Origin of the sequence: Candidatus Thiosymbion oneisti (assembly GCF_004359955.1) — a bacterium.
GTDB lineage: Bacteria > Pseudomonadota > Gammaproteobacteria > Chromatiales > Chromatiaceae > Thiosymbion > Thiosymbion oneisti.
This window is the reverse complement of record NZ_SMSC01000012.1, coordinates 56,266-113,936: the sequence shown is the minus strand read 5'-3', so window position 1 is coordinate 113,936 and position 57,671 is coordinate 56,266. Positions and strand designations below refer to the sequence as shown.

Below are 57,671 nucleotides of genomic sequence, written 5' to 3'. Positions count from 1 at the left end.
TCGGCGGCAATGCCTGGGCCTCGCGCATCCTGCTGGAAGAGATGGGCCTGCGCGTCGTCGCCCAATGGTCCGGCGACGGCAGCCTGTCCGAGATCGAACTGACCCCGAAGGTCAAGCTCAACCTGATCCACTGTTATCGCTCGATGAACTACCTCAGCCGGCACCTGGAGGAGAAGTAGGGTATTCCCTGGATCGAGTACAACTTCTTCGGTCCGACCAAGATCGCCGAGTCCCTGCACAAGATCGCCGCCTGCTTCGACGACACCATCCAGACCAACGCCGAGCGGGTCATCGCCAAGTACCAGCCCCAGTCCGAGGCGGTCATCGAGAAGTACCGACCACGCCTGGAAGGGAAAAAGGTGATGCTCTATGTAGGCGGTCTGCGTCCGCGTCATGTTGTCGGTGCCTATGAAGGCCTGGGGATGGAGGTGGTGGGTACGGGCTATGAGTTTGCCCACAACGACGACTACGACCGCACCCTTAAGGGGTGGCCAGGCAGGTGCTCACCACATCATTGATGCGATTCGCTGCGCTCACCCGTCCAATCTACATACTTCGCCATCTCTCGGCTCGTTCCCACGCTCCAGAGACTGTGAAAGAATTCGCCCTTGGTCATGGCGAGGGTAAGCTCCCGGTCGAGTTCGATCCGAGAGGGTGAGATTGATGGCGAGAGGTTTCAAGCCAGGCGTCGCCCGTGCCCAGGCAGCATGCCTGCCCGCCCGGATTGAAGACTAGGTCAGCGAAACCAACCGCGTTCGGGCGCTCGACGCCTCCGTCGGCACACTCGACTTGCAGGCATTGGGGTTTAATGCTCCTGGTGATCTCACTCCCGGTCAGCCGGCGTTCGATCCTGCCGTGCTCCTTAAGCTTTATGTTTACGGCGATCTCAACCGCGTGCGCAGCTCCCGGCGTCTGGAGCGTGAGTGCTGGCGCAACCTGGAGTTGAGCTGGCTGCGGGAGGGATTAGTCCCGAGCTACCGCACCAGCGCTGAGTTTCGACGGGTCAACGGGAGCGCGTTGCGGGCGGCGAACCGTGATTTCGTCGTGCTGTGCCAAGAGCTGGAGCTGCTGGGCGCAGAAACGATCGGCATTGACGGTTGGTTTTCTCACGCCAGCGCCAGTGACGCCAGCATCACGCCGAAGAAGGGCTTGGAAGCTGAACTGAAGCAGATCGAGCCTGACCTGGACGCCGACACCCAGTGCCTGGATGCCAACGACGCGCAGGAAAACCAGGCCGGCGACCGGTTGGGTGAAGACCCCACACTGGCGAGCAAGTTGGAGGAACTCAAGACGCGCCAGGCCCGCCAGCAGGCGCAACGCAAGCAGCTAGAGGAGAGCGATGAGACCCAACTCTCATGCACCGACCCCGATGCGCGGGCCTTGAACAAGGGCAACCAGCCTGTGACGGGCTACAAGGTGCAAGGTTGCGTTGACGACAAACACCAGCTCATTGTGCATCATCAAGTCACCAACGCCGGCAATGATCGGAACCAGCTCAGAGGCTGTCTAAAAACTAACCTATTGATTTTCTACTGGCATTGATTTTCGGCTGGCTCCCCACGCTCCAGCGTCGATTAAGCGCCTGGTAGGCTAACAGCCAACGCCTATCAGCACGGAGAAGCTGCGTCCGCTGGAGCGGACAAGACGGCGTTCCCACGCTGGAGCGTGGGAGAGCGCGAACCGGTAGAAGATGACAGGCGACCATGTCTATAACGATAAGAGCCTACAGAGTAGAAGATGCATCGCGCTTACGTTCTATTTTCTATCACACCGTGCATCACATCAATAAAGCCCATTATACCAAAGAGCAGTTAGATGCATGGGCACCTTTGTCATCACGCAATCCTGATAGCTGGCTAAACAAATGGGCAACAACGCCGCCGTTTGTGGCGATTATACAAGACAACATAGTAGGTTTTGCACAAATTGACAAAAAGGGTTATATTGATACATTGTATGTACATCATCGCTATCACCATAAAGGCATTGGGTCCAGTTTAATGAGAGCAATGATCGATTGGGCAAAGCAACAATCCATCCATCGGATTTATGCCCATGTGAGTATCACAGCACGTCCTTTTTTTGAGTCAAAAGGTTTTACTGTTGTTAAAGGACAAACCGTTACAGTACGAGGTGTAGCGATGAATAATATAATCATGGAAAGCCATATTAGCTCATGAGATTAGATCACTTATTAGCTTTGATCAACATAATCAATCGTAAGCGTGTTAGGACCGTAGCGGGCTAAGCGTAGGATGGGCAAAGCAAGCGCCCGACAAGAGGGTCCAAGGTTTCGGTCACTGCGCCGAGGTTTCCGAACCGTAGCAGCTTGATAGGATGCACAAAGCGAAGCGTGCCCATCAAATCTCTTTTTCGCCCCGACGGCCTTTTGGAGTGTGGCGGCAACTGGTGGGCCCAGTGCCTCGGGTGATTCCTCGATGATTGGCTGGTCGCACTAGTCTGGCAGCCGGCACCAAGCCGCCGCCGCTTTGGATCAGAAGCGCCCAACAACCAAAGCGCCGTCGCCGCGCCGCGTGGGAAACGCCACACCACTGATCCTTGAGCAACGGTCGTGGTCGTAGCGTGCACCGTCGCAGGCCGCAATCCGGTTGCGGCGCTTTGCCGGCGCACTCCAAAGGATCGGGCCGATTACCCGACTGCTCCTATTGACTTACCCGCCAACAGCTTGTTTCAGCGATGTTTATCATTCGGTTGCCCTGCTAAATTAGTGTCCATTCGTGTTCATTCGTGGTTCCCTGTAGCATACGCCTCTGAACTGCCGCCTCGGAGCCGACAGATATGATCGATGTACGGGTCCAAACCGAGCCATTCGATATCGCCGCGGAGCAGGAAGACCTGTGGCGCGGGCGGCCTCAGGTCGGGGCCCTGGTGACTTTCGTGGGGCTGATGCGGGATATGAACCAAGGCGAGCGGGTAAGCCGGATGATCCTGGAGCACTATCCGGGGATGACCGAGAAGGCCCTGATCGCCATCGCCGAGGAAGCGGGCAGGCGCTGGGACCTGCAGGGGATTCGGGTCCTGCACCGGGTCGGGGAGCTCAGGCCCCAAGACCCGATTGTCCTGGTGGCCGTAACTGGCACCCACCGCAGCGAGGCCTTCCGTGCCTGCGAGTTCCTGATCGACTACTTGAAGACCCGTGCCCCCTTCTGGAAAAAGGAGATCACCGACCAGGGCGAGCACTGGCTGGACTCCCGGACCTCGGACGCGACGGCGGCGCGGCGTTGGGAGCAAGCATAGCCTTTGGCCTCTTGTGCTTCCAGCTTCCAGTTGCCGGCTTCCAGCAATGACGGAATCGTTTGAACCGAAAAGGCGTAAAGGATGCAAAGATTTCTTTGGATTACACGGGTTTTCACAGAAATGAATTCGCATGATTCCGACCTGGTTCCGTGAACTAAATGAGCCATTCATAGAATAATCCCTTTATAAAACAACAGGATAATGGAAAAATTCATTCATTTTTGGACTCACCCAGCAGGTGAAATAGCCAATCTTTGAAAATCCAAGTAAAATCATAGAGTTAACCGAAATCCTGGATTTTATCTCACGGATTCACGTCCGAGTTTCATCCGCACCGCTCACCGGCATGATCTTGCATCGGGATCGACTGCCCCCAAATCGGCTTTGAGAGGGATACCGGATGTATGCTCGGACCGATGTACAACTGCTTGCAGAGTGGGGTTACGGAAGGCGAGGGGCCTCTATCGGGTCCGAGCGCAACGCAGCCCCGCCGTCGGATACCGGCATGCATCGCTCATCGGGACGGCAATCCCCGGTGTGATAGGCGGGCGGGCGCGTGCAGCGCGACGGAAAATCCGGGTGTGAGTGGGAGCAAGCCGCTTGCAGTTCGGTCCAGCTTCGGTATGCTTCAAACTTAGGGATTCGACGCTGGGCTATGTCCGCTATGATTTAGGGGCAGGGATGTCCGGCCGTGTCCGATCGCATCACCGTTACATGCAACGAAGACATGCCGCAAAATCGGAAGCCCACTTTCGATTGCGTATATTGAAAGCCCCCGTGGAAGGGGTTCTTCAAGGTCCTCATAAGACACCGGGTTGCTTCAACTGGAGGAGTGAGAAAACCAATGCCTAACACCGACTACACCATCGCACACGGCTCCGCACGCGCGGTCGCCACGAACAAGGTGTTGAAAAACACCTATATGTTGCTTTCCGCCACCCTGGTCTTCAGCGCCCTGATGGCGGGCCTGTCCATCATGCTGGCGGTTCCGAGTTGGGTGTACCTGGTCTCGGTCATCGGCGCCATGGTGCTCGGTATATTCGTATTGCCGCGGACCGCCAATGCCAGCACCGGCATCGGTATGATCTTTCTGATCACCGGCCTGCTCGGATTCGGGCTTGGTGCCATCCTGACCGCGTATCTCGCCCTGCCCAAGGGACCCCAGATCATCGGCACGGCCTTCGCCGGCACGGGCCTGATCTTTCTGGGTCTTTCCGGCTATGCCCTGACCAGCAAGCGGGATTTCAGCTTCATGGGCGGCTTTCTGTTCGCCGGCATCATGGTCGTCTTCATCGTCGCCATCGCCAACCTCTTTCTGGCCCTGCCCGCCCTGTCGCTGGCTATCTCCGGTGCCATCATCCTGCTCATGAGCGGCTTTATCCTCTTCGATACCAGCCGCATCATCAATGGTGGCGAGACCAACTACATCATGGCTACCTACGGGTTGTACCTGAGTATCTTCAATATCTTCATCAGCCTGCTCCAGATTCTCGGCATCATGGGCGATGAATGACGGACTGATCCGCAACCTGTGATCAACCCCGGCCCCGGTGCCGGGGTTTTTCGTTCCTAAACCGGAGGTAAACCGATGGATCTGTTCCTCAAGATCATCGCGGCCGCAGCCATGGGCATGATGGTCTTCTACGCCTGGCGGGCCTACCAACACTGGCAGGAACAGGGCCCCACGGCCCGGAAGGGAGACTGGCAGGCAGTGCTGCTGCCCCTGACCTTGGTGGTGGGGCTCGTCGTCCTGTTGATTGCAATGGTGCGGTAGGGTAGGCTCGAGCCCGTAGGATGGACGTAGGATGCGGTGAGCGCGGTTGGTTTTTCAGAATAGCACCATGAGGAGACGCGAACCGCATCTAATGATGCGGGCAGCGAACCGCACCTTTGGATAGCAGCCCGCGTAGAGCGGGAGAGCGCAGCGCATCCCGCCTTCAGCCGCTCACCGTATCATCGATGCGGTTCGCGCCGCCCGGCAGTGCTATCCTGAAAAATTTCCCGCGCTCACCGCATCCTACGCCCTTTGTCCGACCGACCCGACGACTCGCTTCCAGCCACATCCGGTCCCCCGAACAGCGCCAAATCATTCAGGATTGCTGTTGCCTTCCGGCATGGAGCTGGGCGGCTTGCAGAGTGTTCTCCAGCAGGCTCGCGATGGTCATGGGGCCGACGCCGCCGGGGACGGGGGTGATCCAGGCCGCGCGCTTGCTCACACTCGCGAAATCCAGGTCCCCCACCAGCTTGCCTTTATCGGTGCGGTTGATGCCCACGTCGATGACCACTGCGCCTTCCTTGACCCAGTCCCCCGGGACGAACTGCGGTTGACCCACGGCGGTTACCAGGAGGTCGGCGCCGCGGGTCTTCGCCGCCAAGTCCTTGGTGTAGCAGTGGCAGATCGTAGTGGTGCAGTGGGCGGCCAGCAGCTCCAGGGCCATTGGTCGGCCTACGATATTGGAGTCGCCGATGATCACGGCGTCCAGCCCTTCGAGCTTGCACCCGGTGTGTTCCAGCATGGTCATGATGCCTTTGGGGGTGCAGGGACGCAGTACCGGCATGCGCAGCGCCAGTCTGCCGATGTTGTAGGGATGGAAGCCGTCGACGTCCTTGGTAGGCAGGATGCGCTCGATCACTGCCTCTTCGTCGATCTGGTGCGGTAGGGGGAGTTGGATCAGGATGCCGTCGATCCGCGCGTCGGCATTGAGCGCGTCGATCAATTCCAGGAGTTGTCCCTGGGCGCTGGTGTGGGGCAGCTCGTGCAGCTCCGAGTGGAAGCCTACTTCCACGCAGGCGTTACGTTTGTTGCGGACGTAGACAACGGATGCGGGGTCCTCGCCCAAGAGCACCACGGCCAGGCCGGGCCGGCGGCCGCCATCGGCAAGCAAGGCATCGACTTTTGCCTTGAGTCCGGCACGGATGTCCGCGGAGATGGTCTTGCCGTCGAGGATTTGTGCGCTCATGGGGCCTTACGTATCTTTATCGATACCGGAGGTTCGCATCATAGCCTCGACGCGGGCCTTTGCAAGGCAGGTTAGGCGTTCCGGGCAGATAGAGCCGGTTTGACGGAATCGAAATGGCTGGGTATCATTTTTTAGTTTTCGTGGCAGGACCGTGTTCCGAGGGCAGCGGGGTATGGCGCAGTCTGGTAGCGCACCTGCTTTGGGAGCAGGATGTCGGGGGTTCGAATCCCTCTACCCCGACCACTAAGACGATTGATGGGAAACGGCATACCGGTATTCCCATAAGGTGGTTCGGGCCCCGGTAGCTCAGGCGGATAGAGCAAGAGCCTTCTAAGCTCTGGGTCGGGGGTTCGAGTCCCTCCCGGGGTGCCAAGTGAGTAGGGTAGGGCAGGGACGATGCTCCGAATTTTCGGCGTAGCTCAGCTGCATGAAGGCATCTTGTCCAGGGTGGATAAGCGCAACCGAGCGAATACCCGGACGAGAAGTCCAGGCGGGGTTGAGCCTTAGCGGGGAATTGTGCCGGGAAGGGTAGCGACGGATTTCCGATGGTGGACGTAGCTCAGTTGGTAGAGCACAGGATTGTGGCTCCTGTGGTCGTGGGTTCGATCCCCATCGTCCACCCCAGTGCGTCCCAATGGTCCCGGTGCGTCCCAGTAGGGGGCCGTGAAAAATCCTATCCCGGAGATTTGCTCGTAAAGTCTGGTTTCCGAGTAGCTTTGCATTAGGGACCTGAGCGCTGCATTCCCGCCCAAGGGCCGTTAGCTCAGCTGGTAGAGCAGTGGACTCTTAATCCATTGGTCGTAGGTTCGAATCCTACACGGCCCACCAATATTTTCGATGAGCTATCATCGTTGAGACGATACCGGCATGTCCCGGATCAAGCGTGTCGTCAGTACTCACCCATGCATACAAGCCCCTCTCAAGAGGGGCTTTTTTGTCGGTGCTCCACCTCTGTCCGGTAAAGAAACTCGCCGCATCCTCTGCGTAGGCGTCACGCCCTGTCTGCAACGGACGATACGATTCTCGAGTCTCCAACTCGGCCAGGTGAACCGGGCCCATTCCGTCGCCGTTTCATCTGGAGGCAAATCCATCAATGTTGCGCGTACCTTGAAGGCGCTAAAGGAATCTCCCTTGGTAGCGGGATTTGCCGGTGGTGAAACAGGCAACACAATGGTTTCGTTTTTGGAGGAGATGGGGATCGAAACCGACATCGTTTGGACAGACCAACCGACCCGTATCTGCACGACGCTCATCGACAGAACGACTGCCTGCGTTACGGAACTGGTGGAGGAGGCGCCGCTTCCCACGCCGGACGAATGGTCGGCGCTTGATGAGAAGCTTTCATTACTTCTGGCGGAAAGCGACATAATGGTGGTGGCAGGTGCACCTCCACCCGGTTCACCTGAGGACGTCTACGCCAGGTTCGCCTGCAGGGCGCAAGCATCGGAAGTGGCGGTGTTGATCGATGCCCGCGGCGAAGCGCTGATGCAAGCGCTTGCTTACTTGCCGGTGCTGGTGAAGCTGAACGATCAGGAGCTTGTCGCTACCTGCGGGAGGCCGATTGATACTGAGGGAGCACTCCGTGAAGCGGCGCAGATGCTGATAAGCGGGGGCGCCCAGTGGGTCCTCGTCACCCAAGGAAAGAAAGACGCTTGGCTGCTGAACAAAACCCTTGCTTGGCACTTCACGCCACCAGCGGTCCACGTCTTGAACACAGTTGGGAGCGGCGATGCAACGACAGCAGGCATTGCTGCCGGACTAGTCCGCGGTCAATCCATGCCGGATGCCGTGCAACTCGGGATTGCGTGCGGTTCCGCGAACGCTACGACGCTCACCCCCGGCGACGTGGACGCCGATCTGGTAAAGAAGCTTGTCCCTGAAGTGGGTGTTGCGGGCAGTAAGCTAGAGCCTGTTGACATTTAAATCCGAACGGCTGATTTCAGGCGTTGGGAACATCGAGCCAGGTTACAGCGGGAGGGTGTCGCAAAAGCCCGTCCATGGGCCGTTGCGGGGCGGAAACGGAATAATGTGATCTCCCGTTTCCTTTTTTCTTCTGCATCACACAAAGACACCAAGCCACAAAGGGGTATAAGGATTGAGAGAAGAACGACAGCAATGGCGGAGAATGCTTCGTGTCTTTGTGGCTTGGTGTGAGAAAAATGAAAAAAATCAATCGGCGGGATGCGCTGCGCTTTTCAGCCCGACTTGAGTCGCACCCATTACGACACCCTCGGCGGGAGAGGGGCTTTTGCGACACCCTTCAAGGAGAGGGGCTTTGCAGAAGGAACCTCAGTCGCGTCTTGAAGCGCCGATTGTCACCGATGAGAAGCAGAAATAATCTGCGGAATCTGCGGAATCTGTGGATTAAAATAGTCCCTTCCTTCATCGTCAGGTTAGGCGACTCACGCTTGAATCCAGGGGAACACAATGAGCACAAAGACGAATCCCGGTAACTTTTTCGAGGATTTTCGCATTGGGATGAAGATCATCCACGCCACGCCGCGCACCATCACGGAGGGAGATGTGGCCCTCTACACGGCGCTTTACGGCTCCCGATTCGCGGTCCAGTCCTCCAACGCTTTCGCCGCGGCCATCGGGCTACCGCGCGCACCCCTGGACGACCTGCTGCTCTTCCATCTGGTGTTCGGGAAAACGGTGCCGGACATCTCGCTCAACGCCATCGCCAACCTCGGCTATGCCTCCGGACGCTTCCATGCCCTGGCCTATCCGGGGGACACCATCCGAACCGTCTCCGAGGTGATCGGCCTCAAGGAGAACTCGAACGGCAAGACCGGCACCGTCTATGTGCGCTCCGTGGGCACCAAGCAAGGGGGCGAGACGGTACTCGAATATGTCCGTTGGGTGATGGTACGGAAACAGGACCCCGGTGCTCCGCCCCCCGAGCCGGTGGTGCCCGAGCTGCCGCAGGCGGTCCCCGTCGCCGACCTGATCGTACCGGACGCACTGGACCTTTCCGGTTACGACACGGATCTGGCCGGGAGCGCCTATTTCTGGGACGACTATGAAGAAGGCGAGAAGATCGATCATGTGGACGCCATGACGGTGGAGGAGAGCGACCACATGATTGCCACCCGGCTCTACCAGAATACCGCCAAGGTGCACTTCAACCAGCATACCGAAAAGGATGGCCGCTTCGGCAAGCGGATCGTCTACGGTGGTCACGTCATCAGCTTGGCACGCTCCTTTGCCTTCAACGGCCTGGCCAATGCCTTCAAGATCGCTGCCATCAACGGCGGGCGCCACGTAGCCCCCATCTTCGCCGGCGATACGGTCTACGCCTGGTCCCAGGTCTTGAGTAAGGACGCGCTGCCGGGCCAAACCGATCTAGGCGCCCTGCGTTTGCGTCTGGTCGCCGTGAAGGACCAGGATTGCGCCGCCTTCCCCTACCGAAACCAGGAAGGGAAATACGACCCCGCGGTCGTGCTGGATTTCGACTACACCGTCCTGATACCGCGAAAACGCTAGCCCGCGTATCTCATAGGCCTGTCTATCTTTAGGAAATTGCCGTCCTGGTGGAACGCAATTGTTCAACCCCTACTGTTTTGCTATCCATGGCACCTGGATTCCGGCACTGCCAGACGCTACAGACAAGGGACAGCCATGCTCAGGAAGTCCCGCTGCCGCCACGGGTCGAAGATTACGTCAGCCAGACCAATCTCGTTCGGGCAATCGAGGCCTCCGTTGATACGCTCGACCTCCAGGCGTTGGGCTTTACCCATTTTCAAAGACATTGGTCCATCTATCACCCGTTCAGTCCATGAAAACGGGCACAAAAAACAGCCGGAATCTAAAGACGAAACCATAGTACATCATTTCAGCATATTCTGTATTTTTAAAAGTCAGTAGGATGGAGAAACCAGCGTGCCTACTAGGGGCTGTTGACATTTAGATCCAAGTGACTGATTTCAGACGCAGGAAGATTCGAGCCCTCAGCTCTGAAGGATTGCGGTTATGATCGGGACGCCCCTTCTTCAGCCGCAAATGAACGCAAAAAACGCAAATTCGGAATCGATTCAATTACCCGCAATTGGATCAAGAACAGGACCGTAGGCTGGCGAGGATAAACCCTGGGCGGAGGACGATCGATGCAAGAAGATCAGCAATCTACTGATGCCAAGATCAAGCGGGTAAGCCTCAAAAACCTGTGGCCGGACCCGAACAACTACCGGCTCATCCACGAGCCGGAGTACGTCGAGGTTACCGACGATCGGATCAAGGACAAGGCCGTAGCACGCCGCACCGCCCGGTTGTTGGCGGGGGAACGCAACCAAAACATCCGGGATCTGATCGAGAGTTTCCGCGCCAACGGCTATTTGCCCGTAGATCAGATCCAGGTCCGCGCCCTCCCCGATGGTGGTTACTTGGTCGTGGAGGGCAATCGGCGGATTGCCGCGTTGAAACACCTGTCTCAGGAGTACGAACAAAAGGGGGTCGATCTCGGCCAGCTTGATCCCGAAATCTTCAGCCGCGTGCCGGTGGTCCTCTACGAAGACGCGGACGAGTTCCATCATCTCACCCTGATGGCACTGAAACACATCAGCGGTAATAAAAAGTGGGGCGAATGGAACCAGGCCAGGCTGCTGGAAAGGATGTATCGGGAACACCAATGCAGCGAAGACGAGATTGTCCGCCGCATCGGGGTATCAAAAACGGAACTGAGGCGTAGCCTGCGCGCCCTGGCGCTGGTGGAGCAATATCGGGCTTCCGATTACGGTGACCAGTTCTCGGAGGCAATGTTTCCGCGCTTTCGGGAAACGGTCCGCAATCAATCACTCAAAGCTTGGTTGGGATGGATCGATGATAGTGCGGCGGATTACTATCGGGCCGAGAACAGTCAGAACTGCGAAAAGTTTTTTTCTTGGTTGTCCCGCGAACCCCTCATCGATCCTTAAGATAAGGCGTCGCGGCCAGGGGAAAGCCTTGTCGCCGCGACACGGGGGGAACCCGGTGCTCGGCTTCCCGGCCAACCTCCGCCTGGGGTAAGTACCGTGCCGAATCCAAAGCGGCGGCAAGCGCGTGCCGCTTGGTCGCCTTGTGGTAACACCAAACCCGACAGACTCCCGTCGTTGCCAGGGTAAACAATGCCGCCGCACTCCAAAGGGGCTCGTCGGTCCGAGGCGGAGCCTCGCTGGCTTGTGTAAGATGCGGTGAGTAACACGAACCGCATCGACATGGGCCGAGCGGTCGGATGCTTACAGCCAGTGTTTCGGGTTCCCGCCGGTTTGCCATCCCTGGCATCCGGATTCCGGTGTCCCAGCCGGAATGACGGCCTGAGGTTTTCGCGTGCACCGGCAACGCGGCACGGTCGGGTCGGCTGGATGCGGCTATTTCTCAAGTGCAGGCGATGGCGAGGAGGTTATCCTGTCGACCAAGTGTGGCGAAGAAGGATAGGAGCCCGTAGGGCGGGTCAGGCGCATGCGCCAAGCGCCGCCGATTGCCGCGGCGGTGGGCGCGCCGTCACCCGCCGGATGGCGGCCTGTAGGTCGGGTCAGACCAGGCCCCGTCCCGACGCAGGAGGGAGCCTGGCCGCACCCGACAGATGGGGCTGGCATACGGCGGATGGCGCAAGCTTATCCGCCCTACGCGGGCTTCCAGCCGCCAATGAATGCGAGTCGACGCAGATCGTCGCAATCGGCTCGTCATCATTGAACGTTCTTGATCCAATTTTTCAGCCGCAAATGAACGCCAAAAACGCAAATTCGGAATCGAATAGAAGACATGCCATCGAAGACACAACCACAAAAAACCTGGCCGTCCTGGCTCATACTCGTTGGCTTTGTCACCGCCATTGTCGTGACCATAGCACTCATCACCTGGGTCATGGGTACCCATGTGCTGGTGGATCTCTTGCTCTCCTCCGTACTGATAATCTCGCTGGTCGGTCTGCTGCTTATACTTTTTATATTCTGGCTGCTGCGTCGAATATTCTGGGTGCTGCGTCGAATCCCCCGTCCGGTGTGGAAGTCTGCCCTGGAAAGACTAATCCAAGACACTGTGGATCGAACCGAGGCGGCCAGTCTGATTGGGGTGGAACAACGGCAGGTCTTTCATGACCAGACCGACCGGCATTTCTCGTCGATTACCCTGGATGCCTACAGAAAGTTTCAGGGATTGGAAATCAATAAACTATCGAGAATCAACCTCTTTGCCGGCGTCAACAACAGCGGCAAGACCACATTGCTCGAGGCCGTCTATCTGCTGGCGCGCCAAAACGATTTCGATGGCTTGGTCGAGGTCATCCGCCGGCGCGGTAAGGTCCCGCAAGATCGGATCGATACGGAATGGCTGGTGGAACAGATCAGTGATGACTTTCACATCCGCGGTGTTTTCGAGAACCAACCAAGCAGCGTTTCGATCCGGGCCTACGAGGAGACAGAAGCCGGCCTAGACAAATCCCGCTACATCAAATCGGTCGAGATCGGTACGGAATTCGGCGACGTCGAGCAGGAATCCGTTACCCATATTTTCAAGGGTCGGGACCGGGAGACCCAGGCCCATTCCATCCGCCTGTTGTGCCCGGTCGTCTACAGCAGCCCCTTCTTTCTCAATGAGCCACATCACTACACTTCGTTTTATTACAAGAGTGCACAATCCAAATCGTTGCCGAAGATCTTCGAGTTCATCAGGGGGGCAATACTGCCGACCCTCAAGGACATTCGCTTGGTGGACGAACGCCGGCGCTTTCTGGTCGATGACGAGGAGTTTCCCGACTCGCTCGATCTGACGGATTATGGCGAGGGCCTGCAACGGATCTTCTTTATCTCCCTCCTGTTCGCATCGGCGGCCAATGGTGTGCTCCTGATCGATGAGTTCGAGAATGCCATCCACACGGAGCTGATCGGCCGTTTTGCGGGATTCATCCACCGGTTGGCGGAGACCTTCAATGTGCAGGTGTTTCTGACTAGCCACAGCAAGGAGTGCATCGATGCCTTTGTGACCGACGTACCGAACCCGGACGATTTCTCCTTCTACGCCCTGGTTCCGTCTGCGGACGGAAACATTGCCGTGCGGGAGTTTACCGGCGGTAAGTTCCAAAGGCTGCTCGCGGCCGGGGACGTGGATTTGAGGCGGGCGCGATGACCCGGAAAGTCAAGGCCCTCCTGGTCTTCTGCGAAGGCCCGCATGACGTGGCCTTTGTGCGCCGCGTACTTAAGCATTGCCTCGGCTTTACCAAGGTGGAGTGGAAATTCAGTGAGTTCCCCGCGCCTTTCAACAGCCTTTTCAAGACGAACGTCGAGAGGCACGCGGCTCAGGATCTCAGTCTCGACATGGCCCATAAATTCTTTCTGCCGGATCGCGTGTTGCGGCGCGAGGATGTCATCGCACTGGTCTTCAATTCGGGTGGAAAGACCAAGCGGCAAACGATTGTCGATTTCCTATCGGGGTTTCTTTCGCTTTTCGAGCATGCCGCTGTCTTTCCCGACCGAGCGGATGCGATCGTGACGCAGGCCCGATTCCTTTTCCTGTACGATGCAGACGATTTGGGTGTCGAGAAGATTCGTGAGGATGTAAAGGCTGATTTCGGTTCAATTGATGATAAGCCCTGGCTCGTCGATGGCTGGCAGATCGACGCCGCTGATCCCGCGGGTGCGATTGCAGGGGATAAGGCACTCTACGTCTGGAGTGGGAAAAGTGGACAAGGGACGCTTGAAGACATCCTGATGCCGGTGTTGCGCAAGTCGGAGCCGAAGCTTTCGGCTCATGCCGAGAGCCAGCTCGAAACGCTGTTCACCTGGGAAACGGAGCACGAGCGCAGAACGCGCTCCATTGCGGAGAGAACGAAGAAGCACAAAGCGACCATCACGCTGGCAGGCCAGCGGGAAAAACCGGGGATGTCGATGAGCGTCATCCTGGATCAGACCCAGGTGTTGAAAGACGATATCTTGGCGATGGATACGCGGGTTGCGTCTTTCGCTCGCTACCTTGCGTCCTTTATCGATGTGGGTCCACAGGTCGACAAAAACTGAGAGACTGTCCTTTCCCTCGGTTTACCGTCCCTGGACGACTTAAGTTCATGTTGTTGGGCACGGCGCAATCGAGACCGGTGACTTGATCGCCGACCCGAGAGCAGGCGCCTTTGCCCAACCTACGGGCTGTTGACATTTAGATCCAAGTGACTGATTTCAGATGCAGGAAGATTCGAGCCCTCAGCTCTGAAAGATTGCGGTTATGATCGGGACGCCCCTTCTTCAGCCGCAAATGAACGCAAATGGGTGGCAAAAGATTACATTCTCTTTTCTGTCCACAGATTACGCAGATTCTCACAGATTGCTTCGTTATCCATTTGCGTTGATTTGCGTTCATTTGTGGATAACTCCTCCGTGAAGATAGCACATGCGACCTGTCGTCCGTTTCACCCTGGGCCAGCGGGTCCTGTTCAACCTGCTCTTCGTCCTGCTGACGGTAGCCGGGGCCTTTGCGGTCGGCCGCATCTCGGTCGAACGCTACCCGGAGATCAACTTCGGGAAGGTCGTCATCAATACCTTCTACCCCGGCGCCTCACCCCAGGACGTCGAGTCCCTGATCACCATCAAGATCGAAGAGGCCCTGGAGGGACTGGAGCACGTGGAGTTCATCCGCTCCAGCTCGGTGCGGGAGCGCTCCGCGATCCTGGTCAAGTTCCGCGACGATACCGACTACGCCGCCCTCTACGACGAGCTGCGCTTCCGGGTGCTCGGGATGCTGGAAGAGCTGCCGGCGGGCATCGATCCACCCCGCTTCGATCTCATCGAGACCTCTACCTGGCTGCCGGTGGTAGCCGTCAATCTGGTCGGCGAGCGCTCCAACCGGGCCCTGACCTTGATGGCCGAGGAGCTCCGGGTTCCCCTGTCGCGCATTCCCGGCGTCATCGAGGCGGCACTCGAAGGTGAGCACCAACGCGAGTTCCATGTCTATCTGGATCCGCACCGGCTCAGCGCCCGGGGTGTGAGCTTCGAGGAAGTCGCCCAGGCGCTCGCGGATGCCAACCTGACTATCCCCGCCGGCGACTATCAGGACGGCTCCGGAGCATTCGTGGTCCGGGTGGACGAGCGCTTCCGCTCCCGCGAGCAGGTGGTCGCCACCCTGATCCGACGCGACCTGGACGGGTCCTTCGTGACCCTGGAGGACCTGATTTCAGAAGCCCGCGTCGGCTATCGGGACCCCCATATCATCACCTCCGTCAATGGTCGGGACTGTGTCACCATCAAGGTCCTCAAGGCCCCCGCGGGCAACGCCCTGACCATCCACCAGGAGGTCCGGCGCATCGTCGCGGAGTACACTCCCAGCCTGGCGCGCCAGGGGGTAGAGATCATCCTGACCCAGGACTCGACCATCTACATCGAGGCCTCCATGAGCACCCTGGGTTGGAACCTGGCCCTAGGGATCGTCCTGGTGAGTCTGATCCTCTGGTACTTCATGGGCCTGCGCAACGCCGGTCTGGTCACCGTGGGCATCCCCTTCGCCTTTCTGGTGACCATGATCCTCATGGAGCTCACCGGCAACTCCCTGAACGAGATCACCCTGTTCTCCTTCGTGCTGATATCCGGGATCGTCGTCGACGATGCCGTCGTGGTGGTCGAGAACATCTACCGCCACGTCCAGCAGGGCGAACCCCTGGAACAGGCCATCATCGACGGGACCGCGGAGGTGATGCTGCCGGTGATCTCGGCTACCGCCACCACGGTAGCGGCCTTTCTCCCGATGTTGATCATGACCGGCTCTACCGGGGAGTTCTTCTCCCTCATCCCCAAGGCCGTGAGCTTCGCTATCGTCGCCTCCCTGTTCGAGTGCCTGTTTATCCTGCCCCTGCACTATCTGGATTTTGGCCCCCGTCCCAGACACGGCGGCACACCGCTCTCCGAGCGGGACAATATCCTGCTGCGGATTCTGCGCCGCGGCACCGACGGCCTGATCCGGCTCACCCTGCGCTGGCGCTATCTGAGCCTATCCCTGGCCTGCGTCGCCTTCCTGGTCTCCATCGCCATCCTCGGGGTCTCGATCGCTGGCCTGGCGCCCCTGATTCGGATCAAATTCTTCCCGGACGACTATAGCCTCTACTACGCCTTCATCGAGGGTCCGGCCAACACCACCATCGAGCGCACGGACGCGCAACTGCGGGAGATCGCCCGCTACATCATGGCCGACGGTCCGGGCTATGCCCGCTCGGCGGCCGGCTTCGCCGGCTTCGTCTTCAACGAGGACTATGAGCAGGAGTTCGGTCACAACCTGGGTACGGTCACGGTGCCCCTGCCTGATCGGAAGGTGCGCGCCTTCCAGGATCCCATCGCCCACCTGGATGCCATGCGCAAGCGCCTGAACGAACGCTTCGCCGGGGAAGGATTCGAGATTCACATGCGGGCCGAGAAGGATGGGCCGCCCACCGGCAAGGACGTGAATATCCAGATCGTCGGCTCCAACGAGCGCGCGGTACTGGGGCTGGCCGATGAGTTGCTGCGGGCCCTCCGGGAGAACCCGGAGCTGGGTCCTCACCTCACCGAGCTTACGGACAATCGGGGCCGACCGGCCCGGGTATTCCGGCTCGACGTCAACGCATCCAAGACCCGGGAGCTGGGATTGACCCCAGGGGACGCCGCGCGGCTGGCCGCCGCCGTGCTGGACGGCCGCTACATCGGCGACTACCGCCTGAGCGACGAAGAGGTGGACTTCAAGCTGCGGATCGATCCGGCCTATATCGACGCCCCCGAGGCGGCACTCTCGATCCCGGTCCGGGAGCACCCCTCGGGGCCCGTACACCTGGGGGATCTCGTACACCCGGTGGTCGAGATCCAGTCCGGCGAGCTCAAGCGCTACCGCGGCCAACGCAGCTTAGCCATCACCGCCAACATCAGACCTGGGGCCCCCATCTCCTCACCCCTGGTAGCGGCCTGGGTCAAGCAACACTATGCAGAGGTCCGAGACCGGTTTGCCGGCGCCACCCTGGTCTTCGGCGGTGAGTTCGAGGAGACCCAGCGTTCCTTCGACAGCCTGACCCAGGCCTTCGGGCTGGCGGTGCTGCTGATCTACCTAATCCTGGCTACCCAGTTCAAATCCTATCTACAGCCGCTGATCATCCTCTCGGCGATCATGTTCGCCATCACCGGCGTGGTCTTCGGCACCCTGGTTACCCAGACCTTGTTTACGGTCAACAGCTTCATCGCCGTCGTGGGCGTCACCGGCGTGGTGGTCAATGATTCCCTGGTCCTGCTCGACTTCATCAACCGCCGCTACCGGGCAGGCAAGACGCGCAGGGAGGCGGTGACCGAGGGCGTCCACGTGCGCTTGCGCCCCATCGTCCTGACCACCCTCACCACGACCTTGGGTCTGCTCCCCATGGCCTTAGGCATCCCCAGCTATTCCCTCATCTGGGGCACCATGGCCTCGGCCTTCGTCACCGGCCTGGCTACCGCCACCTTCCTTACCCTCTTCATCGTCCCCGTCGCCTGGGATCTGCTCATGGAAACCAAGGAGCGGAGGGCGGCCAAGCGGGAGCAAAAGACTGCTGCTGGTGCTTGAGGGCTCCCGAAGGCCATGCAGAACCATGAATAAACACGAATTCACACTAAAACCTACGGGCTGGGAGCAGGGTTGGGGGAGAGGGGATCAATCCGCAGATTCCGCCGATTTCCGCAGATTATTCGTGTTAATTCGTGTCCATTCGTGGTTCCCCTTGTCGGGTACAATAAATATGCTTTGTTCTCCATAAAATCCGTATGTGGCGTAATCGTTCAGCTCCCCTCTGGATTTCGGCTTGATGCGAACATAACTCCTTGCCTGTCATTTCGAGCGTAGCGAGAAATCCTTGTCCCGACGGAGGGGGGATCTTATGCTCAAACAACACTGTTACTTCGTAATTATTCAGACCTTCACTGTTTTGCCGTCCATGACATCTGGATTCCGGCACTCCCTGCCGGAATGACGGGGTGGGGGCTGAACCATTACTCCACAGTAGTTAGCCGTGGTTTCTTTCTCGGTCTGAACCTTAAGAACGACCGCCGCATAAGAACATGGGATTTGATACGGAGCCGACTGGCTACGAGAAGACCATCCTGTCGGATCTGCAGGGCGCTTGGCAGTGCCTGCGCGGGGAAGTGGCCGAGAATCCGGGGTTCAATGGCTGGGAACGGGCGATTTTTCACATCGATGAGGCCATGAGCTGGGAATCCGTGCGCAACCTCCGCCGGATGCAGCGAAGCCTGATACTCGTTCGCAATATCCTTCAGCAGACCGACGTACCGGATGATGTGACCGAGTGCCTGGAGGCAGTGAGCGAGCTTATGGACGAAACGCTTGAAGCGCTCTCAAGCGGTGAAATTTGACCTATCGGTAGTCTTATTCTATCACGCTCGTTCCCAGGCTCCAGCGTGGGAACGCCGTCTTGTCCGCTCCAGCGGACGCAGCTTCTCCGTGCTGATCGGCGTTCTGGCGGTTAGCCATTCGCGCTTAACTGACGCTGGGTAGTGGTTAATATCTAAGTTGGAACACGACCAACGGCACTGGTTGCGTTCCGGGAGGGTTGGGGAGAGGGATCAAAGGATGAATCGCTCTTACTTTTCACTTATAAATTTACCACTACCTCGACGTTGAGTGTCAGATCCCTCCGTCGGGATCAGGTCTCGCTCCCCACGCTGGAGCCTGGGGAGCCAGCCGAAAATCAATGCCAGTAGAAATCAATAATAGGTTAGTTTTAGACAGCCTCTGAGCGTCTCTGATCATCGTTCCCGGCGTTGGTGACGTCGTGATGCACAATGAGCTTGTGTTTCTCATCGACGCTGCTTTGCACGTTGTCGCCGGTTACATGCTGTTTCCCCTTGCTCAAGGCTCGTGCGTCGGGGTCGGTCCGTGAGAATTGGGTCTCTGCGCTTGCCTCTAACCGCTCGCGTTGTGCCTGCTTGCGGTTCTGCCGCTCCTTGAGTGCTTCCAGCTTGCGGGCCAGCGCGGGGTCTTCTCCTAACCCCTCACCCGCATCGGTTTCCTGCGCGTCGTTGGCATCAAGCTCTCGCGTGTAGGCTTGCAGCTCACGTTCGAGCTGCTTCAATTGCGCTTCCAAGCGCTTCTTGGTCGTGATGCTGGCGTCACTGGCGCTCGCATGGAAAAAGGAGCCGTCGATGCCGATGGTTTCTCTTCCCAACAGGTCCAGCTCTTGGCATAGCATGACGAAATCACGGTTCGCCGCGCGCCGGGCGTTCCCGTTTACTCGCCGAAACTCAGCGCTGGTGCGGTAGCTCGGGACCAAGCCCTCCAGCAGCCAGATCAGCTCCAAGTTGCGCCGGCACTCCCGCTCCAGACGCCGCGAGCTCCGCACCCGATTGAGATCGCCGTAAAGATACAGTTTGAGCAGCAGGCTCGGATCGAACGCCGGCTGACCGGGCGTCAGATCACCCGTCGCATTGGTAAAGCCCAACGCCGGCAGGTCAAGCGTGTCAACGTAAGCGTCGAGCGCCCGAACGTGGTTGGTTTCGCTGACCTAGAGGGCGTTCTCAATTGAGCTGAATCCTCATGAAAATCAAGCACATCAGGCCCATGCAGCAGCGGCTACGAGTTTCCGGAGCTCACCCGTCGCATGGGTAAACCCCAACGCCGGCAGGTCGAGTGTGTCGACGGAGGCGTCGAGCGCCCGAACGTGGTTGGTTTCGCTGACCTAGTCTTCAATCCGGGCGGGCAGGCGTGCGGCCTGGGCACGGGCTATGCCTGGCTTGTAACCTCTCGCCATCAATCTCACCCTCTCGGATCGAACTCGACCGGGAGTTTTCCCTCGCCATGACCAGGGGCGAATTCTTTTACAGTCTCTCCAGCGTGGGGAGCCAGCCGGAAATCAATGTATTAGTTTTTAGACAGCCTCTAACTCTAACCGACTGTTTTTCATGTGTTAAATAGCCACAACACCCACGCGGTTCGCACCGTGGACCCTAGGCTAACCGCTTGATTGACCGTAGCAATCCTAAATGATTTGGCGCGGTTTGGGGGATTCGACGTGTTGCGTTCGACGCCCAACGGTTCGTTGGTCTACGGCCAGGCCGGTGCCGGCGTCTTAACGCAACCTACCCCCACATGATCCCCCGCGCGGCCTGCACGCGCGGACCTTGCCTTAAGTGTAGGTTGCGTTAAGCCGCGCGCGAAAACGCCTGGGGGAACAACACAGCGTAACGCGACACGACGCGAGGATCCGTTTTAACCAGATAGCTTCTGAGGAAAAAGAATTCCCACCAGCGGTGCTCCCTGACGCTTGCGGTTTGGCCCCGATCCCGCTCCTCCTGTATCTTGCTTAGGATGCGATTGGAGAAGATCAAGCTCGCCGGCTTCAAATCCTTCGTCGATCCCACGACCGTGCATTTTCCGAGCAACCTGGCCGGGGTCGTGGGACCGAATGGGTGCGGCAAGTCCAATGTCATCGACGCCGTGCGGTGGGTGATGGGGGAGAGCTCGGCCAAGATGCTGCGCGGCGAGTCCATGTCCGATGTCATCTTCAACGGCTCCACCGGCCGTAAGCCGGTGGGCACCGCCGGTATCGAGCTGGTGTTCGATAACAGCGACGGCGGTGCCGGCGGGGAGTACGCCAGGTTCAGCCAGATTTCGGTCAAGCGTCAGGTCTCCCGGGACGGCCAGTCGGTCTATTTTCTCAACGGCGCACGCTGCCGTCGCCGCGACATCCAGGACCTGTTTCTAGGCACGGGCTTAGGTCCGCGCAGCTACGCCATCATCGAACAAGGCATCATCTCCCGGTTCATCGAGGCCAGGCCCGAGGAGCTGCGCCTGTTTCTGGAAGAGGCAGCGGGTATCTCCAAGTACAAGGAGCGGCGGCGTGAGACGGAAAACCGGATGCGCCACACCCGCGACAACCTGGAGCGCCTGGATGACCTGCGCGAGGAGGTCGCCAAGCAGCTCTCGCACCTGGAACGGCAGGCCGCTACTGCCGAGAAGTACCAGCGCCTCAAACAGGATGAGCGGCGGCTGGAGGCGGAGCTGCGGGCCCTGCGCTGGCGGTCTCTCGACCGGGAGATCGGCGCCCGGGACGAGTCCCTGCGGAGCCGGGAGACGGCGCTTGAGGGCCAGATCGCGCGCCAGCGGCAGCTGGAGGCGGATAGCGAGAAATTGCGCGACCGCTATGTCGAGGCTTCGGACGAGTTTAACGAGGTCCAGGGTCGCTATTATGCCGTCGGTTCCGAGATCGCACGCCTCGAACAGGGCATCCGGTTTGCCAAGGAGAGCCGCGGACGCCAGGAAGGGGAGGTCGACCGCCTGGAACGCGAACTCACCGAGGTCCGGGATCTGCTCGCCCGCGAGGAGCATACCGTGGCGGAGATCGACACGGCCCTGGCTACCGACGGACCCGAGCATGAGGCGGCCGAGGCGGCGCTGGCGGAGGCCCTGGTGCAGGTGGGTTCCGTCGAATCGCAGCTTGAAGCCTGGGAGGCCCAGTGGGAGGAATTCAACCGGCAGGCCGCCGCCCCCGCGGAATTGGCCCAGGTGGAGCGGACCCATATCAACCATCTGGAGCAGCGCATGGATCAGGTCCGGGCCCGGCAGGGCCGAGTAGAGGAGGAGCTGGGACGGCAGAATACCGGGGAATTGGAGATCCGAATCCAGGCCCTGCAAGGGCAGGCCCAGGGGTACGATGAGCGGATTGTCGCCCTTCAAGATCAGGAGCGACAGCTGACCGGGGCCCTTCAGGAGCAGGAACGGGCGCTGCGCGAGGTGGGTGGGCAGCTCGATACGGCGCGGACCGAGCTGCAATCGGCACGTGGCCGCCAGGCCGCGCTGACCGCGCTGCAGGAGGCGGCCCTGGACGATGCGGACGCGGCCCTTGCCGATTGGCTGAACGACCAGGGGTTGGCGGACGCCCCCAGGTTGGTCGATGAGCTGGCGGTCGAGCCCGGCTGGGAAGCGGCGGTGGAGACGGTGCTGGCGGATCACCTGCGTGCCATCTGCACCGATTCCCTGGATCGGGTCGGGGCCGGAGTGGATGGGGCGGACCTTGGCTCTCTGGCGCTACTCGAGGGGACCGAAACCCTCGGCCCCCTGGCTCCCGACTCGCTCCTGGCGCAGGTGCGGTGTCCCTGGCCTCTACACGGGTTGCTCGGGTCCGTGCGGGTGGCGAAGGATCTGCCGGCGGCTCTAAGCGAGCGCGGCACCCTCGATTCGGGCGGGGTCCTGGTTACCCGAGACGGGGTCCTGGTGGGCTCCAACTGGCTGCGCATGCCGGAAGCGAACGGTGCCTTGGGGGGGGTGCTGGTGCGGGTCGAGGAGCTCAAGGAGCTGGAGCGCCGAGCCGTAACCCTCGAGGCCCAGGTCCGGACCCTGGAGCAGGAGCAGGAGCAGCTGCGGGTGCGTCGGCACGGGGTCGAGGAGGAACGCGAGGCGTTGCGTACCGAGACCGCCGGGCTCGAGAAGGCCGGCGCCAAGATCCGGGCGGACCTTACGGGATACCGCGCCCGACTGGAGCACCAGAACGAGCGCCGTGCTACCCTGGAGGCGGAGCGCGCGGAGCTGGCTGAGCGTCTGGCAGAGGCCGTAGCCGAGGAGGCAGCGGCGCGGGAACGCCTGCATGGGGCCCTGGAGGAGATCGATACCCTGGCCGACCGGCGTGCGGCTTTGACCTCACACCGCGAGGCCCTGCGGGGTCAGGTGGCGAAGGCGCGGGAGCAGGAACGGGAGTCGCGGGAGCGGGCCCATCGCCTGCAGGTCGCCATCGAGGCCCGCCGCGCCTCGCGGGAGGCCAGGCTGCGCAACCTAGAGCGGGCGCGGGAGCAGTGTCGCCAGCTCGCCGAGCGCCGCGATGAGCTGCGCCTGAGCCTGGAGACCTCCCTGGCACCCCTGGCCGGGCAGGAGAAGGGACTCGAAGCGCAGCTTGCCTTGCGTCTCGAGGTCGAGGGGCAGCTGGGCACCTCGCGGCAGCAGATGGAGGAGCTGGATGGCCGCGTCCGCACCCTGGAGCAGGAGCGCCACCAGGTAGAGCAGGACCTCGGTGAGCACCGGCGGGAGCTGGATGCCCTGCGCCTGGCACGGCAGGAACAATTCGTGCGCAGGCGGACCCTGGAGGAACAGCTCGCCGAGGCGAATCTGGATCTGCAGGCACTACTCGCCGATCTGGAGGCGGATGCCGGTGAGGAAGTCTGGCAGGAGCGGTTGGAGAAGGTCTCGGAGCGCATCGCCCGGTTGGGCAACATCAATCTGGCGTCCATCGACGAGCTCGCGGAGCAGTCCGAACGCAAGCGTTACCTGGACGCCCAGCACGCCGACATTTCCCGCTCCCTCCAGACCCTGGAACAGGCCATCCGGCGCATCGACCGCGAGACCCGCGACCGGTTCAAAGAGACCTTCGATGCTGTCAATCAGGGCTTTCAGCAGCTCTTCCCACGCCTGTTCGGCGGTGGTCAAGCCTACCTGGCGCTTACCGGCGAGGATCTGCTGGAGACGGGCGTCACCGTCATGGCGCGCCCGCCGGGCAAGCGCAACGCCAGTATCCACCTCCTCTCCGGCGGCGAGAAGGCATTGACCGCCGTGGCCCTGGTGTTCGCCATCTTTGAGCTCAACCCGGCTCCCTTCTGCATGCTCGACGAGGTGGATGCACCCCTGGACGACGCCAATGTAGGGCGCTTTTGCGAGCTGGTGCGTTCCATGTCCGATCGGGTGCAGTTCATTTTCATCACCCACAACAAGCTGACCATGGAGATCGCGGACCATCTCCTAGGCGTGACCATGCAGGAGCCGGGCGTCTCCCGTCTGGTGTCGGTGGATGTGGAAGAAGCAACCAGGCTGGCGGCGGTGTCTTGAAATCGCTGCCAGCTACCGATCGCCGGCAGTCGTCTCGGATGGGGGGACTGAACCACGGATGGACACGGATAGGAGTGCTCAACGCCTTGCAGCGTCACGGATGAGGGGAAAAGAGGAGAAAAGAGGGGAAAAGGTGTGTGTAAAAAACGAAAAGGGTGTACACTAAGTGCAGTGTCTTTCGGCATCATGGATAGAGGAGCTATCCACGAGTGGGCTGGCGCGGCGGTTAATCATTTTCGTTATCCTTTCAATGGTCCTACCCAGGTATCCCATGGATTCTGTCAGCGTTCGTGACTTTCACACTCAACCCGGTGAGGTGTGGGAGAAACTGGTCCAATACCACAAGCTGGTCGTCACCCGTAACGGCAAGCCGTTCGCGATCCTGACCGAGGCCAGCCCGACTGTGGTCGACCGCGACCTGCAAGCCCGACGCGACCTCCGGTTCGGTCGGGCATTGGACGCAATCCGCAGCCGGACCCGTGAGCAAGGTTCGGACAAAATGACCTTGGACGAGATCAATGCCGTCATCAGGGAGGTCCGAGAGGAACGGCGGCATGAGGCTGGTGCTTGACACCAATGTCCTGGTATCCGGGTTTCTGTCCGATATTTCGCCACCGGCACAGATCCTGAACGCCATGCGTGATCGGACGATCACGCCGGTCATCTCATCCCCCGTTGTTGCCGAGTATCGAGCGGTCCTCTTGCGACCCGTGTTACGACTGGATTCCAGCGAGGTCGTCGAGTTCCTGGCCGCCCTTTCGGACAATGCCTTGTACATCGAACCCTTTCCCATTGATCCGGACGACTTTCCCGATCCGTCCGATCTGCCGTTCTATGCCACCGCATTGGCGGGTTCGTGCCCCCTGGTCACCGGCAACCGCAAGCATTTTCCTGCCGATGGACCGGTGGAGATACTGACTCCGCGGGAGACAGCAGAGAAGCTGTCTTAACCATAAGCCACCTGATGAATCCAGGGGACAGGGTGCAGGGGACAGTTGTCAGGGAAGGTTCCCTGATAACTGACAACTGATAACTGCCCCCTGAGATGCGGTTCGCGCGGGGAGAGCGTGTACTGGCCGGCAAGCTCGGAACCACTACGCTCACCACATCCTACGTCCTTGGAATCGCTCACAGATGGGGCATCATGCCCTTTACCACCATGTCGGTAAGGCTCACGATCCCGACCACCTCGCCGTCTTGCACCACGGGCGCCCGGGTCAGGTCGAAGCGGGCGAATAGGCGCGCGCAGTGACGGATGTCCATCTCGGGACTTACCGACAATGCAGGCTTGGACATGATCTCATAGATGTTGACCCGGTCCGGGGCGCGGTCCTTGGCCAGCACCTGGCGGGAAATGTCCGAGACCACGACCATGCCGATGGCGTCGTCCGCGTGGCGCTTCCTGACGATGAGGGTCTTGGTATCCACATGGGCCATGGTCTCCAGGGCATGGGCTACCGTGTCCAGGCCGTCCACGGTATCGAACTGGGGCTTCATGACGTCGCGGACGCGCACGAGCTGTTTGGTGTTCATGTCAGGATCTCCTTTTGCACGGTCTCGAAGAGTCTACGAACCTGATGATTGACGCCTACGGCGTCTTCCACATCCACCTGAAAGGCGATCCCATGACCGGGCCGCTCGTCGAAGTGTCCGGCCTTGGCGATGGTTTCCAGGATACTGCGACTCATATGCTCCTCGACCAGCAGTAGAATGGCGTCGCGTTGGGTCTCCAGGGTCAGACCGAAGAAGGTCTTGGATTTCTCGAGCCCTTCTCCCCGGGCTTGACTGATCACGGTCGAGCCGGTCGCCCCGGCCTTGCGGGCGGCCTCAAGCACGTTTTTCGTTTCACTGTCTTCGACAAATGCCAGGATGAGCTTGAAGTGCATGCGTTCATTCTCCTACGGATGGGGATGCAGACCGGATCTGCGTCGGGTAACGAGCTCGCTGAGCTGGGCATAGGCGATCACGGTCATGATCGGGAACAGGCAGGCAAAGGCGATGAGCCCGAAGCCGTCGAGGAGCGGATTGCGCCCCGGAATATTACTCGCAAGCCCCAGCCCCAGGGCCGCCACCAAGGGCACCGTGACGGTAGAGGTCGATACCCCCCCGGAGTCGTAGGCCAGGGCGATGATGGCCCGCGGCGCGAACCAAGTCTGAGTCAACACCACCACATAGCCGGTGATGATGTAGTAATGCAGCGGCGCCCCGGTAACGATGCGGTGGGTACCGAGCGTGATCCCGATGCCGACGCCGATGGCTACGGCGATCCGCAGCCCCCAGGGGTGAATGGCGCCGGCCGATACCTGGTGGGCCTTGATGGCGACGGCGATGAGGGAAGGCTCCGCGATGGCGGTCGAGAATCCGATTGCGAAGGCGAACAGATAGACCCAGGCATAACGCTCCCAGTGCTCGGCGCCGTCGGTCCCGCTGCCTGCCGTACCGAGAAAATCCGGTGCGGTGAGCTGCTCGGCCATGAGCCGACCCAGGGGGAACAGGGCCCGCTCCAAACCCTCGAGAAAGAAGGCCAGACCCAACAGCACCAGCAGGAAGCCCAGCAGCACCCGTTTGAGGTTGGGAATGGAGCGCCGCAGAACCAACACCTGAAAGCCCACCAGGATGCCGATGATCGGCAGCACATCGTCGATGGTCGCCAGAAGGGAGGACCAGAGAGAGACCAAATACTCGGTCACAGCAGGACCCCGTAACCCATGACGAAGATCATGGGTGTCAAGGAGGCAAAGGCGATGAGCCCGAAGCCGTCGACCATGGGATTGCGTCCCTCGATGCTGGAGGCGAGTCCCACGCCCAGGGCCGTCACCAGGGGCACGGTGATGGTCGAGGTGGTCACGCCGCCGGAGTCATAGGCGATGCCGATGATCTCTTTGGGGGCGAAGACCGTCATGATCACTACCCCGAGATAACCGCAAATGATCAGATACTGAATCGGCCAACCCCGCAGGATGCGCAGCACCCCGATGACGATAGCCACACCCACCGACAGGGCGACGGTGTAGCGCAGCCCCTCGGCATAGGCCTCGCGGGCGTCCGTCGCGTCGACAATCATGCCCCCTTGGGCCGCGACCTTGGCGGCCTCCTCGGCAACCGCAATCAGGGCCGGCTCGGCAATCGTAGTCCCGAAGCCCAGGGCAAAGGCGAACAACAACAGCCACAGCAGACTGCCCTTGGCGGCGAAATCCCAGGCCATGTTCTCGCCGATCGGAAACAGCCCGAGCTTGAGCCCCTGGATGAACAGGGTCAGTCCCACCACCACCAGCAGGGTACCCCACAGCAGCTCCAGGAGATTAGGGATGGGCCGGCCGAGCACCAGGAGCTGGAAGAAGGCGATCACCCCGATGATCGGCAGGAGATCCTTGACGCTGCCGGTCAGGGATTTCAAGAGTTCAGGCACAAGGGCTTTCATCGATTCACGCTGAGGGGTTTGGGTGCCTATCGTTCATTCTTTGGAGACCGGTTCGTGGTAGTGGTAGTGCTTAACATGTAGTGATGGATTTCCCGCTAAGAGGCTGTCTAAAAACTAACACATTGATTGTCCCCAAAAACTTCAGTCCGCCGTAGGCGGATCGAGGTACAAACCTCCATCTTCCAGATGGATTATCTTCAGTCGGCGGTTTAGTCCGCCGAGGGCCACTTTAGTGGCCCAACCTACCAGCTTCAGCTGGTAATGGTTGAGTTTAAACAGGTAGGCTGGGTCGAGGGACGAGACCCAGCAAACCAGGCTTGCTCGTAAACGCTGGGTTTCGTTCCTCAACCCAGCCTACTCCAGGCCCTGGCCTACGGCCCTTTTTAGACAGCCTCTAAACCTTTTCCTCTTCGCCGGGAAAATTACACGATCACTACATATTAAGCACTACCCAACGCCTGGATGCGGTGCCGGGTCAGCGCTTCAGGCATTCGCCGAAGAACTCGAGCACGCGGTCCAGGGCTTTCCGGGTGGGGTGGTCCGCCTGGTCGACCAGATCCGCGGTCACCACGCTGTGGGCCCTGCACCTGATGCCATGGGGATTGCCCGGCGAGGAATCGATCTCGATCTCCTCGAAGCCGTCGCCCAGCTCTTCGCGCAACCGCTGGAAACGCTCGGGCGGACACATGGGATCGTCCGTGAAGCGCATTCCTAACACCTTGACGCCCTCCTCGCAGGCACGGCGTCTGACCACCTGGAGGTCTTCGTCGGACACGTGGAGACCCCGGCGTCGCTCGGCACCGAGCGGAAAGGGCAAGGAGGGCTGGGAGAGGACCGGCGCCATCACCCAGGGATCCACCATCAGGGACAGGGCGAAGTTGCCGGTGAGGCACATTCCGAGGGCCCCCACCCCCGGCCCCCCGCACTCGGCGTAGAGGTCGCGGCAGAGCGCACGCAGCCAATGCGTGATCGGACTGGAGCCGCGCGCGGCCAGCACGTGAAACTCGTGGCTGATACAGGCACGCGCTATCTGGGCGAACTCGTAGCCCCTGGTCGGCTCCCTGCCGACGACCCCAAACAGATCCGGCATCGCCACGCTAAAGCCGGCTTTGACTACGCGCTCGGCGAAGCGGGAAACGGCGGGGTAGATCCCCGGGATCTCGTGTATGACGACGACCCCCGGACCCTCGCCGGCGCGGTAGACGGTCTTCGCCTCGCCGCCGCCCTCGAAGCGGGTACTCCACCAGGCCACGTCGCTGCCAGACAACAGTTCGGGCAGATCATTCTTCCCCATCATTCGATCTCCTGACGTTTTTCGAGGCACCCTATATTCGGAAACAACAAGATTGGAGCACTCCTAACTATCAGTTGGAACCCACAAATCAACACCACTGGACACGAATCAAGATTCGTATCCATGGGTGGTTTTTCGGCTCCAGAATTTGTCAATTGCCGGCAGCTGTTACACTGCCTCGGGTACCATCGATCAGGTATTCTGCCAGTCGTGCGTATGAACTGTTACTTTTATCCGCAGGCTTTGCTCGCTCCGTCACTTTGTGAATTGTCTCCTTCATTTCATCGAACGGCATTTTGGCTAGCAGTGCCATAAGGCGCGGTATGGTATCCTTGCGCGACTTAGCCGGTTCGAAATTTTTGCTTATGGTTGTGCCCAAGCGCTTGACTTCATCGAGAGACGAGAGCACTTCCCCCTTTCGTACCATGGGTTCGAATTCGGAAAGGATCCTGTAATACTCCGGGTCGCTTGTTTCCAAATCCTGCACCGCCTTGGAGAGTCGATCCGTGTCTTCTGCCAGCGACCGGGCACTTGCGGTACCCGCTGTTACCTTGGTTTCTCTGAAATACTCGAGGAGATCTTCCGTTTTGTGGTTCGACAAAAAGGATACGGCCTCATCCAACTCGCTTTTCGTGAACTCCTCCTGAAGGAGGGTCAACCTCATTGCTGCTTGACGCACACGCTTTTTCATTTCAGTTCGACTCTCTGTAGGAATTCTTCAGCGACTTGGCGGAATTCGCCTACAACGTAGTCGCGGGCATAGGGCGTATCGAAAATCGGTGTTCCTGCTCTAGAACCAGTCGCGTAGGAATCCGAATGGTGTGCAGGATTCTCGAATATCGACCACCCATGATCTTTGGCAAGTGCTTCAACCTCACGGCAAGACTTCAGCTGCTCGGGTGGCGTGTTCGAACGCCGCATGTCATTGAAGATGATGCCTGCCATTTCGATCTTCTGATGCTGGTTCCTCACCGTGAATTCGCTAAGAGAACGTGCTAGCAACGGAAGACCGATTGTTGCAAGAAATTCGGGTTTGACCGGTACGAAAACATACCGACTGGAACAATAGGCCGCTGTAGTGAGAATCGATTCCGTCGGTGCGCAGTCGATTATGATGAGGTCATAGTCAGCCTCGATATTAGAGATGAATCGTGGTAGGCGTTGAGGCTTTTCCGTTGGATTCTTCAATGTAGACGACAACTCCAGACGAGAGGCGACAAGATGGAGTAAACTGCCGTCATTCCATTTGTGTAGTGGGACAATGACATCCTTGGGATTGACTAAGGTAGGCGCGCCAGTCGAGGCTGAGGGAGCCGAAAATTGCTCGAACACATCCATGATGGTTTTTGTCTCTGGTTTGCCCAGGAGGTTGAGGTAGCCCTCAGCTCCCAAGAAATACTGGCTCAAGTTTGCCTGTGGGTCCAGGTCGATGCAGAGTACCCGATAGTTTCCGTGCCAGGCAGAGTACCACCCGAGGTTGAACGTCAACGTCGACTTTCCGACGCCGCCTTTCATGTTGATCATTGACGCGACAGTAGCCACTTGTAGTCTCCCGATTCTTGCGCTTGATGTCTCACATCACCGAAAGCATAAGCAGCTGGTGACCAGCCCCTGGTATCAAAAACACCTGGATCCGTTCGACAAAGAGGATCAAAAAGAATTTTTGCTCGCCAGTGCGAAAATGGCAACCTTCCGTTAAGTTCACGACCGGGAATAGACCCGTGGTGCCATGGATACAGCAAGTACCGCTGGGTTTCGAGAATTGGTACGGACCGCAAAGAGGGCACCTTGAAAAATAGGTGTTTTTACCAAATTGAGAGACTCTAACCCATTGATTATTCGGACATGCCTTAGACGAAAACTGCATTTTTCAAGGTGCTCAAGAGCGACCGAAGACTATGATGAACCGGACAACCACTCAGGATACCTTCTTCAAGGCGCTGCGGGACAGTCTGCCCGCGGCGGCACTCATCGAGCAACAGGTCCGGACGGCACTGGCCGAGGATCTGGGTGGAGGCGACCGTACCGCCGCCTTGTTGCCGGCGGACCGGAAATCCCGGGTCGAGCTGATTACCAGGCAGAATGCGGTTGTCTGCGGTCGGGCCTGGTTCGATGAGGTCTTTCGCCAACTCGACCCCGGAGCTCGTATCGAGTGGCGGGCGGCGGACGGCGAGCGCGTGGAACCGGGCCAAATTTTATGCACGCTGACGGGAGCTACCCGGGCCCTGCTGAGTGGCGAGCGCACCGCCATGAACTATCTCCAGACCCTCTCCGGAACGGCCAGCCGGGCGCGCTTATATGCGGACGCCGTTGCCGGCCTTCCGGTACGCCTGCTCGATACCCGCAAGACCCTCCCCGGGTTGCGTGTGCAGCAAAAGTATGCGGTGCGGTGCGGCGGTTGCTACAACCACCGCATGGGACTGTTCGACGCCATCCTGATCAAGGAGAACCACATCCTGGCGGCGGGCTCCATTGCCGCCGCCCTGACCGCGGCGTTCGCTGTGGCCGCCGGCTTGCCGGTGGAGATCGAGGTGGAGAATCTGGACGAGCTGGAGGAGGCCCTGGCTGCGGGTGCCACCCATCTGCTGCTGGACAACTTCGAGCTTGATCGGCTGCGCCGGGCGGTGGATCTGGTGGGCAGAAGGGCGCGCCTAGAGGCCTCCGGCGGCGTCACCCTCGACAGGGTTCGGGTCATCGCCGAGACGGGTGTAGACGACGTCTCCGTCGGCGATCTCACCAAGGATGTCGCGTCCATCGACCTTTCCATGCGCTTCATGGATGCCTGATGGGGCCTTGACTGTTATGGAAAATTTGAGCGGAAAGTTTCGACTTTCAATTTGTCATTTCGAGCGCAGCGAGAAATCTTTGCCTAAACAACACCATTACGATGAATTCTCAATGGAAAGACCTGCGTGTGGGTTGGTTTTGAAGATCCCTCGCTACGCTCGGGATGACAGTTCCCTGCGGTCGAGATGACAGGTTCGGTTGAGATGAAAAGAATCAGACAGGCTTCACAACTTAAAATTCAACCACCACCCGTAGTTCTTCTTTCTCTTGAGGTTCGTTCCTCATCTCGACCGACGTGCTCTTTGCATCCTTTGCGGTTCAAAAATAGCTGGAAGCCGGTGACTGGTAGCTGTAAAGCGATATGCGCTCGGCCTGCCGGCATTTCCGTTCGAGGTGGGCCATGCCATCAAATCGCAATATAAGTAAATTATAAATTTTTATGCCTACATAAGATGTGCTTCTTTGTTCCGTCCTATCTGTTTGCGCCAGAATAAACGGTCTTCTAAAGCATCTGGTTTTCGGCTCCGCTCAAGGAAAAAATGCTGGGGCGACAATCAGATACTGGTTGCACTGAGAACGAGCCACCCGTTTCCCGGATCTACCGCGATATCCCCAGGCGATTGGTACATAAAAGGGCGTGACCGAATTCAAGAGGGGCGTCATATCCAAGGGCGCATGGCAAGGCGATCTAACTGCCGGCGCAACGCGGAAGGTAGGGTGGAGACAAGCAAGCGGATATGGGGTTTCGACTACAGATCGCCCGAGTCGCGGGTTGTTGCCGGACGCTACGGCGTGCGGGCGCGGCTGGCGGAAGTCTTGGTTTCAAAATAGCGAAGAGGTAGAGACTAGATGTCCTCACGTAGAGAACTCGCCAATGCCGTCCGTGCCCTGAGCATGGATGCGACCCAGAAAGCAAACTCCGGTCACCCCGGTGCCCCGATGGGGATGGCCGATATTGCCGAAGTGCTGTGGAACGATTTTCTGAAGCACAATCCGGCCAACCCGAAGTGGGTGGATCGCGATCGCTTCGTGCTGTCCAACGGTCACGGCTCCATGCTTCTCTTCTCGCTGTTGCACCTGACCGGCTATGAGCTGAGCGTGGAGGATCTGAAACAATTCCGCCAACTGCACTCCAAGACCCCCGGTCACCCCGAGTACGGCTATACCCCCGGAGTCGAGACCACCACCGGACCCCTCGGCCAAGGTATTACCAACGCGGTGGGAATGGCCTTGGCCGAGAAGGTCTTGGCAGCCCGGTTCAACCAACCCGGCCATGAGATCGTCGACCACCTGACATACGCCTTCCTCGGCGACGGCTGCATGATGGAGGGCATATCCCATGAGGCCTGCTCCCTGGCCGGCGTCTTGGGACTGGGCAAGCTCATCGCCTTTTACGACGACAACAATATCTCCATCGATGGCGTGGTCCGCGGGCACGGCGACATTCCCGCCTGGTTCCTCGACGATACGCCGAAGCGTTTCGATGCCTATGGGTGGCACGTAATCCCCAAGGTGGACGGCCATGATCCCGAGGCCGTCAAGGCTGCGATCGAACAGGCCCGCTCGGTCACCGACAAGCCCACGCTCATCTGCTGCCAGACCGTCATCGGGTGGGGCTCCCCCAACAAACAGGGTAAGGAAGAGTGCCATGGCGCCGCCCTGGGTGAAGACGAGGTCGCCCTGACCCGCAAGAGCATCGGTTGGAAATATGCCCCCTTCGAGATCCCCGACCATATCTATGCCGCTTGGGACGCCAAGCAACGGGGGGCTGCCGCCGAGGCCGATTGGAATAAGCGCTTCGCCGCCTATGAGGCCACTCATCCTAAGCTGGCGACGGAGTTCAAGCGCCGCATGGCCGACGAGCTGCCGGCCGATTGGGACAAGAAGGCCTGGGAATTCATCAAGTCCGTGGACGCCAAGGCGGAGAAGATCGCCTCCCGCAAGGCGTCTCAGAACGCGCTGAACGGCTATGGCCCGCTGCTCCCCGAGCTCATCGGCGGTTCCGCGGATCTGGCCGGCTCGAATCTGACCCTGTGGTCCGGCAGCAAGGGTGTGTCCAAGGACGACGCCACGGGCAACTATATCTACTACGGGGTACGCGAATTCGGCATGTCGGCCATCATGAACGGGCTTGCCCTGCACGGCGGCTTCAAGCCCTACGGTGCCACCTTCCTGGTATTCATGGAATATGCCAAGAACGCCCTGCGCTTGGCCGCGCTCATGAAGATCAACCCCATTTTCGTCTATACTCACGACTCCATCGGTCTCGGCGAGGACGGTCCCACCCATCAGCCGGTGGAGCAGATCTCTATCCTGCGGTTGACGCCGCGGATGTCCACCTGGCGACCGGCGGACGCGGTGGAAAGCGCCGTGGCCTGGAAGTTGGCCATCGAGCGCAAGGGTGGACCCACCAGCCTCATCTTCTCTCGTCAGGGGCTGCCGCATCTGGAGCGCACGGAGGAACAGCTACGTGCCATTACCAAGGGCGCCTATGTGTTGCGGGACTGCGACGGCCAGCCCGAGGCCATTATCATCGGGACCGGTTCGGAGGTCGCTCTGGCGGTCGCTGCCTACGACGACTTGACCGCCAAGGGCCGCAAGGTACGCGTCGTTTCCATGCCCTCGATGGACGCCTTTGACGCCCAGGACGCCGCCTACAAGGAAGCCGTGCTGCCGGAGGCGGTCAAGGCCCGGGTCGCGGTGGAGGCCGGCGTCACCCATCTGTGGCCCAAATACGTCGGTATACAGGGCAAGATCATCGGACTCGACACCTTCGGCGAATCCGCCCCGGCGGGGGACGTCTACAAGGCCTTCGGCATCACCGCGGAAAAGGTGGTCGCGGCAGTGGAGGCACAGGGCTGGGAGGTGGGTAACGGTTAAGGTTTAAGTGGAAACATGGCCAATAGCAGTGTGTTGGTACGCCATGAGCTCGCCCCCCCTCCCCTCTCGGAGGGTGTCGCAAAAGCCCCTCTCCCGCCGGGAGAGGGGTTGGGGAGAGGGGATCAAAGTGGTTAATGCCCCTCTCCTCTAGCCACTTAAAAACTTTACCACTACCGACGGGTAATCCCGATTTCCATAAAACATCTACAAACCTGAAAAAGACTGGAGGTTTATTCCATGACAATCAAAGTTGGCATCAATGGGTTCGGCCGCATCGGTCGCATGGCCTTTCGCTCCATTGCCAAGGAGTTTCCCGAGATCGAAGTCGTCGGCATCAATGACCTGCTCGACCCCGACTACCTGGCCTACATGCTCAAGTACGACTCGGTCCACGGCAACTTCGAGGGCAATATCATCACCCAAGGCGACAAGATGGTCGTCAAGGGCAAATCCATCCGCCTGACCGCGGAAAAGGACCCCGCCAAGCTGAAGTGGGGCGACGTCGGGGCCGACCTGATCATCGAGAGCACCGGGTTCTTCCTGACCAAGGAGACCTGTCAGAAGCACATCGATGCCGGTGCCAAGAAGGTCGTTCAGTCCGCGCCTTCCAAGGACGACACCCCCATGTTCGTCTACGGCGTCAACCACAAGACCTACAAGGGCGAGCCCATCGTGTCCGCCGCCTCCTGCACCACCAACTGCCTGGCCCCCGTAGCCAAGGTGCTGCACGACAACTGGGGCATCAAGCGGGGCCTGATGACCACGGTCCATGCCGCCACCGCTACCCAGAAGACCGTTGACGGCCCCTCCATGAAGGACTGGCGCGGTGGACGCGGCATCCTGGAAAACATCATTCCGTCATCCACCGGCGCCGCCAAGGCGGTCGGTAAGGTCCTGCCCGAGCTCAACGGCAAGCTCACCGGCATGGCCTTCCGCATTCCGACCTCCGACGTCTCCGTGGTCGACCTCACCGCCGAATTGACCAATGACGCGGATTACGGTGACGTCTGCGCCGCCATGAAGGGTGCCTCCGAGAAAGGCGACCTGGCCGGGGTGCTGGCTTTCACGGACGAAAAGGTCGTCGCCACCGACTTCCGGGGTAAGAGCACGCCCTCCATCTTCGACGCCGAAGCCGGCATCGCCCTGGATCCCACCTTCATCAAGGTCATCGCTTGGTACGACAACGAGTACGGCTACACCTGCAACATGCTGCGTTTTGTGGAGCATGTAGCCAAGAAGTAAGCCTAGAGAGTAGCACAGGGCCCAGGGGAAAATGCTCCGGCGTTTTTCCTTGGGTCCTGGATTTTTTGTGTTCCTGTTACGCGGAGAAAAGAAGTGGAAACTGCGGTCATTGGTGCGGTCATTAGTGCGGCCTTTGCGGCTCTAGGATATATACTAACGACTCTAGGACATATACTAAAATCAATATTAGAAAGCAAACGTTCTCGGAGAGCTCATCTTGTTGAATTGTTCTCCATGCTAAAAGCGGGAAAAGTCGCATTTATTATTCAATCAAAGCATAGAGATAGTCTACTTAATTTGATAAATATCCGAGATCCAGAGTTAGCTAAGAAAGCTAAAAACCTTGGATATGACAGGGTATTTTCATTGGCTTATCCTGACATGACGCCAGAAGAAAAAGAGCTACATGTAATTATCCGCGCCATCACGGAGTTTACTTTACGGCCACTAAATGAATCAATGCTGAAGTGGTTGCAAGAAGATAATTATTTTAAAGCGCAGACATGGGAACATGGATTAAGAGCTAATTTAGCCAAGAATCTTTTCGAGCTTGAGGTACATTTATTATTATGGATGGCAAAGTATAAGGTTTGGATACCTGATTCGCCAGAAAATACATTAGTTTTTTTAGCTGACGAGAAGAAACAGGGGGTTGGTTTTCCGGAAGATCTCCAGGGGTTGGTTGAGAGGGTTTTGCAAAATGAGTGCTTTCTCTGGCGCCTAACTCCGCGTAGAGCCGACCCGCCTGCGGCGGTGGGAATTCACCGCGAAAATTGAAATGTTAGGTCTTGTGCAAATTATGTAGATGAAAACAACGGCGGGCGGCTCACGCCCCCGTTAGCGCAATCGAAGCTCGGAAAATCCGACTCAAGAATCAGAATCGTGGGGGAGGAGCCCATTGTGGAGGAAGCACACAGATGATTGATCGTATTACCGCCGATCCAAAAATTCTCGGTGGAAAACCGATTGTACAAGGGACACGGTTGTCTGTGGAATTTATCTTGGAACTATTAGCTTCTGATGTTCCTGAAGAGGATATTCTTGAAGATTATCCGCATCTCACAAGAGAAGATATCCATGCCTGTCTGAAATATGCTGCACGTTCCTGCAAGAACGAGGTATATGTGGAACTTGAGCCTGTTTCAGCATGAAGCTCAACCAAGTGCCACTTCTGACAGATGAAAATATCTCGCCAAAGGTGGTCGCATGTCTCCGAAACATGGGACTTGATGTGCTGGATGCAAAAGAGCAACTGTGGTACGGAACTGACGATGAAGAACTGATAACCAGCGCATATCGGGAGCATAGATTTATCCTTACACATGATTCAGACTTCGGAACACTGGCAATCAATCAAGGGAAACCATGTTATGGGATTCTATACTTGCGATTAAAGAATCTGAGGTCCATCAATGTAATCCGGGCCTGTGAAGGCTTGCTTCGACGAAATATCGAAATCCATCCGTATACTATTTGGGTGGTCGAAGACACACGAATACGCATTCGTTATCTCATATAAGTAATAATAGAAAGATATAATATATGGGCACTTTGAAAAATACGGTTTTCGTCAACGGCGTATCTGAATAATCAATGGCTTAGAGTCGCTTGATTGGTGAAAATACCTATTTTTCAAGGTGCCCATATGTCAAAGGTATATAAAACCATGAATTTGGAAGAACGCGTAACAATCAATCCGGATATCCGAAGTGGCAAACCATGCATTAAAGGTACACGGATTACTGTATATGATATTCTTGAATATTTCGCTGGGGGCATGTCTGAGGAAGAAATATTATCGGATTTTCCTATCCTTAGTCACGAAGATATACAATCCGTTTTTGCATTTGCCGCCGCAAGAGAACGTAAACTTTCAGTTTCGTTAGCGGCATGAAACTTCTCTTTGACGAAAACATTAGTTCCAAGCTGGTTAAATTTCTTCTCGATGACTTTCCGGAAAGTAGTCATATTGATTATCTGAGGATGCAAGGAACAACGGATTCCAGTATCTGGGAGTATGCAAAAAGAGAAGGGTATACCATTGTGTCTAAAGATAATGATTTCCGACAACGAACTTTTTTATTTGGTCCACCACCAAAAGTAATTTGGCTTTCAGTAGGAAATGGAGGAACAAAAATCATTAGAGAGCTTCTTTTGAAGAAAACTACTGAAATAAAAAAATTCGTAGAAAATCCTACAGAAGGCTTACTTGTGTTAGAGAAAATATAAGTTCCTGAAAGTCAAAGGCCTAACAAAGCATTGTACCGGACCCAAAAAAGCGCTGGATTTCTCATTAAAAATCAAGAAGTTATTCAAGAATGGTAGGGTGCTCGTCGTGCCGGCTTCGATTTGCGTCGCCTTATACCGGTCGTTAGCGCAATCGAAGCTCGGAAAATCCAACTCAAAACTAAAGCTATAGAGAAGGATCACATTGTGGAGGAAGTGCCGTAGGCTGGGGTGAGGAACGAACCCCAGCTTTTATCCGGACAAACCACACCACTCCTCGAACGCCATGCCTTCAATACACGCGTTTGCGGAACTTGGCTGATGCGCAGCTACCTACGGGCAAGCATTCCCGGGGGAGTTTATTTCTTCACCCTGAACCTTGCTGAGCGGCGCGGCAATGATTTACTGCTACACTACATTGATGCGCTGCGCGATGCCCTCTGGTGAACCAAACAGGATCACCCGTTCACGATAGGAAGCGGTCTGCATCTTGCCAGATCATCTGCATCGCATTTGGCGTCTGTCGGAAGGCGACGCTGATTTTCCGATGCGCTGGTCACTGATCAAGCAAGGGTTCTCCCGAGCCGTGCCTATCGGAGAGGGGGTATCTGCGAGTCGTCGGCGCAAGGGGGAGCGTGGGATCTGGCAGCGCCGATATTGAGAGCATGTCATTCGCGACGATGATGACTACCGGCGACATATGGATTACATTCATTACAATCCAGTCAAGCACCGGTATGTGAAGCGGGCGCTGGATTGGCCTTATTCATCATTGAAGCGAATGATCGATGCGGGTTTGTATCCGCCAGACTGGTGGCGCTACACCAGAGGTATTGGGCGCGGATTATGAATGAGAGCGGCTTGTTTTTACCATTGCTATTGCTGGGGTTCGCAAGCTCACCCCAGCCTACGGGCTACGGGCTAAGAAAGAGACGGAACATATCAAACAGAAAAGGCTAACTAGAAAATCCACCTAGCCTCCTGCGTCGGCGGGTGATTTTAATGTTAGGTTTCTTAGATATCAATCAAGGTATTTGCTTTTCTTTCCTCTAAGGTGATTAAATGGTTAAACAATTAACAGCCATCATTGAAAGAGAAGATGATGGATACGTGGCACTATGCCCGGAGGTCGATGTTGCGAGTCAAGGTGATACGGTTAGAGAGGCAAGGGCAAATTTGAAAGAAGCATTGGAACTGTTTTTCGAAGTTGCTTCACAAGAAGAAATCAATTCAAGACTCCATGGTGAAGTGTATGTAACTCATGTGGAGGTCGCCGTTGGGTAAACTCAAGGTTTTCTCAGGTAAGGAAATATGCCGACTACTTCAGAGGCATGGATTCCAAGAAGTGAGAAAAAAAGGAAGCCATGTCATTATGCAAAAGCTAAACAACGAAATCTCAATCACTGTTCCGGTTCCGGATCATAAAGAAATCAGAAGAGGGACGTTATTGTCTATTATTCGTCAGTCGGGTGTTCGTCGCTCGGAGTTTGAATAAATATCAGGTCCATGAGTTAGGGTGACGAAGGAACCCCGACATCGATTTCTATAAGCCCGCGTAGGTTGGGGTGAGGTCGCCCCGAGAGGGGTGACAAACCCCAACGATTTTGGTTCGGTGTGGCGATTTTTTGTTGGGGTTCGCAAGCTCACCCCAACCTACATGGCTGATGCCGATAACCCTTGAGCTAAGAACAGTACCCACGGGGAACTGCGGATGCGGTTTTTTCGCTGCTAGGCAGAAAAGGTAATGGGGACCTTGAAAAATCCCATACTCAATGCTTTTCACGACGACGACCACCAAAGTGTGATTTTCAAACGCCTTCAATACTCTTCTGCCGAGTCTATCCTACCGCTTATCAACTAAGCTGTATGGTCCGCGCAACTCAAGAGGAGATTTTCAATGAAACCGCGACCATCGAACGAGCAGGAAGAATCTTTGGAGCCTACTTTTCTATCAGACGACTCGCCGCCTTTGCCACTTCCAATTCACGTGATGCAAATGATTTTATCCGAACAATACGCCATGAAATTCTTGGCCACTTTGGACTCAATACCTTCAGATCCTGCGAAAAAAGAGCGCTCATAAATGCTATCTCGGAGACTCGCAAGCAACCGACTCTATGTGGGTTGTGGTCAGACGTTAATGCGTGCTATCCCCGTTTCCCGGAATCATTCAAAGCTGAGGAGATCTTTTGTCTTGCATGTGAAGCAGTCGAGCCAAATTCAACCGTCGATAAGCTCAAGGTACAACGCATTTTTGACCAGGTCGTTCTTGCACATTCGCAGCCCATGAAGTATGACGATCTTTTTGCTATCGCCGTTACAGTTGCCGATGGATTCAAAAATCGATCGAGGTTTCAGCAAACCTTTCCCTCTACCGATCGAGATCAGTGGAGCAGGGGAAAAAGCCCGCGTAGGTTGGGGTTCCTCCGTCACCCCAACCTACATGGTTATGGACACAAATAAGCAAAGGTTTCAATCCAATTGGTGTTTTGATCGACATCGTGAAAAGAATGCCTCCACCCGAGCCTCTGACTCTCGGTATGCTGGAGCTTGCCGTCACGATGGGAAAATAGGATACGGAGATCCTTGAGCAAGCATCTTTGGACTTGATTGTCCCCAAAAACTTCAGTCCGCCGTAGGCGGATCGAGGTACAAACCTCCATCTTCCAGATGGATTATCTTCAGTCGGCGGTTGAGTCCGCCGAGGGCCACTTTAGTGGCCCAACCTACCAGCTTCAGCTGGTAGTGGTTGAGTCGCCATCCTAATTGAGTTTTGAGAAAGGAAAATAGGTGTCAGTTTTCAAGAAGCGTAAACAATGAACATGCGCAAAAAGACGAAATATATCCACGAAGGCCAGCTTGTTGCAGAAGTCGATGTGGAATTGATTGTCACGGACGATGAATGGTCGCCCTATTTGTCGCTTCAAGACGCCTACAAATTAGACGACGTTCATGAGGCGCTACGTCGTGGAGATTTGGAGTGCGCATCTAAAATTGCGCGAGTTTTTACTATGCAGCCCATAGCAATTTAGCTGCTGAAGATCGCCCAACAAATGGCTCAGCCAGATGGCATGATCCTAAGCACAACTGAAGCTCGGAAAATCCGACTCAAGAATCAGAATTGTGGAGAAGGATCCCATTGTGGAGGAGGCACACAGATGATTGATCGTATTACTGCCAATCCAAAAATTTTGGATGGGAAACCGATTGTACAAGGGACACGGTTGTCTGTGGACTTTATCTTGGAACTGTTAGCTTCTGATGTTCCTGAAGAGGATATTCTCGAAGATTATCCGCATCTCACGAGAGAAGATATCCATGCCTGTCTAAAACACGGATACGCATTCGTTATCTCATAGAAGAAAATGAGTCCGTGTAATCATTTCGTGTTTATTCGTGTCCATTCGTGGTTTTAGGATGCCTTGACAGAGTCTCATTTTTGATAAAAAACTCATGTCTCGCCGATCTGAGGCGAAGCCTTGTTAGTACATAGTTTCAGCCTGTTTTCCGGTACAATCCCGACAGGCATTCACAGGTTACATCATATTAACTGATCCTTAAGAAAAATGCAGATCAGGCTGAAACTATGTATACGGGTCACCAAGACGTAACATCGCGGAGAACTCTATGTCATTCATCAAGCTGACCGATCTCGATCTCGCCGGCAAGCGGGTGCTGATCCGCGCCGATCTCAATGTCCCTGTCAAGGACGGCAAGGTGACATCCGATGCCCGCATCACCGCCTCCATGCCCACCATCGAGCACTGCATGAACGCCGGTGCCAAGGTCATGGTCTTCTCCCACCGGGGCCGCCCGGAAGAAGGGGTGGTGGACCAGGAAAATTCCATGCAGCCCATCGCCGACGATCTGTCCGCCAAGCTCGGCAAGCGGGTGCCCTTGATCAAGGATTACCTGGACAAGGCACCGAAGGTCACCGAGGGCGAGGTCGTCTTGCTGGAGAACGTGCGCTTCAACAAGGGCGAGAAGAAGGACAACGAGGGGTTGGCTAAGAAATACGCCGCTCTGTGTGATGTCTTTATCATGGATGCCTTCGGCACCGCTCACCGCGCCCAGGCCTCCACCCATGGGGTCGGCAAGCTCGCCCCGAAGGCCTGCGCCGGTCTGTTGCTCTCCGAGGAGCTGGACGCCCTGGCTAAGGCCCTGGCTAAACCGGCCCGGCCCATGGTCGCCATCGTCGGTGGCTCCAAGGTGTCCACCAAGCTGACCGTGCTCGAGGCCCTGTCGGAAAAGGTCGATCAGCTGGTGGTCGGCGGCGGTATCGCCAACACCTTCCTCAAGGCGACGGGGAAGAACGTCGGCAAATCCCTGTGTGAGGACGACCTGGTAGACACCGCCAAGAATCTGATGGACAAGATGGCCAAACGTGGTGCCAGCATTCCGATTGCCATGGATGTCGTCTGCGGCAAAAAATTCGACGAGAGGGAACCCGCGCTCCTCAAGGATGCCGACGAGGTGACCGACGACGATATGATCTTCGACATCGGCCCCAAATCCACCCAGGAGCTGGCCGACATCATCGCCAAAGCGGGCACCATCGTCTGGAACGGCCCAGTGGGGGTATTCGAGTTCGATCAGTTCGGCGCGGGTACCAAGAAGGTTTCCATGGCTATCGCCGAGGCCTCCGGCTTTAGTCTTGCCGGTGGTGGCGATACCATCGCGGCCATCCAGAAGTATGATATCTATGACAAGGTGTCCTACATCTCCACTGCCGGCGGTGCCTTCCTCGAATACCTGGAAGGCAAGACCCTGCCGGCCGTGGCCATGCTGGAGCAGCGGGCGAAGGGCTAATGGCCTGATCGTTTGGCCCCCGACTTTCCATTCCGGCAGAGACCGCTAGAACAGGCGCGAAAGACCCCTCTCCACTGGGAGAGGGGTTGGGAGCAATGCAGCTAAGTATTACCGGACAGCAGGTCGGCCGTTCTCTACTCAAGAGGTATTAGTCTCTATCAATGCGCTTAATATTTATACAGTGCTGTTCAAGAGAAATAAGGAGAAGTGAATGTTAAAATTTTCCTATCGAGGTCCCACTTATAACTTTGGTTTTTTTGGAAGGAATTCTTGTGATCGTGAGTTTCCTCGCTATGTCAAAGACATCATTTGTTATAATCAAGGTGAATTCCTCCAGTATTTTCTCCTTGCTGCGGAATTTCATAAATGCATGAAAGCAGCATATTTCAAGGGAGATGTCGACATTGCAAAGGAGCGTCATAATACCCTTTTAGGGTTCTTGAACCGGAATCTCGAACGAATAACGAAGAAGAATTTCGAATTTCTGCATTCTCACTTCAAGACTCGATCCAATCAGGCCCCGCGGATTTGCATTAAAGCAGGCTACAATATCGACAATAAAGATAGCGTGGTTTCTTTATTCAGGGATGGCAATGTCAACTACCAAAGTAATTGTCGCATTGAACAGAATTCTGGTTTTAAGTGGATTTACGATACTGGCCGACCTTATATATGCAACGATATACCGAATGAGGTGAGAGTTAATGGATATTTGAACCCTAGGCTGAATGTACAGGCAGCAAAGTTGTACAATAGACCGGGGTTTATAAAGCAGAAGCTCGGTTTGGCAAAGGGTGAGGATAAAGAGTGGCGAAAATGCTGGAACAGCGATGATAACCAATCCGTGACTAATGATTCCTGCTACAAGTCGACTCTGATTGTGCCGATGACCCTATGGAACAACTCTCTTGGTGACACCTTCAGAAAATTAATCAATCTCGATGAGGTCGAGAGAACGATTTTTGGTTTTTTATGCATTGACCATATCAATATTGATTATTTCATCCCTGATATAGACATACCAATTGGCTATGTCTTTTCGGATTTACTATCTTTAGTATTTGATGTCACGAGTGGTATATACGGAAAAATCAGAAACGTTCCAAGCTGTTAAAGGTGCTATATAGCACATGCTGTCCTAACGAGGAGAAAAACCATGTCATTCTCTAGCCTATTCTCGAAGAATTTGCGAGCATATGACAACATTGAGGAAAGCAAAAAGAATCAACTATATAAAGTGGATTCAAATCTATTTGATTATGTAAATAGTGTCAAGCCTGACAGTGAAAAAATATCAGTCAGAGTGACAGATCAGGAACATAATCTGCTAGTTGGAATCATGCCTGAAATAGACTAAAAAATCACGGATCACTTCACATGAACTCCCGAAACGATTAATAGATATGGATGATCTGATGGATGATATCAAAAGTAACGGTTTGTAGAAGAGCATGGTATGGCTGAACGAGTCGTCAGTGATACCACTGCTATTGTGCATTTAGAGTGCGTGTCTCTGTGGTTCAACCTGTAACATGCACAATAGGATGAAATACGGATTTAAGACTGGGGTAAAGCAAGATGACAATTGAGCAACTGGAAGATGCGGTATTGCACCTTTCACCAGAGAATCTTGACAGGTTTGCAGAATGGTTCGAAGAATTTCTGGCCGATCAATGGGACAAACGGATAGCAGCCGATATCTTGGCAGGTCGGCTTGATGGGGTCGGCGAGCGGGCGGACAAAGCCTTCGTAGCCGGTCATTGTACTCCGCTTTGAACCACTTCGCCTCTCCCGAGTTCTGGTTTCACTACCGTAAGCTTCCCCAAAGGGTGCAAGCATTAGCTGATAAAAACTTCGCTTTACTAAAGGAGGATCCACACCACCCGTCCCTTCGGCTGAAGAAGGTCGGGGGGGGGGGATTGGTCTGCTCGTATCGGGCTTCGTTATCGTGCGTTGGCAAAAGAACGTGCAGAAGGTTGGTTTGGTTTTGGATTGGAGCTCACGGAACGTATGACAAACTCACATAGTATGCTGAATGGCGGCAACGCCTAGGCGGTCCGCACAGCGGACCCTACAATCAATCCAATGGTTCGCGTAGGGTCCGCTGTGCGGACCTTCTAAATGTCAATGCGACCTAGAAAAGTATCGCTGCAAATAGTTGCTGTTTTTATCTACCAACCAACAAGAGGAAAACCACCATGGCCCTGATTTCCATGCGTCAGCTACTGGACCACGCCGCCGAAAAGGGTTACGGCGTGCCCGCCTACAATGTCAATAACCTGGAGCAGATGCGTGCCATCATGGAGGCGGCCGACGAGACCGACTCCCCCGTTATCGTCCAGGCCTCCGCCGGTGCCCGCAAGTATGCCGGTGCTCCTTTTCTGCGCCATCTGATCCTGGCCGCTATCGAGGAGTGGCCCCACATTCCGGTGTGCATGCACCAAGACCACGGCACCTCCGCAGCGGTGTGTCAGCGTTCCATCCAGCTCGGCTTCTCTTCCGTCATGATGGACGGGTCCCTCGGCGAAGACGGCAAGACGCCCACCAGCTATGAGTACAACGTGGATGTTACCAAGCGGGTGGTCGATATGGCCCATGCCTGCGGGGTCTCGGTCGAAGGTGAACTGGGCTGTCTCGGCTCCCTGGAGACAGGGCAGGCGGGTGAAGAGGACGGGATCGGCGCCGAGGGTACCCTCTCTCACGACCAGCTCCTGACCGATCCGGAAGAGGCCGCGGATTTCGTCAAGAAGACCGGTGTCGACGCCCTGGCCATCGCCATCGGTACCTCCCACGGCGCCTACAAGTTTACCCGCCCGCCGACCGGCGACATCTTAGCCATCGAGCGTATTAAGGAGATCAACAAACGCATCCCCAATACCCATCTGGTGATGCACGGCTCGTCCTCGGTGCCCCAGGATTGGCTGAAGATCATCAACGACCATGGCGGGGCGATGGGCGAGACCTACGGCGTGCCGGTCGAGGAGATCGTCGAGGGTATCAAGCACGGGGTGCGCAAGGTCAACATCGACACCGATCTGCGCATGGCCTCCACCGGCGCCATCCGCAAGTTCCTGCACGACAAACCGGCCGAGTTCGACCCGCGCAAATATCTTGCCGCTGCGACCAAGGGCATGTATGGGATTTGCAAGGCACGCTACGAGGCCTTCGGCACCGCCGGCAACGCCTCGAAGATCACTGCCCGCTCGCTGGAAGACATGACCACCCGTTATGCCAAGGGCGAGCTGGAGCCCAAGGTCAACTGATTGCGGACCGGTTTTTCCACGGTATTGGAAAGGGGCGCTGAGCGCCCCTTTTTTAATCGCGAATGAATGCGGATAAACGCACATGCGGAATTGATCCCATTTGTGGCCCAATGCCATAAAGTCAGGCGGTAGTGGTAAATTTTTAAGGCTTTTTATGGATTCCGGACTGCCAACGATCATGGAAGGGTACCACCGGACGTTTTGGCGTGCGGCGGCAACCTTACCCCGATGCTTACCGGAACCTACGCCCGTAGGATGCGGTGAGCGTGGTATACCGCTTCATGGATGGCATTGACGGCCGGCGCGAACCGCATCGCCGGATGGCCCGTGTCCGACATCGCGCACGCGCTTTCGGGATTCGATTACGGGCACCTTTTCCGTCAACGGTATGCTTGAATAAGCAACGGGTTAGAGCCGTCTGATCGCTGAAAATACCTATTTTTCAAGGTGCCTTTATGGGGGTTGATGCGGTTCGCTGCGGGCGTCCATCGATGCGGTTCGCGCCTCCGCGTGGTGCTATCCTGTAAGACCTACCGCGCTCACCGCATCCTACGGCACTACCGCTTCACAGCTACGGGGGTGATTATCGGGTGGTGGTTAATATTTAGGCTCTTTATGGATTCCAGATTGGTCGAAGAGGACGACAGTCGGTAGCACGATGACCGATGACGGAACAGGTAGCCTTTTCTCAACAATAACAGCAAGTTATACGCCGCCCCTCTGGCTTGCTGAGAAGGCAAATTTGCGCAAAATATCCTAACCAGTCTGGAATCCATAAAGAGCCAATTTTAAATGATTTGTTGGGCTACGAGCTTCGCCCCGCTCCCGCCGGGAGAGAGCCTGCCCCGAGCGTAGCGAGGGGGCCAGGGAGAGGGGATCAAAAAGAAACCGGGAGTGGTCGGTGAACCTCTCGACTGCTCTCACTTAAAAATTTACCACTACCGAAACAATAAATGATGTACGACCAGATCAGGTTTCCTTGTCCCTGCTGCGGCCGTCTGGTTTTCGACTGGGAACCCGGATTTCACCAGCTATGCCCCATTTGCGGCTGGGAGGACGACCTCTCGCAGCTGCGTTTTCCGCTCATGCCCGGCAGCGCCAATGTGGTGAGCCTGTTCGAGGCCCAACGAAACTTCCAAAGCTATGGCGCGTCGGAACGGCGCAAGCTGGGCCATACGCGTGACCCCGTGGAAGGCGAGACGGTCGAACCGGCCTGGCGACCCCTGGACCCGGATCGGGATAACCCGGAACGCCCCGGCCGCGGCAACCGCTATGGAGATTCCTATCCCTGGCCGGACACGACTGTCCTCTACTATTGGCGCCCGACCTATTGGCGACGTTTGGTCGGATAAACCCTGTGCCTGCGTCTGAGGGATATAAGGCCAGGGCGGTGGTGTTCTAATTTTGTTGCTGCCGAGTATAGAGAACTTGAAAACTCCCTAATCATGGGGTTTTCAAGGCACCCTATAAACCGGAAACAACAAAGTTAGAACACCATTCAGGATTGCTTTTAACCAAACAGCTTCTAGAACCCTCGATAATACCAAGGGTTGTCCCAACCTGGCAGGGGATAGGTCAGCGTCTGTGGTGACGCCTGCCCGGATGCCCCCGTGGCAGCGTCGGCTGGAGATGGTAACGGTGGTGCGGAAAACCCGGAGGTCTCTTCCTGCCAGGGGCTTTGCCGGAGTTGCCAGGGGACTTGGTTGCGGAAGGTCTCGCGGTCGCGCTCTATATGCTCCAAAAAGGTATCGTGACGGCGTTGGGTTTCCTGTTCTCGTATCTCTTGCCGGGCCGCGCCCCAGGGGTCGATCCGACGCCGGGCCTCCCGTGCGGCGCGGCGACGTTCCTGCCGGATTTTTTGCCGTTGCGCGCGCACCTCGTCGAGCCACCGGCGAACCGGTTGGGACTCCGCAGAGGGTGTGCTCTCGGTCGGAGGGGGTAGCGGCGTCTGCGCCGCAAGGGGAAAGACTGCGAGCAGTCCGATGCACAGGACGATAATCGGTCTTGTCGATCGTCGGGACATTCGATCCCTTAGTTCAGGATTGCGTTTAACCGGACAGCTCTAAACTTAAAAAATTTAGCATATACCAAATTACTAACTGAATGCCCTGCCCCAGATCAAATTTCTTTCGAAACTCGACTCGATTATAGGGATGTAGGACTTGTGGATCTTAGTCGTCAGCTGCGTGTTCCAAGCGGCTGCGGGTCTCCCGGCGCAGGCAATTCAAGGTACTCAGCTCGGTAATGGGGGCACCGTCGGCGGTGGTGATGAAGAAGATGTCGTCCGCCTGGGCACCGATGGTGGCGATCTTGGCGTTTTGCAGCAGGATGCCGCAGGTGTCGAAGGCGGCCCCGATTGCGGCGAGGAGGCCTGGTCGGTCGAGGGTGAGCAGGTGCATGACGGTTCTGTGGTTGCGTTCGTCCTTGGAGAAGCGCAGCCGGGTTTCGGTCGGAAAATAACGGAGCTGGCGGGGCACGGGACGCGTGACTTGGAGGTTCGGTGCTTCCGGTTGCGATAATTCCTGCTCCAGGGCGTCCTGAATCTGCCGTATTTGGGTGGCGTCGAGGACGGGGGAGGAGCCCTCTGTTTCCAGTACATAGTAGGTGTTCAGCACCATCTTGTCGTCCGTGGTCATGACGTGCGCGTCCATGATGCTCAGTCCCCAGCGGTCCAGCAGGGCGGTGGTACGCGCGAACAGATGTTTTTGATCCCAGGTGTAGATGAGGATCTCGGTGCCGCCCCGATGGGTCAGGGGTCGGATGGCGACCAGGGGTAAGGCTCGCTCGGGGGTTTGCAGGATGGTTCCGGTCTGCCAGGCCAGCTCGTCCGGGGAGTTGTGCAGGAAGTAGTCGAGACTGAACTTGATCCATAATGGGGTGCAGACCTCACGGGTTATGCCGTACTTGGCCAGCAGGCGCAGGGTCTCGGTCTGCTTCTGTTGGATCAGGTCATCCTGGGCCTGGGGGTTGTCCAGCCCGCGCTCCAGGGCGCTCCGGGTACTCTGGTAGAGATCTTGCAGCAGCCTATCTTTCCATGAGTTCCACCATTCCGGATTGGTCCCCTGAATGTCGGCCACGGTCAGCAAATAGAGGTAGTCCAGGCGGCTGGAATCTCCGACTTCGGTGGCGAATGCTTGGATGACCTCCGGATCGCTGATGTCCTGATGTTGGGCCGTCATCGACATCATCAGGTGTCTCTCTACCAGCCAGGCAACGAGGTGGCTATCGTAATCGGATAGGCCGTGGGCTCGGCAGAAGCCCCAGGCGTCACGGGCCCCAATGAGGGAATGATCCCCGCCGCGACCCTTGGCGATGTCATGGAATAGGCCGGAGAGGCACAGGAGCTCGAACTTGGGGATAGTGCGCGCGATGGCGGTGCACAAGGGATGTCCTGGGGCATCCCCCGGGACCATGAAGGACCTTAAGTTGCGCATTACCCGGAGGCTATGCTCGTCTACCGTATAGGCGTGAAAGAGGTCGTACTGCATGCGCCCGACGACCTTGGCAAAGGCCGGAAGGTAGGCAGCGAGCACGCCATATTCGTTCATCCGCTGCATGGCATAGGTAACCCCTGGGTAGCGCATGATGGCGATGAACAGGCAACGGGCGCGTGGGTCCTCCCGTACCCTGGCGTCGACGAGGTGGCGGTGCTCGCGGATGAGACGGATGGTGCTGGCCCGGATGCCTACGATCCCCGGATGGGTCTGCAGGATGTTGAAGACCTCAATGAGGGCAATGGGATCGCGTCGGAAGACATCGTCTCCGGTCACCTCGAGAAAACCGCTGCGAGACTGGAAACGCGCGTTGATCTCGACCGGCGGTTCCAGCCGGTCGTGGAGTAGGATGGCCTCCCGGAACAACTGGAGCAGCATCTCGTTGAGGCGATTGAGCTCCATGACTGTCCGGTAGTAGCGCTGCATGAACTGCTCGACCGCCAGGTTTTGGTCCTCGTCCGTGAAGCCGAACTCCGCGGCCAGGGTGCGTTGATAGTCGAACAGCAGTCTGTCTTCACTCCGTCCGGTGAGGCGATGGAGCGCGAAGCGAATGCGCCATAACAGGGATTGACCCATTAACAAGGTATGGTGCTCACGCTCGGTGAGGAAGCCGTGGGTAACCAGGTCGTGCAGATTTTCGGCATCGAAGTGGCGTTTGGCTACCCAGCCGATCATCTGGATGTCCCGCAGCCCCCCCGGATTTTCTTTGATATTGGGCTCCAAATTGTAGGCAGTGCCACCGAACTTGTGCCAGCGGGCCTGCTGCTCGTCGATCTTGGCGGCGAAGAAGTCCTCGCTCGACCAGATTCGGTCACGGGCCGTGGCGGCTCGCATGCGCTCGAACAGATCCGACGAGCCGGTGAGCAGGCGGGCCTCGATGAGGTTGGTGATGACGGTGGCGTCGGTACCGGCTATCTGCACACAATCTTCGATGGTCCGGGTGCTGTATCCCGGTTTGAGCCCGATGTCGAAGAGGAAGGCGATCAGCTTGGCGCCGGCGTGGCTTAGATTTTCTTTCTCGGAGTCCTTCAACAGGATCATGATGTCTACGTCGGAACCCGGATGGAGCTCCCGGCGTCCATAGCCCCCGACCGCCACCAATGCCGCTCCCGCTCCTACCGGCAAGTGGTGTTGCCAGGCTTCCAGCAGCAACATGTCCACCAGGCGGCTGCGCGCAAGGATCAGCGTGTCGACCGCTGCACCTTGGTCATAGCGCTCGAACAGGTGCTCGGTGCCCTCCTTCAGGATGTGGCGAAAGGCAGCGACGGGATCGTCCCGGGTATGCAGGAGGTGCCGCAGTTGGGCCTGGGTTTCAGACCAGTGACCGATTTGCTGTTGGGAGTCGTTCATGGAGCAAGCGGTTGGTCACGTTCTTCACTGCGTAGGGTCAGGATCTCGTGACCGTCCTGGGTCACCAGTACCGTGTGTTCCCACTGGGCGGATAGACTGCGGTCCTTGGTGACCACGGTCCAGCCGTCGGGCAGCAGCTTGATATGGCGCTTGCCGGCGTTGATCATGGGCTCTATGGTAAAACACATGCCGGGTACCAGGGTCATCCCCTCACCGGGATTACCATAGTGCAGTACCTGCGGTTCCTCATGGAAGTTGCGGCCGATGCCGTGACCACAATACTCCTGCACCACTGAGTATTGTTTCCCCTCGGCAAACTTCTGTATGGCATGGCCGATGTCGCTCAGGTTGGCGCCGGGCTTGACCTGGGCGATACCGATACGCATGGCCTCTTGGGTCGTCTTGACCAGGCGCCGCGCGAGGATGGAGGGTTCACTGACGAAGAACATCTTACTCGTGTCGCCGTGGTAGCCGTCCTTGATGATGGTGATGTCGATATTGAGGAGGTCTCCCTTCTTCAGTCGCTTGTTGCCGGGAATACCGTGGCACACCTGATGGTTGACCGAGGTGCAGATGGATTTGGGAAACCCTTTGTAGTTCAGCGGGGCCGGAATGGCCTGTTGCTCATCGACGATAAAGTCGTGACAGATGCGGTCGAGCTCGCCGGTAGTGACGCCGGGGCGGACGTACTCACCGATTATCTCCAGGACCTGGGCTGCCAAGCGGCCGGCAACGCGCATCTTGGCGATTTCCTCGGCGCTCTTGATAGGCACGCTCTTACTGGGGGAGGCTGCATCCACGCTGGTTCGCGAGGGCACGACAGTGACCTGGAAAATTGCTCGAACCTAGCCGACATGTTATAAAACCAATTGAGATTCGGCAAACAGATTGCCCGTCGCCGCAGCGAGCGTTAGGGCGGCCATCCATGGGAGCGAAAAACTGTCGTTTTTCGCTCTATTTTTTGGCCCATTCTCAAGCCGGACCGGATTGCCTTTAACCGGACAGTTTCTTAAGACGACTCCCAACACCACACACGCATCGACACAGCGGGTCGGGTGCCCGGAAACGGGTTGCCTGCTGGGATGCGTGGAGGCCAAACCCAAATCTTAACGAGGTCTCGATAAATGAGCGAAGTTTCCATGCGCGACATGCTGGAGGCGGGGGTGCACTTCGGGCACCAGACTCGCTACTGGAACCCAAAGATGGGGGCCTACATCTTCGGCCAGCGCAATAAGATCCACATCATCAACCTCGAGAAGACCCTGCCCCTATACCAAGAGGCGATGAACTATCTCGGATCCCTGGTGGCCAACGGCGGTAAGGTCCTGTTCGTCGGCACCAAGCGGGCGGCGCGGGACGCCATCCGCGAGCAGGCGGTACGCTGCGGCATGCCCTTCGTCAACCACCGCTGGCTCGGCGGTATGCTGACGAACTTCAAGACGATCCGCGAGCGCATCAAGCGCCTCAAGGAGCTGGATGCGATGTTCGAAGATGGCAGTATCGAGCGCTTCAGTAAACGGGAGGCCCTGGGCTTGAGTCGTGAGCAGGCGAAGCTGGAGCGGGGTCTGGGCGGGATCAAGCAGATGGAAAAGCTGCCCGATGCCCTGTTCGTCGTGGATGTAGGCTACGAGAAGATCGCCGTCAGCGAGGCCAACAAGCTCGGGGTTCCGGTGGTCGGGGTCGTGGACACGAACAATGATCCGGGCTGCGTGGACTATGTCATTCCCGGTAACGACGATGCCATCCGTGCCGTGCGTCTTTACATCGAGGGTGCGGCTGCCGCGGTATTGGATGGACGCTCTACCGCTGCCGCCATCGCGGCCGGACGCGATGGCGAGTTCATGGAAGTGGACGATAAGCCGGCCGAGCCTGAGACCATGGCTCCTGAAGCGACGTGAAGACTCGGTTCGGTGAGGAGTTGCCTGGGGGCGCCTTTTTCTAAGGCGCTCTGAAGTGTTACCGTCTGTACCGAGGGGTTCATCGAATGAGAATGACATTTTCATTCGTGGTTCCATTGCGCATCCATGAGAGGGTCAGCAGTCATGGCGATTACAGCCGCGTTGGTTAAGGAGCTCAGAGAACGTACCGGTGCCGGCATGATGGAATGCAAGCAGGCGCTGGTCGAGTCCGACGGTGATCTCGAGGCTGCCATCGAGGCGATGCGCAAGTCCGGACAAGCCAAGGCCGCCAAGAAGGCAGGCAGGATCGCCGCCGACGGGGTGGTGGTCATCGCCGTCGCCGGGGATGCCAAGGCCACGGATGCCAAGAAGGGTGTCATGGTCGAAGTCAACTGCGAGACCGACTTCGTGGCCAAAGACGGAGGCTTTACCGACTTCGCCGAGCGGGTCGCGGCGTGCGCCTTGGCGAGCGATGCAGCGAATGTCGAGGCCCTGGGGGCCAAATCCCTGGAGGCAGGCGAGGATACCAGTATCGCCCAGGCCCGCGCGGATCTCGTGGCTAAGATCGGGGAAAATATCCAGCTGCGGCGCCTGGTCCGCTTCGATGACCTAGAGGGCGAACTCTACAGTTACCGCCATGGGGTGCGCATCGGCGTCCTAGTGGAAATTGAAGGCGGCAATCCGACGCTCGGTAAGGACATTGCCATGCACATCGCCGCTACCAATCCCCTGTGTGTGAGTGCCGATGAGGTGCCTGCCGCTACCCTGGAGAAGGAAAAGGAGATCTTCCGCGCCCAAGCCCTGGAGAGCGGCAAGCCGGAACCGATCGTGGAGAAGATCGTCGCCGGACGGGTACGCAAATACTTAGAAGAAGTAACCCTGCTCGGTCAGGCCTTCGTCAAGGACCCGGATGTAACCGTGCAGAAGCTGCTCACCCAGGCGGGAGCAAAGGTCGTGCGTTTCGCCCGCATCGAGGTCGGCGAGGGGATCGAGAAGAAGCAAGAGAATTTTGCCGACGAGGTCAGGACGCAGGTGCGTGGTGACTGAGGGCTGGGGGCGTATGAGATCTTCGGAGGCCATATAGACGAAGAATTTCATCCGCAAATGAACGCCAATGAACGCAAATTAAAATCACTTCTTATTTGCGTCTATTTGCGTTCATTTGCGGCTAAAAAATCCCAGTAAAAGGTCCCAAGCCAGTGTCTCCGATCCACTATCGCCGCATCCTCCTCAAGCTCAGTGGCGAGGCCCTGATGGGAGCGGGTGCCTACGGCATCGATCCGGGGGTGATCGGTCGCTTGGCCGGCGAGGTACGGGAGCTGGTCGTTAGCGGCGTACAAGTAGCGCTGGTAATCGGCGGCGGCAATATCTTCCGCGGCGCGGGCTTGGCTCAGGGGGGGATCGACCGGGTCACCGGCGATCACATGGGCATGTTGGCCACCGTCATCAACTCGCTTGCCATGCAGGATGCACTGGAGCGCCTGGAGGTGCCGGTGCGGGTCATGTCGGCACTGAGAATCGACCAAATCTGCGAAGGCTATATCCACCGCCGCGCCTTGGATTATCTGGAGAAGGGTTGGGTGACTATCTTCGCCGCCGGGACCGGTAACCCTTTCTTCACCACGGACTCGGCGGCAAGCCTACGGGCGGTGGAGATCGGCGCCGACCTGTTGATCAAGGCGACCAAGGTCGATGGCGTCTATTCGGCCGATCCGGTCAGGGACCCCGCAGCGGTCTTCTACCGGCGTTTGACCTACGATCAGGCCTTGCAGGAGGACTTGGCGGTCATGGATACGACGGCCCTCGTCCTGTGTCGGAATAGCGGTATCCCGTTGCGGGTGATGAACATCTACGAGCCGGGCGCACTGATGCGACTGGTTGGAGGGGCCGAGATCGGCTCCCTGGTGGAAGGTGGGGAATGAGATGATCGACGACATCAAGAAAGACGCCGCAACACGCATGAGTAAAAGCGTGGAATCCTTGCGGCATGAGCTGGCCAAGATTCGCACCGGGCGTGCGCATCCTGCTTTGCTTGATCACCTGGTCGTTTCCTATTACGGCTCCGATGTACCCATCAAACAGGTGGCAAATATCACGGCCGAGGACGCCCGCACCCTCGCGGTCACGCCCTGGGAGAAGGACATGGTACAGGCGGTGGAAAAGGCCATCATACAGTCCGATCTGGGACTCAATCCCAACACGGCGGGGATGGTGATCCGGGTGCCCATGCCGCCCCTGACGGAGGAGCGGCGCCGGGATTTGATCAAGGTGGCCCGTCACGAAGCCGAGCAGGTCCGGGTAGCGATTCGCAACATCCGGCGTGACGCAAATCACGGACTTAAAGAAGCGGTGAAGGAAAAGATGATATCCGAGGACGAGGAGCGTCGCGGTGAGGAGCTGGTGCAGAAACTGACCGACGATTACATCAAGGGTGTGGACAAGGTCCTTGCCGAGAAGGAACAGGACCTGATGTCCATCTGATACCCCTTCTAGGGGACGTTTTTGGGGAGCTTGCGTTTTGAACAAGGATACGTCGCCATCCTCGGACGACCAACCTCTACCACGACACGTGGCGATCGTTATGGACGGGAACGGGCGCTGGGCATTGCGGCGCAGGTTGCCGCGTGCGGCCGGACACCGGGCGGGGATCAAAAGCGTTCGGGCCATTGTGGAAGAGAGCGTTCGCCAGGGTATCCAAGCCTTGACGCTCTTCGCCTTCAGCAGCGAGAACTGGCACCGTCCCAAGTCCGAGGTCAACCTCCTGATGGATCTGTTCATGGGCACCCTGCGCTCGGAAGTCAATCGACTCAGCGAGCATGGCGTGCGACTGCGGATCATCGGTGAGCGTGCGGCCTTTCCGGAAAAACTGCGACAGCGTATGGCCGAAGTGGAGAAAGTGACAAGTGCCAACGAGGCCATGCTGCTCCAGGTCGCCGCCAATTACGGCGGACGTTGGGACATCGTGCAGGCGGCTCGGCGGCTGGTCGCGGATGCGCGCGCTGGTCGCATCGCGCCGGAGGATGTGGACGAAGGGATCTTTTCTACCCGGTTGTCCTTTCCTGACCTGCCGGATCCCGATCTTTTCATCCGCACCGGCGGAGAGCAACGAATCAGCAACTTCCTGCTCTGGCAGTCGGCCTACAGTGAGTTCTATTTCAGCGATCTGATGTGGCCGGATTTCGATGCCCTAGCCTATCGGGAGGCCTTAGCCGATTTTGCAGGTCGGCAGCGCCGTTTCGGCTTGACCGGTGATCAGGCCAGCATCCGCGCCGCAAATGGAACCAGCTAGGAGCTATCGTGTCCGCAAGCAAGCTGCGGCAGCGGACCCTGACCGCACTGCTCATTGCACCCTTGACAGTAGCGGCCGTCCTGTGGTTGCCCCCTGCCTATCTTGCCTTGTGCCTGGGGCTGATCTTGGTGCCAGCGGCGTGGGAGTGGTCGGCCATGGCCGGCATCGCAGTGCGCGCCGGACGGTTTGCCTACGTGGCTGTGGTGGCCCTCTGTCTGCTCCTTCTATGGCAGCCCCCGCTGCGCCAATGGTATGTACATATGATGGCAGCGGCGGCGGTCTTCTGGGGTGCCGTCGCGTTCCTCTTGTTCCGGTTGCGCACCGTCGAGTGCAAATCGGGACCGGAGCCTGTGATGGCAGCGGTGGGATTGGTGGTACTCATCGGTCCCTGGCTCGCAATCCTTCACCTGCACGCCCACTCGTCCGCAGGTCCTTATCTGGTGATCTTTCTGCTCGTGCTCATCTGGGTTGTGGATACCCTGGCCTATTTCACGGGACGCCGCTGGGGACGCGAGAAGCTGGCGCCCCTGCTCAGTCCGGGCAAGACCCGCGCCGGTGTCTACGGGGCCTTGGTCGGCGCCGGTCTGTGTGGGATTCTGTTGGGCTGGTCGCTGGGGCTATCGCTCGGGTATGCAATGCTGCTCGTCGCTCTGTGTGTCCTGGTGGCATTGGTCTCGATGATCGGCGACCTGTTTGAGAGCTTCGTCAAACGCAGCCGCGACCTGAAGGACTCGGGGCAGCTGCTCCCCGGACACGGCGGGATACTCGATCGCATCGACAGCCTGACCGCGGCCGCCCCCCTGTTCACGTTGGGCATCCTGTGGTTGGATGCCCAGCTGATGATCCTGAGCAACGGCGGTTGACCGCACAGCAAGATTATCCGGTGCTATTGACATTCATTGTTTAACTATCTCAAGCCATGCGTCTTTTGTTGATCCGATTCTGTGCGGTCGCCGCCGTTAGCGTGCTGCTACTCGGTGGCGGAGGCTGCGACCGGTTCGGGCAGCAGGTGGCGGGTGTACTGCTCGGTATCGGCTTCAACGAGCAGCCCGTATCCGGTCCCGTCGCAGTGGGTGCCGAGTGGCTGGAGATCGTGCCACCGTCGCCACTTAGCGTGGTCGAAAACGAGCAGTCGATCCGTTTGCAGGTGGCCGGGGTCGCGGACATGGATGCCGGCGGCTCGCTGACCCTCGATGATGGCCGGAGGATAAGGGTTACTGCCGAGGTGATCGACGATCGAGGCACCCGCTATCCGCTCATTCTGGGGGGCATCAGCGGTATGCAACACGCCTACGCCTACTTCTACCGTGCCGGGGACTACCCGCCGGGCCCGGATTTTCCGCTCGATCGAACCATCGTGAAGCTCCGCATGCGGAGCGATGCACCGCTCGAGGTCGAGGAGATCCGGTGGATTTGCGCAACGAACTATTGAATGAGGAGACAATGAGCGGGTCGAATACCAACGTGACTATCCTGACGAGGCGAAGACCATGAGCCGATTTGCCGAGCGCTTCCGCGAGGAGGGTATACAGCAGGGCATGCAGCAAGGTTTGCAACAGGGAATGCAGCAAGGTATGCAGCAAGGTGTGCAGCAAGGCAAGCACCAAGGCGAAGCCTTGGTCTTGGAACGACTATTACGTCTGAAATTTGGCACCTTACCCGATGAGGTGCAGCAACGTATCGATCAAGCCAGCGAACAGACCTTGCTGGCGTGGTCCGAGCGGGTCC

Annotated in this window: 51 protein-coding genes, 4 tRNA genes and 4 pseudogenes (2 of these 59 only partly in view); 46 read left to right on the top strand and 13 right to left on the bottom strand. The window is 57.6% G+C overall.

Annotated elements, in window-relative coordinates:
* From E1958_RS08810 to E1958_RS08785, 6 genes and pseudogenes are all read left to right on the top strand, one after another.
* Window positions 1–485: pseudogene (locus E1958_RS08810) on the top strand (nitrogenase component 1) (its annotated part extends 206 nt beyond the left edge of the window); the annotation flags it as partial.
* Between the two features lie 274 nt (window positions 486–759).
* Window positions 760–1,542 (top strand): annotated as a pseudogene (locus E1958_RS08805) (transposase); the annotation flags it as partial.
* 161 nt (window positions 1,543–1,703) lie between these two features.
* A complete protein-coding gene (locus E1958_RS08800; RefSeq protein ID WP_089724188.1) occupies window positions 1,704–2,180 on the top strand; it encodes a GNAT family N-acetyltransferase in 477 nt (158 codons plus the stop codon).
* Between the two features lie 619 nt (window positions 2,181–2,799).
* A complete protein-coding gene (gene moaE, locus E1958_RS08795) occupies window positions 2,800–3,258 on the top strand; it encodes a molybdopterin synthase catalytic subunit MoaE (protein WP_207787835.1) in 459 nt (152 codons plus the stop codon).
* 844 nt (window positions 3,259–4,102) lie between these two features.
* Window positions 4,103–4,771, top strand: a complete 669-nt coding sequence (locus tag E1958_RS08790) for a Bax inhibitor-1/YccA family protein (protein WP_133511544.1) — start codon at window positions 4,103–4,105, stop codon at window positions 4,769–4,771.
* A 75-nt stretch (window positions 4,772–4,846) separates the two neighbouring features.
* On the top strand, window positions 4,847–5,032 hold the full coding sequence (locus tag E1958_RS08785) for a hypothetical protein (RefSeq protein ID WP_133511543.1): 186 nt from the start codon (window positions 4,847–4,849) through the stop codon (window positions 5,030–5,032).
* 316 nt (window positions 5,033–5,348) lie between these two features.
* Here E1958_RS08785 and folD read toward each other — a convergent pair whose 3' ends face one another.
* Window positions 5,349–6,218: a bifunctional methylenetetrahydrofolate dehydrogenase/methenyltetrahydrofolate cyclohydrolase FolD gene (folD, locus tag E1958_RS08780; RefSeq protein WP_133511542.1), complete on the bottom strand. Its 870-nt coding sequence runs from the start codon at window positions 6,216–6,218 to the stop codon at window positions 5,349–5,351.
* 166 nt (window positions 6,219–6,384) lie between these two features.
* Here folD and E1958_RS08775 point away from each other — a divergent pair.
* From E1958_RS08775 to E1958_RS08750, 6 genes are all read left to right on the top strand, one after another.
* Window positions 6,385–6,461: transfer RNA gene (locus E1958_RS08775), tRNA-Pro, on the top strand.
* 52 nt (window positions 6,462–6,513) lie between these two features.
* Window positions 6,514–6,590: transfer RNA gene (locus tag E1958_RS08770), tRNA-Arg, on the top strand.
* A gap of 176 nt (window positions 6,591–6,766) precedes the next feature.
* A tRNA-His gene (locus tag E1958_RS08765) sits at window positions 6,767–6,842 on the top strand.
* Window positions 6,843–6,970: 128 nt separating this feature from the next.
* Window positions 6,971–7,046: transfer RNA gene (locus tag E1958_RS08760), tRNA-Lys, on the top strand.
* Between the two features lie 39 nt (window positions 7,047–7,085).
* A complete protein-coding gene (locus tag E1958_RS08755; RefSeq protein WP_133511541.1) occupies window positions 7,086–8,141 on the top strand; it encodes a 1-phosphofructokinase family hexose kinase in 1,056 nt (351 codons plus the stop codon).
* Window positions 8,142–8,645: 504 nt separating this feature from the next.
* Window positions 8,646–9,704, top strand: coding sequence for a MaoC family dehydratase (locus E1958_RS08750; protein WP_133511540.1), 1,059 nt, complete (start codon window positions 8,646–8,648; stop codon window positions 9,702–9,704).
* A 116-nt stretch (window positions 9,705–9,820) separates the two neighbouring features.
* Here the strand turns inward: E1958_RS08750 and E1958_RS20230 are convergent, their stop codons facing one another.
* Window positions 9,821–9,970: a hypothetical protein gene (locus tag E1958_RS20230; protein WP_208108582.1), complete on the bottom strand. Its 150-nt coding sequence runs from the start codon at window positions 9,968–9,970 to the stop codon at window positions 9,821–9,823.
* A 354-nt stretch (window positions 9,971–10,324) separates the two neighbouring features.
* Between E1958_RS20230 and E1958_RS08745 the strand changes: the two genes are divergently transcribed.
* The 5 genes from E1958_RS08745 (at window position 10,325) to E1958_RS08725 (ending at window position 18,535) form a co-directional block, all read left to right on the top strand.
* Window positions 10,325–11,131, top strand: coding sequence for a ParB/RepB/Spo0J family partition protein (locus E1958_RS08745; RefSeq protein WP_133511539.1), 807 nt, complete (start codon window positions 10,325–10,327; stop codon window positions 11,129–11,131).
* Window positions 11,132–11,957: 826 nt separating this feature from the next.
* Window positions 11,958–13,319: an AAA family ATPase gene (locus E1958_RS08740; protein WP_133511538.1), complete on the top strand. Its 1,362-nt coding sequence runs from the start codon at window positions 11,958–11,960 to the stop codon at window positions 13,317–13,319.
* The gene (locus E1958_RS08735; protein WP_133511537.1) at window positions 13,316–14,206 is read left to right on the top strand and encodes a DUF3226 domain-containing protein; all 891 of its coding nucleotides are present in this window, start codon (window positions 13,316–13,318) and stop codon (window positions 14,204–14,206) included. Before E1958_RS08740 ends, E1958_RS08735 begins: the two co-directional genes overlap by 4 nt.
* 367 nt (window positions 14,207–14,573) lie before the next feature.
* Entirely contained in the window at window positions 14,574–17,732 is a 3,159-nt protein-coding gene (locus E1958_RS08730) for an efflux RND transporter permease subunit (RefSeq protein ID WP_133511536.1), read from the top strand.
* Between the two features lie 491 nt (window positions 17,733–18,223).
* Window positions 18,224–18,535: a hypothetical protein gene (locus E1958_RS08725; protein ID WP_089724181.1), complete on the top strand. Its 312-nt coding sequence runs from the start codon at window positions 18,224–18,226 to the stop codon at window positions 18,533–18,535.
* 368 nt (window positions 18,536–18,903) lie between these two features.
* Here the strand turns inward: E1958_RS08725 and E1958_RS08720 are convergent.
* Window positions 18,904–19,665, bottom strand: a pseudogene (locus E1958_RS08720) (transposase); the annotation flags it as partial.
* Between the two features lie 821 nt (window positions 19,666–20,486).
* On the opposite strand from E1958_RS08720, the gene smc reads away from it, so the two are divergent.
* The 3 genes from smc to E1958_RS08705 all read left to right on the top strand — a co-directional run bounded on the left by smc (window position 20,487) and on the right by E1958_RS08705 (window position 24,940).
* The gene (gene smc / locus E1958_RS08715; protein ID WP_133511534.1) at window positions 20,487–23,990 is read left to right on the top strand and encodes a chromosome segregation protein SMC; all 3,504 of its coding nucleotides are present in this window, start codon (window positions 20,487–20,489) and stop codon (window positions 23,988–23,990) included.
* A gap of 271 nt (window positions 23,991–24,261) precedes the next feature.
* Window positions 24,262–24,561 (top strand): type II toxin-antitoxin system Phd/YefM family antitoxin, encoded by a 300-nt coding sequence (locus E1958_RS08710; RefSeq protein ID WP_089724862.1) that lies wholly within the window; start codon window positions 24,262–24,264, stop codon window positions 24,559–24,561.
* Complete coding sequence (locus E1958_RS08705) at window positions 24,545–24,940, top strand: putative toxin-antitoxin system toxin component, PIN family (protein ID WP_165741615.1); 396 nt, start codon at window positions 24,545–24,547, stop codon at window positions 24,938–24,940. Before E1958_RS08710 ends, E1958_RS08705 begins: the two co-directional genes overlap by 17 nt.
* Window positions 24,941–25,118: 178 nt before the next feature.
* Here E1958_RS08705 and E1958_RS08700 read toward each other — a convergent pair whose 3' ends face one another.
* The 7 genes from E1958_RS08700 to E1958_RS08670 form a co-directional block, all read right to left on the bottom strand.
* Window positions 25,119–25,523 (bottom strand): CBS domain-containing protein, encoded by a 405-nt coding sequence (locus tag E1958_RS08700; RefSeq protein ID WP_133511532.1) that lies wholly within the window; start codon window positions 25,521–25,523, stop codon window positions 25,119–25,121.
* Window positions 25,520–25,876, bottom strand: coding sequence for a P-II family nitrogen regulator (locus E1958_RS08695; protein ID WP_089724856.1), 357 nt, complete (start codon window positions 25,874–25,876; stop codon window positions 25,520–25,522). Before E1958_RS08695 ends, E1958_RS08700 begins: the two co-directional genes overlap by 4 nt.
* 12 nt (window positions 25,877–25,888) lie before the next feature.
* A complete protein-coding gene (locus E1958_RS22245) occupies window positions 25,889–26,680 on the bottom strand; it encodes a DUF1538 domain-containing protein (RefSeq protein WP_165741612.1) in 792 nt (263 codons plus the stop codon).
* A complete protein-coding gene (locus E1958_RS22240; protein ID WP_481752900.1) occupies window positions 26,677–27,399 on the bottom strand; it encodes a DUF1538 family protein in 723 nt (240 codons plus the stop codon). The genes E1958_RS22245 and E1958_RS22240 overlap by 4 nt, the downstream gene beginning before the upstream one ends.
* Window positions 27,400–27,886: 487 nt before the next feature.
* On the bottom strand, window positions 27,887–28,708 hold the full coding sequence (locus tag E1958_RS08680) for a dienelactone hydrolase family protein (RefSeq protein WP_207787599.1): 822 nt from the start codon (window positions 28,706–28,708) through the stop codon (window positions 27,887–27,889).
* Between the two features lie 148 nt (window positions 28,709–28,856).
* Window positions 28,857–29,396 carry a hypothetical protein gene (locus E1958_RS08675; RefSeq protein WP_133511529.1) on the bottom strand — a complete coding sequence of 180 codons (540 nt, stop codon included), beginning with the start codon at window positions 29,394–29,396 and terminating at the stop codon, window positions 28,857–28,859.
* On the bottom strand, window positions 29,393–30,247 hold the full coding sequence (locus tag E1958_RS08670) for a ParA family protein (RefSeq protein ID WP_207787598.1): 855 nt from the start codon (window positions 30,245–30,247) through the stop codon (window positions 29,393–29,395). Before E1958_RS08670 ends, E1958_RS08675 begins: the two co-directional genes overlap by 4 nt.
* 359 nt (window positions 30,248–30,606) lie before the next feature.
* Between E1958_RS08670 and nadC the strand changes: the two genes are divergently transcribed.
* The 18 genes and pseudogenes from nadC to E1958_RS08575 all read left to right on the top strand — a co-directional run bounded on the left by nadC (window position 30,607) and on the right by E1958_RS08575 (window position 47,264).
* Complete coding sequence (nadC, locus tag E1958_RS08665; protein WP_133511570.1) at window positions 30,607–31,491, top strand: carboxylating nicotinate-nucleotide diphosphorylase; 885 nt, start codon at window positions 30,607–30,609, stop codon at window positions 31,489–31,491.
* 850 nt (window positions 31,492–32,341) lie between these two features.
* Window positions 32,342–34,372: a transketolase gene (gene tkt, locus E1958_RS08660; protein ID WP_133511528.1), complete on the top strand. Its 2,031-nt coding sequence runs from the start codon at window positions 32,342–32,344 to the stop codon at window positions 34,370–34,372.
* Window positions 34,373–34,609: 237 nt separating this feature from the next.
* Entirely contained in the window at window positions 34,610–35,614 is a 1,005-nt protein-coding gene (gene gap, locus E1958_RS08655; protein WP_133511527.1) for a type I glyceraldehyde-3-phosphate dehydrogenase, read from the top strand.
* A gap of 93 nt (window positions 35,615–35,707) precedes the next feature.
* A complete protein-coding gene (locus tag E1958_RS08650) occupies window positions 35,708–36,391 on the top strand; it encodes a hypothetical protein (protein ID WP_133511526.1) in 684 nt (227 codons plus the stop codon).
* A gap of 140 nt (window positions 36,392–36,531) precedes the next feature.
* Window positions 36,532–36,765, top strand: a complete 234-nt coding sequence (locus E1958_RS08645; protein ID WP_133511525.1) for a DUF433 domain-containing protein — start codon at window positions 36,532–36,534, stop codon at window positions 36,763–36,765.
* Window positions 36,762–37,133: a DUF5615 family PIN-like protein gene (locus tag E1958_RS21980; RefSeq protein WP_165741610.1), complete on the top strand. Its 372-nt coding sequence runs from the start codon at window positions 36,762–36,764 to the stop codon at window positions 37,131–37,133. The genes E1958_RS08645 and E1958_RS21980 overlap by 4 nt, the downstream gene beginning before the upstream one ends.
* Before the next feature lie 126 nt (window positions 37,134–37,259).
* On the top strand, window positions 37,260–37,508 hold the full coding sequence (locus E1958_RS08640) for a DUF433 domain-containing protein (protein WP_439329457.1): 249 nt from the start codon (window positions 37,260–37,262) through the stop codon (window positions 37,506–37,508).
* Complete coding sequence (locus E1958_RS08635; protein ID WP_133511524.1) at window positions 37,505–37,843, top strand: DUF5615 family PIN-like protein; 339 nt, start codon at window positions 37,505–37,507, stop codon at window positions 37,841–37,843. The genes E1958_RS08640 and E1958_RS08635 overlap by 4 nt, the downstream gene beginning before the upstream one ends.
* Window positions 37,844–38,161: 318 nt before the next feature.
* Window positions 38,162–38,690 (top strand): annotated as a pseudogene (locus tag E1958_RS21975) (REP-associated tyrosine transposase).
* A gap of 212 nt (window positions 38,691–38,902) precedes the next feature.
* On the top strand, window positions 38,903–39,124 hold the full coding sequence (locus E1958_RS08625; protein ID WP_089728582.1) for a type II toxin-antitoxin system HicB family antitoxin: 222 nt from the start codon (window positions 38,903–38,905) through the stop codon (window positions 39,122–39,124).
* The gene (locus E1958_RS08620; protein ID WP_133511523.1) at window positions 39,117–39,335 is read left to right on the top strand and encodes a type II toxin-antitoxin system HicA family toxin; all 219 of its coding nucleotides are present in this window, start codon (window positions 39,117–39,119) and stop codon (window positions 39,333–39,335) included. Before E1958_RS08625 ends, E1958_RS08620 begins: the two co-directional genes overlap by 8 nt.
* A gap of 1,321 nt (window positions 39,336–40,656) precedes the next feature.
* Window positions 40,657–40,872 carry a hypothetical protein gene (locus E1958_RS08615; protein WP_133511522.1) on the top strand — a complete coding sequence of 72 codons (216 nt, stop codon included), beginning with the start codon at window positions 40,657–40,659 and terminating at the stop codon, window positions 40,870–40,872.
* A gap of 126 nt (window positions 40,873–40,998) precedes the next feature.
* On the top strand, window positions 40,999–41,199 hold the full coding sequence (locus E1958_RS08605; protein WP_133511521.1) for a DUF433 domain-containing protein: 201 nt from the start codon (window positions 40,999–41,001) through the stop codon (window positions 41,197–41,199).
* Window positions 41,200–41,467: 268 nt separating this feature from the next.
* A complete protein-coding gene (locus E1958_RS08600; RefSeq protein ID WP_133511520.1) occupies window positions 41,468–42,649 on the top strand; it encodes a phosphoglycerate kinase in 1,182 nt (393 codons plus the stop codon).
* Between the two features lie 211 nt (window positions 42,650–42,860).
* Window positions 42,861–43,763: a hypothetical protein gene (locus E1958_RS08595; RefSeq protein WP_133511519.1), complete on the top strand. Its 903-nt coding sequence runs from the start codon at window positions 42,861–42,863 to the stop codon at window positions 43,761–43,763.
* A gap of 464 nt (window positions 43,764–44,227) precedes the next feature.
* Window positions 44,228–44,425: a hypothetical protein gene (locus E1958_RS08590; RefSeq protein ID WP_133511518.1), complete on the top strand. Its 198-nt coding sequence runs from the start codon at window positions 44,228–44,230 to the stop codon at window positions 44,423–44,425.
* 422 nt (window positions 44,426–44,847) lie between these two features.
* Window positions 44,848–45,912: a class II fructose-bisphosphate aldolase gene (gene fba / locus E1958_RS08580; protein ID WP_133511516.1), complete on the top strand. Its 1,065-nt coding sequence runs from the start codon at window positions 44,848–44,850 to the stop codon at window positions 45,910–45,912.
* 953 nt (window positions 45,913–46,865) lie between these two features.
* Window positions 46,866–47,264 (top strand): CPCC family cysteine-rich protein, encoded by a 399-nt coding sequence (locus tag E1958_RS08575; protein WP_243448316.1) that lies wholly within the window; start codon window positions 46,866–46,868, stop codon window positions 47,262–47,264.
* A gap of 173 nt (window positions 47,265–47,437) precedes the next feature.
* Here E1958_RS08575 and E1958_RS08570 read toward each other — a convergent pair whose 3' ends face one another.
* The 3 genes from E1958_RS08570 to map form a co-directional block, all read right to left on the bottom strand.
* On the bottom strand, window positions 47,438–47,935 hold the full coding sequence (locus E1958_RS08570) for a hypothetical protein (RefSeq protein ID WP_133511515.1): 498 nt from the start codon (window positions 47,933–47,935) through the stop codon (window positions 47,438–47,440).
* A 148-nt stretch (window positions 47,936–48,083) separates the two neighbouring features.
* Window positions 48,084–50,756: a [protein-PII] uridylyltransferase gene (gene glnD, locus E1958_RS08565; RefSeq protein WP_133511514.1), complete on the bottom strand. Its 2,673-nt coding sequence runs from the start codon at window positions 50,754–50,756 to the stop codon at window positions 48,084–48,086.
* The gene (map, locus tag E1958_RS08560; protein WP_279512422.1) at window positions 50,753–51,529 is read right to left on the bottom strand and encodes a type I methionyl aminopeptidase; all 777 of its coding nucleotides are present in this window, start codon (window positions 51,527–51,529) and stop codon (window positions 50,753–50,755) included. Before map ends, glnD begins: the two co-directional genes overlap by 4 nt.
* 366 nt (window positions 51,530–51,895) lie before the next feature.
* Between map and rpsB the strand changes: the two genes are divergently transcribed.
* From rpsB to E1958_RS08520, 8 genes are all read left to right on the top strand, one after another.
* A complete protein-coding gene (gene rpsB, locus E1958_RS08555; RefSeq protein ID WP_207787604.1) occupies window positions 51,896–52,654 on the top strand; it encodes a 30S ribosomal protein S2 in 759 nt (252 codons plus the stop codon).
* Between the two features lie 144 nt (window positions 52,655–52,798).
* Window positions 52,799–53,701: a translation elongation factor Ts gene (tsf, locus tag E1958_RS08550; protein ID WP_133511512.1), complete on the top strand. Its 903-nt coding sequence runs from the start codon at window positions 52,799–52,801 to the stop codon at window positions 53,699–53,701.
* Between the two features lie 152 nt (window positions 53,702–53,853).
* A complete protein-coding gene (gene pyrH / locus E1958_RS08545; protein ID WP_133511511.1) occupies window positions 53,854–54,576 on the top strand; it encodes a UMP kinase in 723 nt (240 codons plus the stop codon).
* A gap of 1 nt (window position 54,577) precedes the next feature.
* The gene (frr, locus tag E1958_RS08540) at window positions 54,578–55,135 is read left to right on the top strand and encodes a ribosome recycling factor (RefSeq protein ID WP_133511510.1); all 558 of its coding nucleotides are present in this window, start codon (window positions 54,578–54,580) and stop codon (window positions 55,133–55,135) included.
* Between the two features lie 88 nt (window positions 55,136–55,223).
* On the top strand, window positions 55,224–55,943 hold the full coding sequence (gene uppS, locus E1958_RS08535) for a polyprenyl diphosphate synthase (protein WP_341534729.1): 720 nt from the start codon (window positions 55,224–55,226) through the stop codon (window positions 55,941–55,943).
* An 8-nt stretch (window positions 55,944–55,951) separates the two neighbouring features.
* On the top strand, window positions 55,952–56,806 hold the full coding sequence (locus E1958_RS08530) for a phosphatidate cytidylyltransferase (protein WP_133511509.1): 855 nt from the start codon (window positions 55,952–55,954) through the stop codon (window positions 56,804–56,806).
* Window positions 56,807–56,862: 56 nt separating this feature from the next.
* Window positions 56,863–57,375, top strand: a complete 513-nt coding sequence (locus tag E1958_RS08525) for a hypothetical protein (protein ID WP_133511508.1) — start codon at window positions 56,863–56,865, stop codon at window positions 57,373–57,375.
* 58 nt (window positions 57,376–57,433) lie between these two features.
* Window positions 57,434–57,671, top strand: the 5' portion of a protein-coding gene (locus E1958_RS08520) for a DUF4351 domain-containing protein (protein WP_133511507.1). Its footprint extends 35 nt past the window's final position; 238 of the gene's 273 nt are visible here — the first part of the coding sequence; the start codon lies at window positions 57,434–57,436; its stop codon lies off the right edge, out of view.

What these genes read in the sequence shown, in the direction of transcription:
- E1958_RS08800 (WP_089724188.1), top strand. Translation starts at nt 1,704, where the DNA reads ATGTCTATAACGATAAGAGCCTACAGAGTAGAAGATGCATCGCGCTTA.
- moaE (WP_207787835.1), top strand. Translation starts at nt 2,800, where the DNA reads ATGATCGATGTACGGGTCCAAACCGAGCCATTCGATATCGCCGCGGAG.
- E1958_RS08790 (WP_133511544.1), top strand. Translation starts at nt 4,103, where the DNA reads ATGCCTAACACCGACTACACCATCGCACACGGCTCCGCACGCGCGGTC.
- E1958_RS08785 (WP_133511543.1), top strand. Translation starts at nt 4,847, where the DNA reads ATGGATCTGTTCCTCAAGATCATCGCGGCCGCAGCCATGGGCATGATG.
- folD (WP_133511542.1), bottom strand. Translation starts at nt 6,218, where the DNA reads ATGAGCGCACAAATCCTCGACGGCAAGACCATCTCCGCGGACATCCGT.
- E1958_RS08755 (WP_133511541.1), top strand. Translation starts at nt 7,086, where the DNA reads ATGTCCCGGATCAAGCGTGTCGTCAGTACTCACCCATGCATACAAGCC.
- E1958_RS08750 (WP_133511540.1), top strand. Translation starts at nt 8,646, where the DNA reads ATGAGCACAAAGACGAATCCCGGTAACTTTTTCGAGGATTTTCGCATT.
- E1958_RS20230 (WP_208108582.1), bottom strand. Translation starts at nt 9,970, where the DNA reads ATGTCTTTGAAAATGGGTAAAGCCCAACGCCTGGAGGTCGAGCGTATC.
- E1958_RS08745 (WP_133511539.1), top strand. Translation starts at nt 10,325, where the DNA reads ATGCAAGAAGATCAGCAATCTACTGATGCCAAGATCAAGCGGGTAAGC.
- E1958_RS08740 (WP_133511538.1), top strand. Translation starts at nt 11,958, where the DNA reads ATGCCATCGAAGACACAACCACAAAAAACCTGGCCGTCCTGGCTCATA.
- E1958_RS08735 (WP_133511537.1), top strand. Translation starts at nt 13,316, where the DNA reads ATGACCCGGAAAGTCAAGGCCCTCCTGGTCTTCTGCGAAGGCCCGCAT.
- E1958_RS08730 (WP_133511536.1), top strand. Translation starts at nt 14,574, where the DNA reads ATGCGACCTGTCGTCCGTTTCACCCTGGGCCAGCGGGTCCTGTTCAAC.
- E1958_RS08725 (WP_089724181.1), top strand. Translation starts at nt 18,224, where the DNA reads ATGGGATTTGATACGGAGCCGACTGGCTACGAGAAGACCATCCTGTCG.
- smc (WP_133511534.1), top strand. Translation starts at nt 20,487, where the DNA reads ATGCGATTGGAGAAGATCAAGCTCGCCGGCTTCAAATCCTTCGTCGAT.
- E1958_RS08710 (WP_089724862.1), top strand. Translation starts at nt 24,262, where the DNA reads ATGGATTCTGTCAGCGTTCGTGACTTTCACACTCAACCCGGTGAGGTG.
- E1958_RS08705 (WP_165741615.1), top strand. Translation starts at nt 24,545, where the DNA reads ATGAGGCTGGTGCTTGACACCAATGTCCTGGTATCCGGGTTTCTGTCC.
- E1958_RS08700 (WP_133511532.1), bottom strand. Translation starts at nt 25,523, where the DNA reads ATGAACACCAAACAGCTCGTGCGCGTCCGCGACGTCATGAAGCCCCAG.
- E1958_RS08695 (WP_089724856.1), bottom strand. Translation starts at nt 25,876, where the DNA reads ATGCACTTCAAGCTCATCCTGGCATTTGTCGAAGACAGTGAAACGAAA.
- E1958_RS08680 (WP_207787599.1), bottom strand. Translation starts at nt 28,708, where the DNA reads ATGATGGGGAAGAATGATCTGCCCGAACTGTTGTCTGGCAGCGACGTG.
- E1958_RS08675 (WP_133511529.1), bottom strand. Translation starts at nt 29,396, where the DNA reads ATGAAAAAGCGTGTGCGTCAAGCAGCAATGAGGTTGACCCTCCTTCAG.
- nadC (WP_133511570.1), top strand. Translation starts at nt 30,607, where the DNA reads ATGAACCGGACAACCACTCAGGATACCTTCTTCAAGGCGCTGCGGGAC.
- tkt (WP_133511528.1), top strand. Translation starts at nt 32,342, where the DNA reads ATGTCCTCACGTAGAGAACTCGCCAATGCCGTCCGTGCCCTGAGCATG.
- gap (WP_133511527.1), top strand. Translation starts at nt 34,610, where the DNA reads ATGACAATCAAAGTTGGCATCAATGGGTTCGGCCGCATCGGTCGCATG.
- E1958_RS08645 (WP_133511525.1), top strand. Translation starts at nt 36,532, where the DNA reads ATGATTGATCGTATTACCGCCGATCCAAAAATTCTCGGTGGAAAACCG.
- E1958_RS21980 (WP_165741610.1), top strand. Translation starts at nt 36,762, where the DNA reads ATGAAGCTCAACCAAGTGCCACTTCTGACAGATGAAAATATCTCGCCA.
- E1958_RS08640 (WP_439329457.1), top strand. Translation starts at nt 37,260, where the DNA reads ATGTCAAAGGTATATAAAACCATGAATTTGGAAGAACGCGTAACAATC.
- E1958_RS08635 (WP_133511524.1), top strand. Translation starts at nt 37,505, where the DNA reads ATGAAACTTCTCTTTGACGAAAACATTAGTTCCAAGCTGGTTAAATTT.
- E1958_RS08625 (WP_089728582.1), top strand. Translation starts at nt 38,903, where the DNA reads ATGGTTAAACAATTAACAGCCATCATTGAAAGAGAAGATGATGGATAC.
- E1958_RS08615 (WP_133511522.1), top strand. Translation starts at nt 40,657, where the DNA reads ATGAACATGCGCAAAAAGACGAAATATATCCACGAAGGCCAGCTTGTT.
- E1958_RS08605 (WP_133511521.1), top strand. Translation starts at nt 40,999, where the DNA reads ATGATTGATCGTATTACTGCCAATCCAAAAATTTTGGATGGGAAACCG.
- E1958_RS08600 (WP_133511520.1), top strand. Translation starts at nt 41,468, where the DNA reads ATGTCATTCATCAAGCTGACCGATCTCGATCTCGCCGGCAAGCGGGTG.
- E1958_RS08595 (WP_133511519.1), top strand. Translation starts at nt 42,861, where the DNA reads ATGTTAAAATTTTCCTATCGAGGTCCCACTTATAACTTTGGTTTTTTT.
- E1958_RS08590 (WP_133511518.1), top strand. Translation starts at nt 44,228, where the DNA reads ATGACAATTGAGCAACTGGAAGATGCGGTATTGCACCTTTCACCAGAG.
- fba (WP_133511516.1), top strand. Translation starts at nt 44,848, where the DNA reads ATGGCCCTGATTTCCATGCGTCAGCTACTGGACCACGCCGCCGAAAAG.
- E1958_RS08575 (WP_243448316.1), top strand. Translation starts at nt 46,866, where the DNA reads ATGATGTACGACCAGATCAGGTTTCCTTGTCCCTGCTGCGGCCGTCTG.
- E1958_RS08570 (WP_133511515.1), bottom strand. Translation starts at nt 47,935, where the DNA reads ATGTCCCGACGATCGACAAGACCGATTATCGTCCTGTGCATCGGACTG.
- glnD (WP_133511514.1), bottom strand. Translation starts at nt 50,756, where the DNA reads ATGAACGACTCCCAACAGCAAATCGGTCACTGGTCTGAAACCCAGGCC.
- rpsB (WP_207787604.1), top strand. Translation starts at nt 51,896, where the DNA reads ATGCGCGACATGCTGGAGGCGGGGGTGCACTTCGGGCACCAGACTCGC.
- tsf (WP_133511512.1), top strand. Translation starts at nt 52,799, where the DNA reads ATGGCGATTACAGCCGCGTTGGTTAAGGAGCTCAGAGAACGTACCGGT.
- frr (WP_133511510.1), top strand. Translation starts at nt 54,578, where the DNA reads ATGATCGACGACATCAAGAAAGACGCCGCAACACGCATGAGTAAAAGC.
- E1958_RS08525 (WP_133511508.1), top strand. Translation starts at nt 56,863, where the DNA reads ATGCGTCTTTTGTTGATCCGATTCTGTGCGGTCGCCGCCGTTAGCGTG.